This is a genomic window from Sagittula sp. P11, assembly GCF_002814095.1.
GTDB lineage: Bacteria > Pseudomonadota > Alphaproteobacteria > Rhodobacterales > Rhodobacteraceae > Sagittula.
The window spans coordinates 2,997,790-3,051,132 of record NZ_CP021913.1; the positions used below are offsets into that span (position 1 = coordinate 2,997,790).

A 53,343-nucleotide genomic window follows, 5' to 3' on the forward strand; every position below is an offset into this window, starting at 1 on the left:
ACCACCGGCAGGGCCAGGAAGATGATGCCGACGAGGACGAGTAGGGCTTCCACGCGCTGCGCTCCGATTGTTCGTGGCGCACTCAATCACGCCGGGCGCGGCTTGGGAACCGGTGGGTTTCCTGACTTTTGGGCAGGGGGGGCGAACCCGCGCGTGCCGCGCGGAACCCCCACCCTACGGGGCGGTGCGCCCCTTGTCCTGCTGGAACAACCCGCTCAGCGAGGAGCGCACGATGGAACGGACGGAGGGCCGCTTGCCCGGGCCGAAGGGCAGGGGGCGGCAGACCTCCATCGCGGCGACGCCCACGCGGGCGGTGAGGGCGCCGTTGACCATGCCCTCGCCGAAGCGGCGGGAGAGCTTGCCCAGGATTCCCGCGCCGAAGATCGGTTCCAGCATGTCGTCGCCCACCGCCACCGCGCCGGTGGCCACGAGGTGCGAGAAGACCGCGCGGGTAAGCCGCCAGCTGCCCAGAGTGCCGGAGCGTCCGCCGTAGATCTCCGCGATGCGGCGGATCATCCGCAGGTTGGCGGTCAGCGCGGCGGCGACGTCGGCAAGGGCCAGCGGCACCAGCGCGGTGACGGCGGCGACCTGCCGGGCGGCGGCCTCCACCTCGCGCCGGGCCTGCAGGTCGAGAGGGGCGAGCAGTTCGTTTTCGGCGTGGGTGATGAGGCCCGAGGCATCGAAGATCTCGTCCCGGCGGGCGGCAAAGCGGTCGCGGCCCCAGCGCGTGTCCTCGCGCCCCTTGTAGAGGCCCACCAGCCTGTCGGAGAGGTCGCGAGCAAGGGCCAGATCGTCCTCGGCCAGTGCGGTGTCGGCCTGACGGTGCAGGGAGTCGATCTTCGACAGGCGGGCGAAGGCGGAGAGTTCCTTGACCACGATGGCCACACAGACCAGCAGGAAGGCGGCAAGGAGCGCGGTCACCGCCCAGCCGAGCGCCGGGTTGGCGGCGATCAGCCCGGTGGCGAAGTTCCACGCGGCGATGGAGACGAAGGTCCCCACGAGCGCGGCCAGCAGGCGCCAGAACCAGCGCGCGAGGGTGGAGACGCGTCGGGTGGTCAGGGCCGCGACGGTGGCCATGGCCGCCCCTTCGGGCGGCGGGGTCAGGTCGGGGACGGGCGGAACCTCTGACGGGGAGGGGGCGGCGCTGTCGTCGTCGAGGTCGATGAGGACGGGGCCCTTGCGCGTGTCGGTCATGGTTTGGATCCTGAAGCGGTGGAGCGGAGGGGCGTGGCCCCGTCGCGCGTGGCGCGACTCTCCCTTTGAAGCGGGCGTCCGGAGGGTGGCCCGTGAGTTTCGGCCTGCGAAATCCGGCCCGCGAAATCGGGCGGCCCGGTGCGGATGGTGCGGTCAGCCGGTGGTGTCTTTCCTGTCTGACGTGGCCTTCGCGTCCTTGCCGGTGCCAGTGCCGGATGCCCCGGCCGTCCCGCCTTCGGCAGTCTTGCCCTTGTCCCCGGTGTCGTCCTCGGCCATGTCCGCGCGCGTCCAGAGAAAGCGTATGTCTGGCAGGCCTTCCTCGTTGTGATCGCCGTCCGATTCCTCCACCGGGCGGAAGCCTTCGCGGCGGTAGAAACGCTGCGCGCCGCGGTTGGCCTGCAGGGTCCAGAGTTCGAGGCTGTCGCACTTCGCCTTGGCGTCGTCGAGCAGCAGGGTGCCGATGCCGCTGCCCTGCGCCTCGGCGGCGATGTAGAGGCTGTGGATGTAGCCGCCGTCGCGGGCGATGAAGCCCGCGGGGGTGTAGTCGACCTCGGCCACCGTGACCCAGCCCTTGTCGATCATGCGGCCCGCGTGGGCGATGTCCTCGGCGCCGGTGTGGAGCCGGGGCATCCACGGCTGGCCCGCCACCGCGCGGGTGATCATGTCGCCGACACGGCCCGCGTCGAGCGGATGGCCCGGACGCAGGCTGACGATCGGACCGGGCATCGGACCGGGCGCAGGGCCGGGGTCGCCGGGCAGGCCGGGGACCTCGGAGGGGATCTCCTGCGGCGGCAGGTCCGGCGCCGGGGTGCCCGGGATCTCTGTCGGGTTGCCGGGCTGGTCCGGTTCGGGCGTGCCGGGCACTTCGTCCGGTGCGTCCGGCGGCAGGTCGTGGCCGGGATCGGAGGGATCGGGCACGCCCGGCAGGTCGTCCGGGACCTCCTCGGGGGGCGTGTCCGGCGGCAGGTCCGGTTCGGGCGCGTCGGGCACCTCTTCGGGCCGCGGATCGGGCAGGTCGGGGGCGGGCGTACCCGGCTCTTCCGAGGGAGGCTGCTCCGGCGGCAGGTCGGGGTTCGGCTCGTCCCGTCCCCCTTCGTTGCGGGAGGAGGTGGGTTCGCGGGTCATGGCAGTCATCGTCACAGGCGGTCTCCGATCAGGAACTGGGCGGCGCGGTCGAGGCGGATGTGCGGCGGGCCCTCGCCGGGTTTCAACGTCAGCGGTGCGGGAGCGAAGGACATGATGGAATAATCCTGCCCCAGCCATTCGGAGGCGCCTTCGCGGGCAGGGGACAGCAGGTGCGCGGGATCCTCCGGCAATTCGCCGGGATAGAAGGCCGCGCGCTTGCCAGTGTCCAGCAGGGTGCCGCGCACGCAGGGCAGGTCGCGGCCCTCGTGGGCGATGACCTCTTCGGTGGTGGCGCGCAGGGCGGCGAGCGACAGGGCCTGCGTGTCGGCCCCGGCAAAACGTGCGCGGTCGCGGGCGTCGCGGGTCAGCGCCTCCATCACCGCGGTCAGGCGGGCGTGCTGGGTGTGGTGCAGGTGGTCGGCCTTGGTCGCGGCAAAGAGGATGCGGTCGATCCGCCGTCCGAGGAAGAGCTGCGTCAGGAAGGACGAGGCGCCGGGGCGGAAGGCGGTCAGGATGTCGGCCAGCGTGCGCCGCAGGTCCTCGACGGCGCGGGGGCCTGCATGGATCGCGCCGAGCGCGTCGACCAGCACGATCTGCCGGTCGAGCCGGGCAAAGTGGTCCTGGAAGAAGGGTTTGACCACGCGGGACTTGTAGGCGTCGAAGCGGCGCTCGAACTCCCGGTAGAGCGAGCCGCGCGATGCATTGACCGGCGGCAGGGGCGCGAAGGTCAGGACGGGGGAGCCGGCCAGGTCGCCGGGCAGAAGGAAGCGCCCCGGCCCGCAGTCGGAGAAGCCGTCGCGGCGGGCGGCGTTCTGCGCCTCCGTGTAGGCCTTGGCCAGACGCTGCGCCACGGGTTCGTCGAGCTTCGCCTCCGCCGCCTCGGTGGTGGCCATGGGCAGGAAACCGCCGGGATCGGGGCGGCGGGTCATGCGGTCCAGCATGTGTTCGGACCACTGGGCGTAGGACTTCTCCATCAGGCCGAGGTCCAGCAGCCATTCGCCGGGATAGTCGATGATGTCGAGGTGCAGGGTGCGCGGGCCCTGCAGTCCCGACAGGAGGCCCTGCGGACGCACCTTCAGCGACAGGCGCAGCTCCGACACGGCGCGTGTGCTGTCCGGCCAGCGCGGTTCGCGCGCGGTGAGCGCGGCGAGGTGGGTCTCGTAGTCGAAACGCGGGATGGTGTCGTCGGGCTGCGGCTGCAAAAAGGCGGTGAGGATGCGGCCCTCGGACTGCGCGACAAGCCCCGGCATCCGGGCGCGGTCCATCAGGTTCGCCACGAGCGAGGTGATGAACACCGTTTTCCCGGCCCGCGACAGCCCGGTCACACCGAGGCGCAGGGTGGGTTCGAAGAAGGTCTCCGAGATCGTGCTGGTTGCGCTGTCTATGCCCCGGGCGAGGCCGTCGGCGAGAGTGGTCAGGACCATGGGAGCCTTTGCAGTTGTTCGTTCTGAACTTAGGGTGCTGAGGCGGCCGCTGCCAGTGTCTTGCTTGGTCTTGCCGGTCGTGCGGGTGTAGACGCCGCCCGCGGGCCGCGCTAAGCGGCGCACATGCCAAGATACGCATTGCTCGTGGAATATGATGGCCGCCCGTTTGCGGGGTGGCAGCGCCAGGCGGCGCAGCCTTCGGTGCAGCAGGCCATCGAGGAGGCGCTGGCGCGGCTGGAGCCCGGCCCGTTCACCATCGCCGGGGCAGGGCGCACCGATGCGGGCGTGCATGCGCGCGGGCAGGTGGCGCAGTGCGACATGGCGAAGGACTGGGATCCGTTCCGGCTGTCGGAGGCGCTGAATTTCCATCTGAAGCCCGCGCCGGTGGCGATCCGGGCCTGCGCGCGGGTGGCCGACGACTGGCACGCGCGGTTCTCGGCGGTGGAACGGCGCTACCTGTTCCGCATCCTGATGCGCCGTGCGCCTGCCACGCTGGAAGAGGGGCAGGTCTGGCGGGTCATGCATCCGCTCGACGTGGAAGCGATGCGCGCGGGCGCGGCCTACCTTGTGGGGCGGCACGACTTCACCACCTTCCGGTCGGTGATGTGCCAGGCGAAATCGCCGGTCAAGACGCTGGATTCGCTGGAGATCGAGGCGGTGGACGGTCCCGCCGGGCCGGAGGTCCGGTTCTCTCTGCGCGCCCGGTCCTTCCTGCACAACCAGGTGCGATCCTTCGTCGGCACGCTGGAGCGGGTTGGCGCCGGAGCCTGGACGCCCGAACGGGTGCGCGAGGCGCTTGAGGCCCGCGACCGCGCCGCCTGCGGGCCGGTCTGCCCGCCGCAGGGGTTGTACCTGACAGGTGTCGGCTACCCGGAGGACCCGTTCGGGGGGTAAGCGCCATTTGGTTGTGCGCGTGTCGGTCAACTGGCTGTTAAGCGCGTCTGTCCCAGTCGGCCGTGCAGTTCTCGGAGGTCTTGCCAAGTGCGCGTCCTGTTCGTGCGGCATCCGCTGCCGCTGCCGCTGGTGGCCGGGCTGGGGATTGCCGCCAACACGGCGCTGATCCGGTTCCAGGGTCGGTCATGCCGTAAGCGCCAAGGGCCGCGGTTATTGCACCCGTTCGCCCGCCGTGATGGGATGACCGCAAACAACGGCAACCGGGGAGAACGGCCATGACAGGCGTCACGCAAGAGGACATCGCCGCTGCGCGCGACCTGCGGCACAGGCTGCACCGCGCGCCCGACCTCTCGGGCGAGGAATCCGCCACCGCGGCGATCATCGCCGACCACCTGCAGGCGCTCCAGCCCGCCGCGCTGACCACCGGCCTTGGCGGCACCGGCGTTGCCGCCACCTTCGGCACGGGCGACCGCGGCCTGCTGATCCGCTGCGAACTGGACGCGCTGCCGATCGTCGAGACCGGGCAGCCCGCTTGGCGCTCCGAACGCGAGGGCGTGGCGCATCTTTGCGGTCACGACGGCCACATGGCGGTGCTGTACGCCGTGGCCCGCGTCCTGTCGCGGCAGCCGCCCGACACGCGCGTGATCCTGCTGTTCCAGCCCGCCGAGGAAACCGGGCAGGGCGCCCGCGCGGTGATCGAGGATGCCCGCTTCGACACGCTCGGCGCGGACATGGCGGTGTCGCTGCACAACATGCCCGGCCTGCCGCTGGGCGCCGTCGCGCTGCAGGAGGGGCCGGTCAACTGCGCCTCGCGCGGGCTGCGCGTGCGCCTTTCGGGACGCACGGCCCACGCATCAGAGCCGGAAAAGGGCGTCTCTCCCGGTCTGGCGCTGGCCCGGCTTATCGCCGATTTCGGCGCGCTGAGCCGCGACCTGCCGACCGAACATCCCGACTTCCGGCTGGCGACCGTGACCCACGCCCGGCTGGGCGTTCCGGCGTTCGGCGTGGCGCCGGGCGAGGGCGAGATCATGGTGACCCTGCGCACCCTCTTCGACGACCGCATGGCCGCGCTGGAGGCGGAGGCCCGCGCGCTGGTTGCAAGGGCCGCCACGGGGCTGACCGCGGACATCACGGTGCACGAGGCCTTCGGTCATTGCGTGAACGCGCCCGAGGCCGTCGCCCTGCTGGAGCGCGCCACCCAGGGCTGCCGCCGCGTGTCCGAAGGAATGCCCATGCGCGCCTCCGAGGACTTCGGCCGCTTCGGCGCGGACATGCCGGCGGCGATGCTCTTCCTCGGGGCGGGGGAAACCTGCCCGCCGCTGCACGCCCCCGACTACGACTTCCCCGACGCACTGATCGGCACCGGCGCAGACATCTTCCTGCGCGCCGCCGCCGGTTTCGCCGCGCGCTGAACAGGGCCGCCCTCTCAAATCGCTTGCTTTCCGCGCCGGAACCGGTCAAAGACGCGCCATGATGCAAAAGACGATCATCCGACGAGCCTGAGCTCTTCTCCGCGTGCCTTTCCGGTGCGCCCGTCGTCCTGCGTCACCTTCCCGAGAACCGGTCCGTCTTGACTAAAGCCTGTGGGCTTGCCACCAATCGGACCTCTATTTCCAGAGGACATGAGCCATGATCCCTTCCGTTCTGCCGACCTACAACCGCGCGCCCCTGCACTTCGTGAAGGGCGAGGGCGCCTGGCTGATCGAGGAGGACGGGCGCCGATTCCTCGACCTCGGCAGCGGCATCGCGGTGAACGCCCTGGGCCATGCCAACCCCGATCTGGTCGCCGCGCTGACCGAGCAGGCGTCGAAGCTCTGGCACGTGTCGAACCTCTACGAGATCCCGCAGCAGCAGGCGCTGGCCGACAAGCTGGTCGAGGTCACCTTCGCCGACACGGTGTTCTTCACGAACTCCGGCACGGAGGCCTGCGAACTGGCGGTCAAGATGGCCCGCAAGTACTGGTACGAGAAGGGCGAGAAGGAAAAGGTCGAGATCCTGACCTTCTCCGGCTGCTTCCATGGCCGGTCCTCCGCGGCCATCGCGGCCTCCGGGTCGGAGAAGATGGTCAAGGGCTTCGGCCCGGTGCTCGACGGTTTCATCCACCTCGACTGGGGCGATCATGACGCGCTGCACGCCGCGATCACCGAAAAGACCGCCGCGATCCTGATCGAGCCGGTGCAGGGCGAAGGCGGCATCCGCCCGCTGCCCGACCAGTGCCTGAAAGGCCTGCGCACGCTCTGCGACGAAAAGGGCGTGCTCCTGATCCTCGACGAGGTGCAGTGCGGCGTCGGCCGGACCGGACGTCTTTTCGCGCATGAATGGGCGGGCATCACACCGGACATCATGATGGTCGCAAAAGGCATCGGCGGGGGCTTCCCCCTGGGCGCCGTGCTGGCCACCGAGGAGGCCGCCAGCGGCATGGTCGCGGGCACCCACGGATCGACCTACGGCGGCAACCCGCTGGGCTGCGCCGTGGGCAAGGCGGTGATCGACCGGATCTCCGACCCGGCCTTCCTCGAGACGGTGAACGCCCGCGCGGGCCTCCTGCGCCAGAAGCTCGAAGGGCTCATCGCCGCCCACCCCGACACCTTCGAGGAGGTGCGCGGCATGGGCCTGATGCTGGGTCTCAAGTGCACCGCCAAGGCCGCCGCCGCCGACGTGGTGAAGGCGGGCTACGCCGCAGAGGTCATCACCGTGCCCGCCGCCGACAACGTCGTGCGCCTGCTGCCGCCGCTGAACATCACCGAGGCGGAAATCGCCGAGGCGCTCGACCGCCTCGACAAGGCCGCGACCGCCTTCGAAGCCGCCTGATCTTCATCTTGGCAAAAATACCCTCGGGGTCCGGGGCAGCGCCCCGGTTCCTCCGCAAGAGCAAAGAATTCGACCGATGAACCACTTCCTCGACATCCACAAGACCGACAAGGATGCCCTCAGGGGCATCATCGACAACGCCCGGGCCGTGAAGGACGCGCGCAAGGGCAAGCCGAAAGTGGAACCCGACGACGAGCTGCCGCTGAAGAACCGCATGGTGGCGCTGATCTTCGAGAAACCCTCGACCCGGACGCGCACCTCCTTCGACGTGGGCGTGCGCCAGATGGGCGGGCAGACCATGGTGCTGTCGGGCTCCGACATGCAGCTGGGCCACGGCGAGACCATCGCCGACACAGCCCGCGTCATGTCGCGCTATGTCGACATGATCATGATCCGGACCTTCGACGAATCCGTGCTGGAGGAGATGGCCGAATACGCCTCCGTCCCGGTCATCAACGGGCTGACCGACCGTACGCACCCCTGCCAGATCATGGCCGACGTGATGACCTTCGAAGAGCACCGCGGCCCGATCGCCGGCAAGAAGGTGGTCTGGTGCGGCGACGGCAACAACGTCTGCGCCTCCTTCCTGCATGCCGCCGGGCAGTTCGGCTTCGACCTGACCTTCTCCGGTCCCGTCCAGCTCGATCCGGAGCCGGAATTCGTCGGTTGGGCGCGGCAGCAGGGCAGCAAGATCACCATCGAGCGCGACCCGGCCAAGGCCGTTGAGGGCGCCGACCTCGTGATCGCCGACACGTGGGTGTCGATGCACGACGCGCAAAGCGCGCGCGAGCGGCGGCACAACATGCTGCGCCCCTACCAGGTGAACGCGGCGCTCATGGCGCATGCCAAGGACGACGCGCTGTTCATGCACTGCCTGCCCGCGCACCGCGAGGAAGAGGTCACCTCCGAGATCATGGACGGCCCGCATTCGGTCATCTGGGACGAGGCGGAGAACCGTCTGCACGCCCAGAAGGCGATCATGCGCTGGTGTGTCGGCGGCTGATCCGTCACCTGCACGACACCCCGTAGGGTGCAGATTCTGCACCCTACGTCAGAACACCGCCTGCGCCAGCCAGTAGATGCTGCCGGCCCAGAAGGCGGGGACGACCGTCCAGACCAGCGCCCAGACCAGAGGTCGCGCCGGGTGCTGGTCCTCCCACCTGCGGGGGCCGCGATAGGCGACGAAGGGGGCGGTGGCGCCGATGCGGCGCGGAAGCTCGGCAGGATCGGGCGCGGAATCGGTCAAGGCAGCCTCTTCTTTCGGTTTCCGGTGCCATAACGTTACCGGGCCGTGGTTAATTTTCCCTGAGTGTCCTTCTGGCCACGGGGCCACGGCTGCGCCAAGGCCCGTCAGTACAGCTGCTCGGCTGCCCAGACGACCGCGACCAGCCAGACCACCGGCACCAAGGCCATGACCATGGCCCGCACCATCAGCAGGTTCAGGTCCCTGGTCTCGCCGCGGTGGGCCGGGCGCAGATGCGGCACGGGGACGAGGCGGCGTGGCGCCTGTCCCAGGTGCGAACGCAGCGGTTCGGGGGCGAACATCGGCATGTCATGTCCTTTCGCGATCTGCGACAGGCACTTAGCGAGGCATCCGTTAACGCGGTCCAAGGTCTTTGCGGCGCTGACGGGGCGATTTCACGTCCCGCGCGGTTTCGCGCGCAGCGTGGGATCGGCCTCTGTCGGGTCCTCAGGCCAGGGGTGGCGAGGGTAGCGCGCGCGCATTTCCTTGCGCACGTCGGCATAGGATCCGGACCAGAAGCCGGGCAGGTCCATGGTGGTCTGCACCGGGCGCTGCGCCGGCGACAGCAGCGTGACCTTCAGCGGCGTCCGCCCGACCATCGGGTGGGTCGTCTGGCCGAACATTTCCTGCAGCCTGAGCGAGATTTCCGGATGATCGCCGGAGTAGTCGATGGGAATCTGCCGACCCAGCGGCGTGGTGAAATGCGCCGGGACCGCTGTGTCGAGCGCCTGCATCTGTCCCCAGTCCAGCCGTCCGCGCAGCGCGGGCAGAAGGTCGAACCGCTTCCAGTCCTCGGCGGTCTTCACCCCGTCGAGGTAGGGCAGGAGCCAGTCTTCGAGGTCGTCCACCAGCGCCTCGGGCGACATGTCGGGCAGATCCTGTCCGGCCTCGCGGGCCAGCGCCACTCGGGCGAGGAACCTGTGGACAGGTCCGGATAGTGCAAGGCCGAGGTCGCGGACGCCGTCAAGCATCGCCCTGGAGATCGCATCCGTGGGGGCGTCCTTCCAGACGCGGTCGTCGAGCGCGATGGCGCCCAGCCGTTCCTGGCGGCGGGCGACCACGCGACGTTCCCGTTTTGACCACGCGCATGTATCGACCCAGCCGATGCTGTCGGCGAAGAGCGTGCGCACTTCGGACAGCGAGATCGCGATGGCCTGCCGGATCCTGGCCTCGCGCGGGTTGCCGTCCGTGTCGGTCACGACGATCAGCCGTTCGCCGGCCAGAGGATCGGCCTCGTCCATCACCGCGCCCTTTCCGCCCGACAACTGGAAGCGCGGCGCGTCTCCCTTGCGTCTGAGGCCGATGCGGTCGGGGTAGGCGAGCGCGGCCATTTCCGCCGCGGACCAGTGCCTGTCGGTATCCCGGGATTCCCCTGCCGTTCCAGCCCGTTTGGCACTTATCCTCGTGCTCTTGGCGAGCCGCCGGGCTTCCTGCCGGATGCGGTCGAGCGCGGGGCGGCGCAGACCGATGGCGCGGGTCTCCTGAAAGCGTTTCGGATCGGCCAGCGCCTCCAGCCTCAGGGACAAGTCTGTGGATGCTCCTGTGAGTGGATCGCGATCCGACAAGAGTGCGGCCGTTTCAGCGGCAGATGGACCGCAGGTCTGAAGCATATGGGCAAGCCGCGGGTGCAGCGGAAATGTGGACAACTGACGCCCGTGCGCGGTGATCCGGCCCTCGGCGTCCAGCGCGCCCAGCATTTCGAGCAGCGCGCGCGCCTCCGACAGTGCGCCCGGGGGCGGCGGCGTCAGGAAGGGCAGGTCCTCCGCGCCCCAGAGCGCCAGTTCCAGCACGAGCGACGACAGGTCGGCTGCCTCGATTTCTGCCGGGGGGAAGGGGCTTAACGCGCCTTCCTCACCCTTCGTCCAAAGCTTGTAGGCGGTGCCCGGGGCGACACGCCCGGCGCGCCCGGCACGCTGCGTGGCCTCGGCGCGGGTCACGCGCTCCGTCACCAGCCGGGACATGCCGGAGCCGGGATCGAAGCGCGCCCTACGTGCCTTCCCGCCGTCGACGACGACGCGGATATCCTCGATGGTCAGCGATGTTTCGGCGATGGAGGTGGCGAGCACCAGCTTGCGTCCGTCCGTTTCCGGCCGGATGGCGGCGCGCTGGTCCTTCAGGTCCATGGCGCCGAAAAGGGGGCGGATATGGGTGCCGGCGGGCAGTCGGCCCTTCAGCAACGCCTCTGTCCGGCGGATTTCACCTTCGCCCGGGAGGAAGGCGAGGATGCCGCCTTCGGTCTCTGCATGGGCCTTCACGATCAGGTCGGCCATGGCGGCGTCGAAGCGGGTCTGTTTCGGCAAGGGCGTGTCGCGCCAGACGGGCTCTACCGGGTAGGCGCGGCCTTCGGAGGTCACCACCGGCGCGCCCATGAGTTCGGCCACCGGGGCGGCGTCGAGCGTGGCGGACATCACCAGCAGGATCAGGTCGTCGCGCAGCGCACCCGCGATTTCGAGGCAAAGCGCGAGGCCCAGATCGGCGTTGAGGGAGCGTTCGTGGAACTCGTCGAAAAGCACCGCGCCGATGCCGCCAAGCTCCGGATCGGACTGGATCATCCGCGTCAGGATGCCCTCGGTCACAACCTCGATCCGGGTGTCCTTCGACACGGCGCTTTCGCCGCGCATGCGGTAGCCGACGGTCTGGCCCGGCTGTTCGCCCAGTTGCTCGGCCAGCCGTTGCGCGGCGGCGCGCGCGGCCAGCCGGCGGGGTTCGAGCATGACGATCCGGCCCTCGGTCAGGCCCGCGTCGCGCAGGGCGAGCGGCACGCGCGTCGTCTTGCCCGCGCCGGGCGGGGCCTGCAGCACGGCCCGGCCGTTGTCACGCAGGGCGGCGATCAGCTCGGGCAGGGCGGCGTCGATGGGCAGGGTCTGGGACATGTGCCCCTTATCCACACGCGGTGTGTTGAGGCAAGGGAGGCGGGTCGCCTCAGTTTTTCCGCGATGGTATGAACGGACAGGTTCACTCCGCCCGGCGTTTGCGTTTACTTCGTCGCAGAGGCTGACCCGGCAGGCGGTCGGGCCTTTCGGGGCCGGGCACCCGGTTTTGGGACATCGCGGTTTCGCGGAACGGAAGAAAAACGAAAGGCGAATGCAGGTGGTGAAGGTTGCAGAGGCCGGGCAGGGCGCTCAACTCCAGGCGATGAAAGAGGCTTTGCTGGCCGGGGATCGCCGGGCCCTGGCTAAGGCGATCACGATGGCCGAAAGCTCCCGGACGGAGCACCGGGAAACGACATCGCAGCTTTTGGGGGAACTGGCGGGCTGTGAGCGTCAGGCCCTGCGAATCGGATTGTCCGGAACGCCGGGTGTCGGGAAATCGACCTTCATCGAAGCCTTCGGGATGATGCTGATCGAAAAGGGCCTGAAGGTGGCGGTGCTGGCGGTGGACCCGTCTTCGGCGCGCTCGGGCGGTTCGATCCTCGGCGACAAGACCCGGATGGAGCGGCTGTCGCGCGAACGCAACGCCTTCATCCGTCCTTCGCCCGCGCAAAGCCAGCTGGGCGGTGTTGCGCGCCGCACGCGGGAAGCGATTGATCTCTGCGAGGCGGCGGGCTTCGACGTGGTGCTGATCGAGACGGTCGGCGTCGGTCAGTCGGAGACCATGGTGGCCGAGATGTGCGACCTGTTCCTTCTGCTGCTGGCGCCGGCGGGCGGCGACGAATTGCAGGGGGTGAAGCGCGGGATCATGGAGATGGCCGACATCCTGCTGGTCAACAAGGCGGATGGGGAGCTGAAGCGGCAGGCGGTGCGGACCTGCGCCGATTATTCCGGGGCGCTGCGGTTGCTCAGGAAGCGGCCGCAGGACCCTCAGGGCTTCCCGAAGGCGATGACCGTCTCTGCCATCGAGCGGAACGGGCTGGACGCGGCCTGGTCCGAGATGACGGCGCTGGCGGACTGGCGGCGCGAGAACGGGCATTTCGACGCGCGCCGGGCCGAACAGGCGCGTTTCTGGTTCGAGGCGGAGGTGCGCGACGGCCTGTTGGCCCGCCTGCGCGAACCCGGGCCGAAGCAGGCGATGGCGGAGCTTGCGGCAGAGGTCGCGGCGGGGAACCTGTCGCCCGGCCTCGCCGCCCGGCAGATGCTGGAGGAGCACCTCGGCCAATGAAGCCGCATCCGGTGTTCGACGGGACCCGCCTGAAGGCGACGGTCTTTCGGCCCCGGAGGAAGAAGCTGTTCGTCAGTTTCCGCCAACGTGTCGGCGACCCGGGCAGCTTCGACACGCCGCGCCCGGTGATGGGCTTCGTGACCCGCAGCTTCGCGCATGTGCACATCCAGTCCCGCGACAACGACTGGTTCATCAACGACGAGACGGAAGCGCTCGAGGCGGCCCTCGCGCGCTTTGTCGGCCGCTACGACGAGGTGGTGGCGATGGGGTTTTCCATGGGCGGCTACGGTGCCCTCAGGTTTGCCCGCACGTTGAAGGTCGACCGGCTGCTGGCGATCTCTCCGCAGGTGTCGATCGACCCGGATGTGGTGCCCTTCGACCGCCGCTACCGGGCGGAGGCAGAGGGCTGGAACGGGGCGCTCGGTAATCTGGAGGGGCGCACGACGGAGGTGCGCGGCGCGGTGCTGGTCGATCCGTTCAAGAACAGGGACGTCGCACACGGGCGGATGATCTGCGCGCTCTTCCCGCAGCTGACGCTGGTCATGCTGCCCTGTGGCGGACATCCGGCGACCCGGGCGATCCGGCAGGGGGGGCGCTTCGACTGGCTGAAGACCATGCTGGCCGAGGGGCTTGCCGATCCGCGTGAAATCGGCAGGGTGCACCGCATGGTCCGGCGCCGGTCCGAAAGCTACTGGCGCAACCTCGCGCAGGTCGCTCGCTACCGCGGTCGCGAGGGTCTGGCGCAACGGGCAGACGCCGAGGCAGAGGCCCTGACGGAGAGGGCTTGACGACTCCGCTCCATATGCCTAGAAGCCGCAGAACGAGATTCTGGGCGCCTTCCCTCAAACGGGCGGCGCCCTTTGATATTGGCGCGGTATGGGGCTGACAAGGCTCTGGCCGACTGACAATGAGGACGAAACGATGTCGCGTGTTTGCGAACTGACCGGTAAGGGCCCGATGGTTGGCAACAATGTCAGCCATGCCAACAACAAGACCAAGCGGCGCTACCTGCCGAACCTGAACGACGTGACCCTGCAGTCGGAGACTCTGGGCCGCGGCGTCAAGCTGCGCATCTCCGCGCATGCTCTGCGTTCGGTCGACCACCGCGGTGGCCTGGACAAGTTCCTGGCCAAGGCGAAGGACACCGAGCTGTCCGACCGCGCCCTGAAGGTCAAGAAAGAGATCGCGAAGGCACAGGCAACCGCCTGATTCCTTTGCAGGACGATTGCGACGGCCCCGGGTGGAGACATCCGGGGTCGTTTGCTTTTGTCGCATGACGCGCCTGAACCGCCCGGCTATAAGGCGCGCATGACACGGATGATGTCCCTGACCCGCGGGCTTCTGGCCCCCCTGCTGATCGTGGTGCTGGCGATGACCGGCTTCGCGGCCGGTGTGGCGCGTGGTCAGGCGACGCCTGTGGGTCTCGTGGAGATCTGCCGCGGCCTGACCGTGGTCAAGGTCGCCGTGGACGCCGACGGGCACGCGGTGGGGCATGTGCACCTCTGCGACGACGGCATGATGGCGCTGTTCGCCTCGGTCGGTCTCGCCGGGGCGGAGGACGGTGTGTCGTTCGTCTGGCAGGCCGTTGCAGGCGATGTTCGGGACACCGCCCTGACCAGCGCCGACAGGCCGTCCGCAACCGCGCGGGGGCCGCCGCTTTCCCTTTGATTTCAAGTCTGAACATCAAATGGAAAGGTACTGAAAATGATGAAATCCGTTCTGGCAGGCGCGGTTGCGCTGATCCTTGCCACCCCAGTCTTCGCCGATATCGAGGTCGTGGACGCCTATGCCCGCGCCGCGAGCCCCACGGCCAAGGCCGGGGCCGCCTTCATGGTGATCCGCAACACCGGGTCCGAGGGCGACCGCCTGATCGCTGCCGCCTCCGACATCGCGGCGCGGGTCGAGTTGCACACCCACAAGGACATGGGCGAGGGCGTCATGAAGATGATGCACGTCGAAGAGGGCTTTGCCGTGCCCGCCGGTGACATGCACGCGCTGGCCCGCGGGGGCGATCACGTGATGTTCATGGGTCTGACCCGCCCGATGGCGCAGGGCGACACGGTGACCGTCACGCTGACCTTCGAGAAGGCCGGCGAGGTGGTCGTGGACATCCCGGTCGATCTGGAGCGCGAGGACATGGGCGGCCACGGGGCCGGTATGTCCATGGGAAACTGAGAAGGTTCGGCGGCGCTTCGGCGCCGCCCGCCCCGTTCACCTGCCGATAAGCTCTTCGACCCAGGCTGGAATGGTCCGGGTCGCCGGACCGAGACGCCGCTGGTGAAAGACGTTTGACGTGGGTTCGAGGTTCAGCTCGATGCACTCCGCCCCGTATTCCGACGCCAGCTGCGAAAATCCCGCAGCGGGATAGACCTGTCCCGACGTGCCGATGGAGGCGAAGATGTTAGCCGTTTCAAGGTGTTCCGCGATCTCGTCCATGTGGTACGGCATCTCGCCGAACCAGACGACGTCGGGGCGGGCGCTGCGGGCCCCGCAGGCGGGGCAGGCGGTGTCCCGGTCGATCGTGTCGGGGGCGGTCCAGCGGTGATCGCAGCGGTGGCACAGCGCCGAATCGAGCGCGCCGTGCATGTGGATCACCCGGGCGCCCGCCTTCTCGTGCAGGCCGTCGACGTTCTGCGTGACGATGACGACCTCTCCGCCGTAGTCCCGCTGCAACCGCGCCAGCGCGTCGTGGGCAGCGTTGTGGTGGGCGGTGCGGGACTGGGCGCGGCGGGCGTTGTAGAAGGCCTGCACAAGATCCGGGTTGCGGGCGAAGGCCTCGGGGGTGGCGACGTCCTCGATCCGGTGCTGCGACCAGAGGCCGCCTTCGTCACGGAAGGTGGCGAGGCCGCTTTCCGCGGACAGGCCCGCGCCGGTGAGGATCACGATTTTCCCGTTCTGTGTCATGGACTTGTCCGTGGGGATTTCGCGCGGCATAGTCGCCGCATGACCCAGCGTATCCTCTTCGTCTGTCTTGGCAACATCTGCCGGTCCCCCTCTGCCGAGGGGGTGCTGAGGGTTAAGGCCGCCCAGAGGGGCATTAACCTCGATCTCGACAGTGCGGGGACGGGCGACTGGCACGCCGGAGAGCCGCCCTATGGACCGATGCAAAACGCAGCCAAGGCAAGGGGTTACGACCTCTCCGGGTTGCGGGCGCGGGTGGTCCGGGTGGAGGACTTCACCGACTTCGACCTGATCGTCGCCATGGATGCGGACAACATGGCCAATCTGCGGCGGATGCGGCCGGAGGGGGGCGCGGAGGTGAAGCTCTTCACCGACTTCGCGCCCGAAGGCTCCGGCTGGACCGAGGTGCCGGACCCCTATTACACCCGCGACTTCGACGGCGCGCTGGACCTGGTTGAGGCCTGCGCGGACGGCCTTCTGGACGCGCTAAGCCGTTGAGTTACGTGGGCTTTGCCGGGCCGTAGAGCGCCTTGGCCACGAACCACGAGATCGGCAGCGAGACCACGAAACCGATGGCCGCGGCGATGACGATGGGGGTGAGGGTGTCGTAGCCCGCGACGAGGGCCGCGATGATGAGGCTGCCGGCCACCGAGGTGGAGATCAGCGAGTAGAGGATGCTGGCGAGGCGGAACATTCAGACCTCCTGAAATCGGGTTAATCCTACCACATCTCGTATATTCCGGTTTTCTCATCTGTGCGTTGACCTGCGTCAAACCGGGGGCGCCCGGTGGCTTAACCCTTCGCCGTTTACCATTCCTTATGGTGAGTCCCGGCCGGTTCGGGGGGCCTTTCCGGCCGGTTCTTAACCCTTGGCCGAAAACCGGGGCAGGGTGCCCCGGATGTGGCATCGGAGAATCGGAGGGCGCATGCACGTCGAGATCAGGGCAATGAGCATCACGGAGTTCCGCGAGAACGTCGCCGCGCAACTGCGCTACGTCGAACAGACGGGCGGGCAGCTCTGGCTGCAACGCCGCGGCCGCGTCGGTTGCGCCGTGGTTCCGTTCTACCAGGTGAAGGTGCTGGACACGCTGCTGGGCGCCTCGGTGGAGGAGAAGGCGGACGGGTTGAACCGCGAATACGAGGCCCACGCGGCGGCAAAGCGCATACAGGCCGCAGAGGACCGCGCCCGTCTGGAACGCGGCCTTGGCGCCGGCGGCGCGGTGCGCACACGGATGCTGCGGGCGCTGCTGGAGGAGGGGTTCGATCCGTGGGAGAGCGATGGGGTCAGGAGGGGGACTTGGCGGTAGGTGGGGGGGGGGGGGGCGCCCGGGGGGCAGTCCATCCGAAAGACGGGCGAAGCCCCGGGGGAGCATTGGTGCGTGAATCACGCACCCTACGACGTTGACTGATCGTTAACAATGATCGGGGAGGGTGCTGCATGTCCCGATACATTCGACCCAATGTCACAGGCGCGACCGTGTTCTTTACCGTGACGCTGGCAGAGCGCGGAGATGACCTGTTGGTGCGCGAGGTAGATCGGTTGCGAGAGGCGGTGCGGCAAACGAAGCAGGATCATCTTTTTGGGATCGAGGCGTGGGTGATGTTGCCGGACCACATTCATTGCATCTGGCAGTTGCCTGCCGGGGATCGCGATTACGGAATGCGGTGGCGATTGATCAAGGCCCGGTTTTCTCACGGTCTGCCTGAGGGCCAACGGCGCGCCAGCCATGTAGCGCGCGGTGAACGCGGGATTTGGCAAAGACGGTTTTGGGAGCACCACGTTCGCGACGATGCGGAGCTTGCGCGATTGATCCGGTATTGTTGGATCAACCCGGTGAAACACGGCTTGGTGACACGTCCCGAGGATTGGCCGTTCTCGTCGGTGCATCGGGACGCGCGTTTCACGCCGGGCGCGATTGCTATGATGTAGGGTGCGTGATTCACGCACCATTCACCAGCCTATCCGGACAACCCGGTGCGTGAATCACGCACCCTACGGGGGATGGACAGCCTCAGCTGTCCATCTTGAGTGCGGAAATAAACGCTTCCTGCGGGATCTCGACCTTGCCGAACTGGCGCATCTTCTTCTTGCCGGCCTTCTGCTTTTCAAGAAGTTTCTTCTTCCGGGTGGCGTCGCCGCCGTAGCACTTGGCGGTCACGTCCTTGCGGAGGGCAGAGAGAGTCTCGCGCGCGATGACCTTGCCGCCGATGGCCGCCTGGATCGGGATCTTGAACATGTGGCGCGGGATCAGGTCCTTGAGCTTTTCGCACATGGCGCGGCCGCGCATCTCGGCCCGGTCGCGGTGGACCATCATCGACAACGCATCGACCGGCTCGTCGTTGACGAGGATCTGCATCTTGACGAGGTTGTCCTCGCGGTAGCCCACGAGCTGGTAGTCAAAGGAGGCGTAGCCCTTGGTCACCGATTTCAGCCGGTCGTAGAAGTCGAAGACGACCTCGTTCAGGGGCAGGTCGTAGACCACCATGGCGCGCTGCCCGGCGTAGGTCAGGTCGAGCTGGATGCCGCGGCGGTCCTGGCAGAGCTTCAGCACGTCGCCCAGATAGTCGTCGGGCACGAGGATGGTCGCCTTGATGCGCGGCTCCTCGATGTGGTCGACCTTTGTCATGTCGGGCATGTCGGCGGGGTTGTGGAGGTCGACCTTCTCCCCGTCCTTCATGTAGAGGTGGTAGATCACGCTGGGCGCGGTGGTGATCAGGTCGATGTCGTACTCGCGTTCGAGCCGGTCGCGGATCACCTCGAGGTGCAGGAGCCCGAGGAAGCCGCAGCGGAAGCCGAAGCCGAGGGCGGCGGAGGTCTCCATCTCGTAGGTGAAGGAGGCGTCGTTGAGGGCCAGCTTCTCGATCGCGTCGCGCATGTCCTCGAAGTCGTTGGCGTCCACGGGGAAGAGGCCGCAGAAGACCACGGGGATCGACGGCTTGAAGCCGGGCAGCGGGGTCTCCGCGCCCTTCTTCTCGGTGGTGATGGTGTCGCCGACGCGGGTGTCGCGGACCTGCTTGATCGAGCCGGTGAAGAAGCCGATCTCGCCGGGGCCCAGTTCCTTGACGTCCTGCATGGCGGGGCGGAAGACGCCCAGCTTGTCGACGCCGTAGCGGCCGCCGGTCTTCATCATGCGGATGTTGTCGCCCTTGCGGATCGTGCCCTCCATCACGCGGATCAGCACGACGACGCCGAGGTAGGGATCGTACCAGGAGTCGATCAGCATGGCCTTCAGCGGCGCGTCGGGGTCCTTTTCCGGCGGGGCGGGCAGGCGGGTGACGATGGCCTCCAGCACCTCGGGGATGCCGACGCCGGTCTTGGCGGAGATCAGGCAGGCGTTCGAGGCGTCGATGCCGATCACGTCCTCGATCTGCTCGGCCACGCGGGCGGGTTCGGCGGCGGGCAGGTCGACCTTGTTCAGGACCGGGACGATCTCGTGATCCGCCTCGATGGCGGTGTAGACGTTGGCGAGCGTCTGCGCCTCGACCCCCTGGGAGGCGTCGACCACCAGCAGCGAGCCTTCGCAGGCGCGCATCGAACGGCTGACCTCGTAGGCAAAGTCCACGTGTCCGGGCGTGTCGATCAGGTTCAGCACGTAGGTGTTGCCGTCCTTCGCCGGATAGTCGATGCGGACGGTGTTCGCCTTGATGGTGATGCCGCGCTCGCGCTCGATGTCCATCGCGTCGAGCATCTGCTCCTTCATGTCCCGCTCGGCCACGGTGCCGGTAAGCTGGATCAGCCGGTCGGCCAGGGTGGATTTCCCGTGGTCGATATGGGCGACGATGGAGAAGTTGCGGATCAGGTTCTGGGGGGTGCTCATGCGGGCGCTCGAGTCCTTCGGGGAAGGGCTTGGGTTTGATGGGTGCATATGGCTTGGAAAGGGGGGAATGGCAAGGGTTGTGCGCAGGACGGCGTAAGGCAGCCCCGATGGCGTCCTGCCGAGACGTACTGCCGGGAGCGACTGTTGGAGCAGAGCATTCGCAAGAAGTCCGTGCTTGCTGCTTGAATTGGCGCCCACTGGCTTCCAGCCTAGCAACTCGACCCTACGATAACTCCGGAAAAGTTCCCGCGACGCTTGCAAGAGTACCTCGATGACCGCTACAGAGAGTAGTGTACACGCACGCGAGCTACTAGATGCTGAACGATCGTTTGCCACCTTTTGTGAGAGAAAACTACTTCTGTGGGGAGTGGCATCACGCCAGTGCAGTCATGGCAGGAGACCATCCTAACGAGTGGTCTGATTTGATGAATGCACTGAGCATCTTTCGTCTAAAGAAATCATACATCGCGGCAGGAGGAGGGCGGAAGACCAAATTGGCTGACGACTTCGATACGCTCTTCATGTCTAAGGGATGGAAAGAAAAGAAATTTGATACACGCGTTGCGGTTGACGATCAGGAGTACGACACTCCAACCCACAAAATTGACATGTACAAGAACGGTGTGGCCATAGAACTCGAATGGAACAACAAGACCGAGTTCTATGATAGAGACCTCAACAACTTTCGGCTGTTGTATCATCTGAGGACGGTCAATGTCGGCGTTGTCGTGACGAGAGCGGATGAACTACAGGAGATTTTTAACGATCTTGGCAGAGGATCGTCGTATGGGCCGTCAACGACGATTTTATCAAAATTGGTAGCGAAGGTTGAAGGTGGCGGAGCCGGGGGCTGTCCGGTCCTTACCTTCGGCATCCGCAAGAGCCTCTATCGGGAGAACGAATAAAGATGACAGCAGGCGACGATCTCTTGAAAGAATTGGCCGGGCGCAAATTCCAAACCATTCTTGCAGACCCACCGTGGCAGTTTCAAAACCGCACTGGAAAGATGGCCCCAGAGCACAAACGGCTAGCACGTTATCCCACCATGACGCTTGACGATATTTGCGACTTGCCAGTTGAAGCGGTGGCAGGTGATCCAGCGCATTTGTATTTGTGGGTTCCAAATGCGCTTCTGCCTGAAGGTTTGAAGGTCATGGAGCACTGGGGCTTCAAATATAAGTCTAACCTTATCTGGTACAAAATCCGAAAGGATGGTGGTCCAGACCGGCGAGGGGTTGGCTTCTATTTCAGGAATGTAACTGAAGTTCTGCTGTTCGGTACGCGCGGAAAAAACGCGCGTACGTTGCAACCGGGGAGATCACAAGAGAACATCATTTCGGCTCAAAAACGGGAGCACAGCCGAAAGCCGGATGAACAATATGATTTGATCGAGCGGTGCAGTTTTGGCGAGCGGCTGGAGTTGTTCGCGCGCGGTCCTCGTGCCGGCTGGACTGTTTGGGGCAATCAATCTGACGAGTACGCTCCGACATGGGCTACATACGCCAACCACTCACAGTCCAAGGTTATTCCCCTTTCGAAGCGGGCAAATAAGGCCTCCTGAAAGAGGTTGCAAAGTCGCCGTCCCATTCCCCGGTAAGCCCGTCTTTACCCATCTGCCTTAGGCAGGGGGAAAGGAGGCGTCATGCAGCAGTCTTTTCCCATCGCCGGCGATCCGCCGCAGGAGATACTCGACCAGCTTGTCGCCCTGCATGGCGCTGGGCAAAGCCTTGTGGTCGCGGAGGAGACGGGCAAGCTGTTGCAGGCCTTCCCGGCGTCTTACGTGCTCTGGCAGATCTATGGCGGCGTTCTGCTGGCGCTGGGCCTGTTCGCGGAGGCGGAGAAGGCGCTGGGGCAGGCGGCGGCGCTCAGGCCCGACCTGTCGGAGGCGCTGTCCAACCACTCTGTCGCGCTGCGCGCGGTCGAGCGGATCGACGAGGCGGAGGTGCGGGCGCGGGGCGCGCTGGCGCTTGCGCCCGAGGCGACGCGGGCCATGGTGGAACTGGCGGCGGTGCTGCTCTACCGCGGCGAGATGGCGGAGGTGCAGGCGCTCTGCGAGCAGGTGCTGCGGCAGGAACCGGACAACGCCGCGGCGATGAACAACCTCGGGGTGGCGTTGCAGGCGCAGGGGCAGGCGAAGGCGGCGCGCACCGCCTTCCGCAAGGCGGTCCGGGCGGCGCCGCGGTTCGCGGAGGCGCACAGGAACCTCGCGGCGGCCAAGACCTGGACGGCGGAGGATGCGCAGCTCAGGCAGATGCGGGCGATTGCCGACGACCCGCTGACCCCGCCGCCCGAACGGATGCGGATCTGCGCGGCGCTTTTCACCGCCTATGACCGGCTGGGCAAGGAGGCGCAGGCCTGGCGCTGCCTGTCGGAGGCCAACGCCCTGCGCAAGGCCCGGCAGGGTTACGGGATCGCGCAGGACCGGGCGCTGTTCGCGCGGCTGCGCGAGGTCTTCGGCGGCCTCGACCCGCTGGAGGCGGAGGCGGGCGCGGTGGTGCCGGTCTTCATCCTCGGGATGCCCCGGTCGGGGACGACGCTTGCGGAACAGATCGTCTCTGCCCATCCGGAGGTGACGGGCGCGGGCGAGCTGGGCGTGGTGAACGCGCTGGCGCAGCCCTTCCTGTCGGGCGCGGCGGCGCCGGACGCGGCGGCGCTGGCGGCCTTCCGCGAGAGTTACCTGCAGAGCGTTGGGCTGCGGGCGGAGGGGCGGCGCTTCGTCACCGACAAGATGCCCCACAACTTCCGCTACATCGGCCTGATCGCCGCCGCCCTGCCGGAGGCGCGGATCGTCCATGTCACCCGCCGGCCGGAGGCCGTGTGCTGGTCCAACCTCGCGCATTACTTCGTGTCGGAGGGGCTGGGCTATGCCAACGATCCGGACGACGTGGCGGCCTACCACGGGCTTTACCGCGAGTTGATGGCCTTCTGGGGGGCGCGCTGGCCGGGACGCATCCGGCGGCTGGACTACGAGGCGCTGGTCAAAGCGCCGGAGGCGGAGACGCGCGCGCTGATCGCGGACCTCGGGCTGGCGTGGGACGCCGCCTGCCTGCGCCCCGACCTGAACCGGCGGGCGGTGCAGACCGCCTCCACCGCGCAGGTGCGACGGCGGGTCTATACCGGCAGTTCCCGGTCGTGGCGGCGCTACGAACCGTACCTCGACGGTGCATTTCACCACCTGCAGGAGATCGCGGATTCTTGAAACCGCGGCGCATCTGACGCATGATAGGCGTCAGAGCAGTCCCGGGAGAGATGGCACAGCCACACCCGGCCGTTAGGACAGGTGGAATGACAAGGATCTTGCTGGGCACGATGCTGTGCCTGACGCTGGCCGCATGTGGCGGTGGCCGGAGCGACAACCGGAACAAGGGCTACAACACGACGGTGGCCCCGGCCTTCGCCGCGGGGCAGGTGGCACGGGCGTGCATGTCCTCTGGACGCAAGGCCGCCAACGTGCAGCTGTGCGGCTGCGTGCAGGCGGTGGCCGACCGCGATCTCAGGGGCGGCGACCAGAGCATGGCCGCCAGCTTCTTTTCCGACCCGCACCGCGCGCAGGAAATACGCCAGTCGGACAACCCGCATCACGAAGAATTCTGGAAGCGCTACAAGGTCTTCGCGGAACGGGCAGAGCAGACCTGCACCGGCCTCTGAAGCTGGGCGCGGCCTGGCTTTCGGCCGGGCGGTGGGGATTGTTGGGGCCTGTGCGCGCGGGCCTTCACCTTGGAGGCTGGCCGCGCTTCGCCTCGGCGCGATGGCCGGGGTGCGGTGGCGAGATCGGGCATGCGAGCACGCGGCGTGATAGCCCGCGCCGCGACACAGGTGGACCGAAACCCCGATATATCCGGACATTTGACACCTTACGCGCGCGCCGCAGGCGCGCGCGGGTCGTCGCGCGTCAGCGCGGCGAAACCTGCTCGGGGCGGGGACGGGCGACCTCCACGATCCGCGTCACGAGGCAGTCGAGGCTGTCCGTCCAGGCCACGTCGTCCGGCAGCAGCGGTGCCGCCAGGGAGAGTTCCGTGCAGGCGATCAGGATGTGGTCGGCGCGCGGCAGAAGCTGCTCTGCAGCCCTTGTCAGCGCCGGGGCGATGTCCGTGGCCGAGGCGCCGCCCTTGACCGCGCGGATCATCTCCAGCACCGGGCCGTCGTCCTCGGGCGCCACGTAGGGCTGGCGGAGGTAGCTGTCGAAGATCCCGGTCAGCCGGGTCGCGGGGGAGGCGAGGATGCCGATCCGGCCCTTGCCCTCCAGCGCCTTCGCGGTCTCCGAGAGCATGTCGAGGAAGGGCAGGGTGCAGGCGGCGCGGATGCCGTCGGCATAGGCATGGGCGGTGTTGCAGGGCATGGCCAGGGCGTCCGCCCCGGCGGCCTGCAGGTCGCGCGCCATGGCCTGCAGTGCGGGCAGGGGCGAGGGGCCGGTGCCTTCGATCAGCGCGGCGATGCGCGAGGGCACGGCGGGGTTCTGGTGGACGATCAGAGGTACATGATCGGCGTCGTCACGGGCCGGAACCGCGTCGAGCACCTTCTGCATCAGAAGGATCGTCGCCTGCGGCCCCATGCCGCCGAGGATGCCGACCGTCGTCATGCCGGGCGGCGGAAGACTTTTCGACGAAAAGTCTTGGTGCTGGATGATTTTTCGAGAAAAATCATCGGGGCCGCCGGGTGGGTCATGCGCGCGCTGCCTTCTCGAAGCAATGGGTGTAGCCGGTCAGGCCGATGGCGCCGCCGGTGTGCAGGAAGACCACGCGTTCGCCTGCCTTGAAGTGGCCCTTGCGGATCAGGTCGATCAGGCCCGCCGCGCCCTTGGCGGAATAGACCGGATCGAGCAGGATGCCCTCGGTCTTCGCGAAGATGTCGATGGCCTCGAGCGTGCTTTCGGCGGGCAGGCCGTAGCCGTCGCCGATGTAGTCGCAGTTCGCCACCACGTCCTCGCGGCCGACCACGCCTGCGCAGCCCAGCTTCTCGGCGGTGGCGCAGGCGAGCTTGTAGACGTTGCTTTCCTGCGTGTCCTGCGGGGCGCGCACGCCGATGCCCAGCACCGGGATGCCCGCGTTCAGCGCCTTCAGCCCGGTGACCAGCCCGGCCTGCGTCCCGGCAGAGCCCGTGGCGTGCACGATGTGGTCGACGGCAAGGTGCGCCTCCGTCACCTGCGCGAGGAGTTCGAGCGCGCAGTTCACGTAGCCCAGCGCGCCGGTGGGGTTCGAGCCACCGCCGGGGATGGTGTAGACCTTTGCGCCGCCGGCGCGGCGGTTTTCGGCCACCTTCTCCATCTCGGCGTTCATGTCGCCGCCCGCCGGGCGGTGTTCGATGCTGGCGCCGTGCAGCACGTCGAGGAGGACGTTGCCGTTGTGGCGGTAGTTCTCGTGGGTGTAGCCGGTGCGGTCCTCCAGCAGGAGGTGGCAGCCGAGGCCCAGCCGGGCCGCAGCAGCCGCCGTCTGGCGGGCGTGGTTCGACTGCGTCGCGCCCTGGGTCATCACCATCTCGGCGCCTTCCTGCACCGCCTCCGCCATCAGGAATTCCAGCTTGCGGGTCTTGTTGCCGCCGGTCGAGAGGCCGGTGCAGTCGTCACGCTTGATCCAGAGTTCCGGCCCGCCCAGCAGTGCCGAGAGTCTTGGCATGGGTTCCAGCGGCGTGGGCAGGTGGGCGAGGCGGAGGCGCGGGAAACGGGTGAGGTTCATGGTGCGGTCTTTCGTCAGGCCCGGAGGGCGGTGGTCGGGGGAACGGCGGTCAGGCGCGCCTCGGCCGAGAGCGCGTGTCCGGTCATGCCTTCGGCGCGGGAGATCACGCTGGTGGCACGGGCGAGGGCGGGCAGCGCCGCGTCGGTGGCGCGCTGCCATGTCACCGTCTTGAGGAACTTGTGGACAGAGAGCCCGCCGGTGTAGCGCGCCGCGCCGGAGGTGGGCAGCACGTGGTTCGGGCCGGAGGCCTTGTCGCCGAAGGCCACCGTCGTTTCGGCCCCGAGGAAGAGCGAGCCGTAGGCGGTAAGCCGCCCCTGCCACCAGTCGAGCGCGGTGGTGTGCAGGTGCAGGTGTTCGGGGGCTGTGCGGTCGGCTTCCTCGGCCATCTCCTCGCGGCTGTCGCAGAGGATGATTTCGCCCATGGCGTCCCAGGCGGCGCGGGCCGTGTCGGCGTTGGTGCCGCCGAGGCGGGCGCAAGTGTCCGGCATCAGGTCGCGCACGCGGCGGGCCAGCGGTTCGTGATCGGTGATCAGCCAGCAGGGCGAGGTCGGCCCGTGTTCCGCCTGACCGGCGAGGTCCAGCGCCACGAGGCCCGCGTCGGCGGTGGCGTCGGCGAGGATCATCAGGTCGGTGGGGCCGGCGAGGGTGTCGATGCCGGTCGGACCGAAGAGTTGGCGCTTGGCCTCCGCCACGTAGGCGTTGCCCGGCCCGGCGAGGATCGCGGCGGCGGGCGTGCCGAAGAGGCCGAAGGCCATGGCGGCGATGCCCTGCACCCCGCCCAGCGTCAGGATCGTGTCGGCCCCGGCGAGGTCCATGGCGTAGAGCGTGGCGGCGTCGATGCCGTGGGCGTCGCGCGGCGGGGCCACGGCGGTCACATGCGGCACGCCCGCGGCCTTCGCGGTGGCGATGGTCATCAGGGCGGAGGCGATATGCGCATACCGCCCGCCCGGCACGTAGCAGCCCGCCGCCGAGACGGGGATCGAGCGTTGCCCGGCGATCAGGCCGGGGCGCAGCTCGGTCTCGAAGTCGTGGAGCGATGCGCGCTGCGCCTGTGCGAAGGCGGCGATGTTGGCATGGGCGTAGGCCAGCGCCTCCTTCAGCTCGGACGGAACGCGCGCGGCGGCGGCCTCGATGGCGGCTCGCGGGGTGACGATCGGGCCGGTCCAGCCGTCGAGGCGCCGGGCATAGTCGCGGGCGGCGTCGTCGCCGCCGGTGCGCAGCCGGGCGAGCATGATCCCGACGGTGTCGCGGGTGTCGCCCGTTGCGGCAGGGGGCAGGCCGGGGGCGGATTTGATCATTCGGGGCATCGAAGGGTCCTTGACGGGCGGGATGACAGAATTGTTGATGAAGGTGCATATTCGTGTTTTTCGAATATGCGGATGTTCAGGAGGCGCCGATGCTGACCAAGGGTGTGACCCTGCGCGGGCTCGAGGTGTTCGAGGCGCTGGCCGAGAGCGGATCGGTCGCGCGCACCGCGGAACTGACCGGGCTGAGCCAGCCCGCGGTCAGCCAGCAGATGCGCAACCTCGAGACGGCGCTGGGCGTGGAGCTTGTCGACCATGGCCGCCGGCCGATGATGCTGACGCCCGCGGGCCGCGCCTTCCTCAGCCGGGCGAAGGCGGTCCTGCGCGAGTTGCGGCTGGCGCAGAGCGAGCTGACGGTGATGGATCTCGCGCATCTGGCGGTGCTGAACCTCGGGGTGATCGACGATTTCGACAACGACCTGACGCCGCGGCTGGTGACGATGCTGGCGGAGAGCATGACGCGCTGCCGGTTCAAGCTGATCACCGCGCCGAGCCACGAGATCTCGGAGGAGATCCGCGCCCGCCGCCTGCACCTTGCCATCGCCGCGTCTAGCGGGGAGGTCATGCCCGGCGTGGTCGAATACCCGCTGGTGCGCGATCCCTATATCTTTGTCTGCGCGCGCGGGGCCGTGCAGGCGGCTGGCAGCATCGAGGCGCTGATGCACGGCGCGCCGCTTCTGCGCTACGACCGGGCGCAGGTGGTCGGACGGCAGATCGAGGCGCATCTGGCCCGGCAGAAGCTGACCTTTCCCGAACGCTTCGAGATCGGCGCCCACCTGTCGCTGATGACGCTGGTGGCGCGCGGCGTGGGCTGGGCCCTGACGACCTCGCTCCAGTACATGCGGGCGGGGCGGATGCACGACCGGATGGAGGTGCATCCGTTGCCGTTCAGCCCCTTTGCGCGGACGATCTCGCTTTATGCCGGGTCGGACTGGACCGACGAGGTGCCGCGCGACGTGGCGCGCACGATGCGGATGCTGGTCAGCGACATGGTCATCGGTCCGGCCTGGGCAAAGCTGCCCTGGCTCGAAGGCGATCTGAAGATACTGGACGGCTAGGGACCTGCGCATGGTGTACAGGTTGTCGCACCTGTGCGCGCTGTCCAGAGGGCCGCGCGCTCATTTGCGAACGTCATCCCGCATATTCGGATTTCCCGAATATAGCGTTCTGCGGACCGGGGCCCGGGGGCGTCGCCGATGCTTCGGTGGGCCGCCGGGAAACCGTGCCGCCGCCGGAACGGGGGGACGATGCCTGCCGGTGCCGCCGGAGAGTCGGTCCCGTGGCGCGGAGATTCTCCGCGCCCGCTTCAGGACACGGCGGAGAGGAACGCCCGGACGGAGGCCTCGAACCCGCGCGGGTCGTCGGCGTGCAGCCAGTGGCCCGCTTGCGGCATCTTGGCAAAGCGCGCCTTTGGGAACAGGCGGCGGATGGTGTCGCGGTGTTCGGGCAGCACGTAATCCGACTGTCCGCCGGACAGGAACAGCGTCGGGCCGGTGTATTCCCCGTCGATCTCCGGGAAGCCGAGGATCTTCGCCATCTCCGCCTCGAGCGCGTCGAGGTTGTACTTCCATTTCTTCGCCTTCACGTCGAGCGACTGGGTGAAGAAGCTTTGCAGCGCCTTGTCCTCGACGTGTTCCGCCAGTTGCGCCACGGCGTCCGAGCGGCGCTCCACCTGTGCGAGGTCGACCTCGCGCATGGCGTCGATGAATTGCTGCTGGCTGTGGCCGTAGGCGACCGGCGCGATGTCGGCCACGAGGAGCGAGGCGACCTTATCCGGGTGCATCAGCGCCAGCGTCATCGCCGCCTTGCCGCCCATGGAGTGGCCCACCACATGCGCGCGGCCGCCGTGGGCGTCGATCAGTTCGGCCAGATCGGCGGCTAGGTCGGGGTAGCCGTGGCTGTCCGATTGCGGGCTGTCGCCGTGGTTGCGCATGTCGGGGGTGAGGACGAAGTGTTCCTCGGCCAGCCGCCGGGCGATCACGCCCCAGTTGCGGCCCGATCCGAACAGCCCGTGCACGATCACCAGCGGCGTGCCCTGCGGCGTCCCGTATGTCAGCGTGTTCAACATGCCGCCTAGATAGGACGCGGCCGGGACGAGGGCCAGAGCAATTGTCGACGGACCGGGAACGCTGTGGTCACGGGTCTGCAATTGAGGCGGAAATGCGGCGGCGGGTAGTGTCCGTGCATGCAGGTGGAACGGGACATGGCGCGCCGCGTGGCGCGGGTCGAGCGGCTTCTGGCGCGCAGGATGGGGCTCAAGCGCGGTTCCCTTGCGTTGCGGGTGAAGCGTGCCCGGGGTGCCCTGCCTGACGACGTGCGCCGCGATCTCATGGCTTTGGTGGCGGCACGGAAGGGCGCGGGACATCCGAAGATCGCCCGCCAGATCGACGCGCGCGCCATGGCCGAGGCCGAGCGGCGTGTCACGCGGTTCCTGAACGGCCCGGTGCTGCGGGACCGCCGGATGAGGCGGCGGGTGCGCTGGACGGCGGCGATGGTGCTGAACCTTGCGCTGGTCGCGCTGGGCGCGGCGTGGTTCGCCGTGTGGATGGGGCTGGTCTGAGGCGGGGGCAGCAGGCGCCCCGCGCCGTCCGGATCAGCCGCGCATGGGCGCTCCGCTTCCATAAGTCGCGCATGGGCGCTCCGCTTCCATCAGTCGCGCATGGGCGCTCCGCGCAGCCGGAGGAACAGGCTTTCCTCGTCGTCGTTGCGGAAGAAGGGCACGGAATCCGGCGGGGTGTCGTCGGTGGCGCGCGCCGCGATCTCGGCCAGCACCACCTCGGTGATGAAGGGCATGTCGTAATCGCGGATCTCGTCCACGGCGATCCACTGCAGGTGCGACAGCTCGTCCGTGGCGTTGGAAAAGTCGTCGGGGTCGGACATCAGCGCCTCTGCGTCCAGCAGGAAGAAGCGCGCGTCGAAGCGGCGCGGGCGGCCCGGCGGGGTGATCGCGCGAAACACGAACTGCAGCCCCTCGGCAGAGGGCCGGTGCCCGGTGCCCGCGAAGCTGAGCCAGTCCGGGGGCACGGCGCCGGGCCAGGGCGCGGGGGTGCCGAGGATCTGGCCGGTTTCCTCCCAGAGCTCGCGCACCGCGGCGGCGGCCAGCGCGCGGGACATGCCGGGGGCGGAGTCCTCTTCCAGCCGCGCGGCGCAGAGCGACGAGAGCGGCCGGGCGAGGTTGATCATCGCGTCGCCCCTGTCCACGGCCCCGCCGGGGAAGACGAACTTGTTGGGCATGAAGGCGGCCTTCGCGCCGCGCTGGCCCATCAGCACCCGGGGCCGGGTCCGGCGGTCGCGCAGCACGATCACGGTGGCCGCGTCGCGCAGGGCGGTCTTGTCGGGGATCTGGTCGGCGGGCGGGGCGGTTGTCGTCATGGCGTCTCCTCCGGGCGGTCAGCCGGGGCGCGCGAAACCGTGCATCCCCCGGGCCCACTGGAAGGCCACGATCGCCCCTTTCAATCGGGGCAGAAGGTAGAGGGAAAGCGCAACGCAGCCAACTGCAAAGATCGTGAAGAGCACGAGCGGATCGGGGCGCCATGCCTCGAACACGATCAGGAGCAGCGGTGCCATGATGTGCCCGACGATGAGGATCGTCAGGTAGGCCGGGCCGTCGTCGGCCCGGTGGTGGTACAGTTCCTGCCGGCAGACCGGGCAGGTGTCGCGCACCTTGAGGTAGCCGGACAGGAGCGGTCCGGAGCCGCATTTCGGACAGCGCCTGCGCCAGCCCCGCCAGAGCGTCGGCCAGATCGGCGTGTCTGCTGTGATGTTGCCTGAGTGCCGCATGGAAACCCGTCCCTCCTCGAGCGCGAAAGATGCGCGCAAGGTACGGCTTATGAAAGGGGGCGAAACGTCCTTGCGGCGGCGTGTCACATTCGCACCGTTTGCGCTCACGCCGGAGTGATGGGGTTCTGCGCGTTTTTCGTGCGGTGGTCCGACGGAAAGCGCGGCCGCGTCCGTGGAACCCTGCAGAGACGCCGGTGAACGGCGCTCGGGACAGGTTCGACAGAAACCATGGAGACTACGACAATGACCAGGACGACTTCGACCCTCTGGATGACCGCGGCGCTTGTGGCGGTGCTGACCACCGCCGGTGCGGCGCAGGCCCGTGACTTCGGGCGCGGCCCGGACGGGGCGCACGGCGGCATGGGTCCGCACGGCTTCTTCCCGGAAGAGATGTTCGCCGCGGCGGACGCCGATGGCGACGGCAAGATCACCGAGGACGAGATGAAGGCCGCTGCCGAGAAGCGCTTTGCCGACGCCGACACCAATGGCGACGGCATGCTGAGTGCCGACGAGATGGTCGCCCGGGCCGAGGCCCAGCGCGAGGCGCGCCGCGTGGAGCGGATGACCGAGCGCAGCCAGGCGATGATCGACCGGCTGGACTATGACGGCGACGGCATGCTGAGCCTCGACGAGGCGCAGCGGCAGGCCCCGGCGGACATGTTCGACCGGATGCTGGAGCGGCTGGACACCGACGGTGACGGCGCGCTGAGCCAGGAAGAGATCGCGGCGGCCAAGACGAAGATGCGCGAGCGGCACGCCGACCGCGGCCATGGCCCGCGCGGCGAACGTGGCGAACGCGGAGAACCCGGCCAGGGCCGTTTCCCCTGGCGTCACGACCGCTGAGTTCATGAGTGCGCCCCCCGGGTCGGCCTTTTGGCCCGGGGGCATTGCGTGGTGACACGGTTGGGGTTAGCGCAGATGGGTACGGAACCGGGATGCCATATGACGCCATGAGCGACTGTGCCGAGGAGGAGCTTCTCGCGGCCTATGCCGCGGGCGACGCCGCTGCGGCGCGCGCGCTGACGGCGCGTCTGGCGCCCCGTGTGCTGGCCCATGCCTACCGGATGCTGGGCGGCGACCGGGCCGAGGCCGAGGACGTCACGCAGGAGGCGCTTCTGCGCCTGTGGCGCGCCGCGGCCGACTGGCGGTCGGGAGAGGCCAAGGTCTCGACCTGGCTTTACCGGGTGACGGCGAACCTCTGCATCGACCGGATGCGGCGGAAGAGCCGCGCGGGTCCGGCGCTCGACGACATACCGGAGCCCGAGGACGACCGGCCCTCGGCCGTGCAGCACATGCAGCAGGCGGCCCGGGCCGAGGCCCTGCAGGCCGCGCTCGACGAGCTTCCCGAGCGGCAGCGCCAGGCGGTGATCCTGCGGCATATCGAGGGGCTGGGAAATCCCGAGATCGCGCAGATCATGGACATCGGGACACGCGCCGTGGAAAGTCTGACGGCACGGGGAAAACGGACTTTGGAGGCGCTTCTGGCCGGGCGCAGGACAGAACTGGGGTACGACGGCGATGACTGATCCAAGGGACGACACGATGCCGGGGGCCGCGGACGACCTCTCGGTCTTCTTCGAAGCGGCACGGGCCGAAGCGCCGGTGCCCGACGGTGATTTCATGGCGCGGCTGACCGCCGATGCGCTGGCCGAAATGCCGGTGCCCGCGGCGCGCGCGCCGTCGCCGGGGTTCTGGATGCAGGTCCGCAGCGCGCTGGGCGGCTGGGCCGGGATGACCGGGCTGGCGGCGGCCTGCGCGGCTGGCATCTGGATCGGGGTGAACCCGCCCGCGACGCTGGACGCGTACTGGGGGGACAGCACGAACCTCGGGGAGGTGGGTGTCGACCCGCTTTCGGGGTTCGAGCTGGCGATGTTGGAGGGATGAGCGGCATGGCCGGATCGCAAGGCAACCGCGTGCTGCGGATCATGCTTTTCCTGTCGCTGGCGGCCAACCTCGTGGTCGCCGGTGTGGTGGTGGCCTTCCTGTGGAACGGCCCGCCGCCACCGCCGGGACGGCCCGATGGCGGGGACCCGGCGCTGCCCTACACCCGGGCGCTGGACGAGGATCAGCGCGACGAGGTGCGGCAGGCGCTGCGCGACGCCTTCGTGAACGACCGCAAGGAGGCGCGGAGCGTGCGGCGCGACGTGTTCGCCGATTACCGTCAGGCGCTGGAGGTGCTGCGCGCGGAGCCTTACGACCCCGCGGCGCTGGAGGCGCTGATGACCGCGCAGGCGGAACGCAGCGCCGGTTTCCGCAAGCGCGGACAGGAAGTGCTGAGCGCCTATGTCGCGGAGATGAGCCCGGAGGAACGCGGCGCCTATGCCGACCGTCTCGAAGAGACGCTGGCGCGGTTCCAGGAACGGCGCGCGCGGCATTTCGAAGGGCACCGCCGTAATGACGGCCCGCCACAGGACTAGGAACGGGATGCGCGCGCCGGGGGTTTCCGGCGCGTTTTTCTTTCCGGCATTGTCCGAAAGGGTGTTGCCGCTGCGGGCGGTCTGCCTTCGCTCAGAGGTGCGGCAGGCCCCATGGCGGGATCGTCGCCCCGTCGGTGCCGGTGTCCTGGCCGCGCAGCGGTTCGGGTGGCGCGAGCCGCGGGTTCGGCTTCGGCGCGGGCGGCAGGGCCGGGACGACCTTCGGCAACGGCAGCGCGAGGACCGTGTCGGCCATGACCACCGTGTTGCGGCCGCCGTTCTTCGCGGCGTAGAGCGCGGCATCGGCGCTGGAGATCAGGTCTGCCGGCGTCTCTGCGCTGCGCGAGACACCGATGGCCACGCCGATGGACAGCGTGACGGTGATCCGGCGCCCATCTGGCAGGCGGATCGGGTTCTTCGCCATCAGGCTGCACAGCCGTCCGGCGGTCAGGCGGGCCGCCGTGCGGTCGGTGTCGGGCATCGCGACGAGGAATTCCTCCCCGCCCCAGCGGGCGATCAGGTCGGCGGCGCGCAGGTTGTCGGTCAGGCGCTGCGCCAGCGTCACCAGCACCGCGTCGCCCGCCGCATGGCCGTAGTCGTCGTTCACCTGCTTGAAGTAGTCGAGATCCGCCAAGAGCAGCGCGTAGGGCCTGCGCGACCGTTCAGCCCGGTCGGCCAGCCGCGAGACGTGGGGCAGGGCGTAGCGCCGGTTGTAGAGCCCGGTCAGCGGGTCGGTGACGGCGGCGCGCAGCCCGTCGCGCATGTTCGCCCGGAGCCTGTCGCCCAGACGTTTGCGGGCGATCTGCTTTTTCAGCCGGATCGCCAGTTCGTCCACTTCCAGCCCGTCGGACATCAGGTCGCTGGCGCCCATGTCGAGGGAGGAGGCCGCCTCCCTCCGCTGATCGGGGAGGGCCACGTAGACCAGCGCGGACCGGCGCGTGCTGCGGTTGGACCGCAGTTGCGGCAGGAGCGACAGCACATCGCCTGCGGAATGCTCCGTCTCCAGCAGGACGACCACGTCGGGGTGGCGCGGGTTCTCGCGCATGGCGTTGTCGGGATCGACCAGTTCGATGTGGTCGTCGGAGCGGCGGCGCAGCGCCTCGATCCGGGCGCGCACGGAATCGCCGGGCCGGTCGGCGATGATCCGCACCTGCCCGGGCGTGGTGAAGTCGGCGGCCTGTTCGGCCAGACCCAGCGCGCGGCGGGTGTCGTCACGCAGCTGAAGCTCCGCCTCCGCGTCGCGGGCGCGCAGGAGAGAGCGTAGCCGCGCCAGCATCACGATGTCGTCGATCGGCCGCGACAGCACGTCGTCGGCCCCCGCGGCAAGCGACGCCAGCCGTTCGTCCGCCTGGCCCGCGGGATGCACGATGATGACCGGGACGGCGGGACCGGGGCGGGAGGCACACCTGTGCCGGATCGCGGCACAAAGCGTGCGCCCCGACATGTCGGGCAGGTCGGAGGCCGCGATGACGACGTCCGGATCGGCCTTGCGCAGCATCGCAAGGGCCGCCTCGCCGGAGGCGGCCTGCACGACCTCGTAATAGGCCGCAGACAGTTTGACGCGCAGTATGATGCGGTTGGTCGGCACCGCATCGACCACCAGGATCCGGCCTGTCATCTGTGTCCAGCTACCTCGTGTCTCGCACCGTGAGTGATGGCGCATGCTTGAACTTCTCGGCCCCTTCAGATTTGGTGAAATTTGGTTAAGAAACCCTTTCAAGGTGGCGTGGGAATTGAGCTTTACGCAGGAAAGTGCCGAGACGGTCAGTTTGCAGGCAATGGCATGGCTGGCAGGCAACGATGAACTATTGCCGGTGTTTCTGGGCGCTTCGGGTGCGTCTGAGGTGGACTTCCGCAATGGCCTGGGCGACCCGGTCTTTCAGGCCGCGGTGCTCGACTTCGTGATGATGGACGACGCCTGGGTCATGGCGTTCTGCGAATCGGCGGGATTGCCCTACACGGTGGTCGCGCAGGCCCGCGCGGCCCTTCCGGGCGGAGGAGAGTGGCATTGGACCTGAGCGTCGACGCCGTCCTGTTCGACAAGGACGGAACGCTTTTCGATTTCTCTGCGACGTGGGACGTCTTTGCGGCGCGGCTGATCGCGCGGCTGTCCGACGGTGACGCGGCGCGCGCGGCGCGGGCCGCCGACGTGCTGCGGTTCGACCTCGAGGCTGGGCGCTTCCTGCCCGACAGTCCCGCCATCGCAGGCACCAACCGCGAGATCGCGACGCTTCTGGCCTGGGTCCTGCCGCAGGACGCGGCAGAGCTGGAACGGATCATCGTCGAGGAAGCGGGCCGCGCGCCGCTGGTGGAGGCGGTGCCGCTGGTGCCGCTTCTGGCAGAGCTTGCGGCGCGGGGCATGCTGCTGGGCGTGATGACCAACGACACGGAGTCGGTGGCGCGCGCGCATCTGGCAGAGGTCGGCATCCTCGGACAGTTCGATTTCGTCGCGGGTGCCGACAGCGGCTGGGGCGCCAAGCCCTCGCCCGATCCGCTGCTGGCCTTCGCCGAGCGTGTGGGCGTCGCGCCTGAACGGGTGGCGATGGTCGGCGACAGCACACACGACCTTCTGGCCGGGCGCGCCGCGGGCATGGTCTGCGTCGGCGTGCTGACCGGCATGGCCGGGCCGGAGGTGCTTGGCCCCCACGCCGAGGCGGTGCTGCCGGACATCGGCCACCTGCCGGGCTGGCTCGACAGGCGCCCCGGCCGCAGGTGATCGCGGCAGGCCGCCCGGCAAAAACGACCACATGAGTCGTCTTTCGGCAGGCAGAGGGCGCAGGTTCGCTGTGTGATGGGGGTGTCGCTGCCCACCGGATCCCAGGGAGAGAGCCATCATGCCGGAAGACTCCGCGCCGAAACGCCGCCGCCACGGAGGCCGGGCCGGGAATTCCCGCCGGGGGGCCGCGGCCGTGGCCCAGGGCCCGTGGCGGATCCCGCGCAATGCCGACCGCCCGACCGAACCGCTCAGCCCGGAATCGGTGATCCGCCTGCACAACGCCACCATGCGCATCCTCGAAGAGATCGGGATCGAGTTCCTGCATCCCGACGCGGTGAAGATCCTCGGGGACGCAGGCTGCACGGTCGACGGAGAGAACGTCCGCATGGGCCGCGACATGGTGATGGAGATGGTCGGCAAGGCGCCCGCCACCTTCACCATGACCCCGCGCAACCCGGCGCGCGCCCTGCCCATCGGCGGCGACGCGATCCTTTTCGGCAACGTCTCGTCGCCGCCCAACTACTGGGATCTGGAACTCGGGCGGAAGGTCTCGGGCACGCGCGAACAGTGCCGCAACCTGCTGAAGCTCACGCAGTACTTCAACTGCATCCATTTCGCCGGCGGCTACCCGGTGGAGCCCTGCGACATCCACCCCTCGGTGCGCCACCTCGACGTGCTGCACGACAAGCTGACGCTCTGCGACAAGGTGGTGCACGCCTATTCGCTGGGGGCGGAGCGGGTGGAGGACGTGATGGAGATGGTGCGCATCGCGGGCGGGCTGAGCCATGAGGCATTCGACGCCAGCCCGCGGATGTACACCAACATCAACTCCACCTCGCCGCTGAAGCACGACTACCCGATGATGGACGGCTGGATGCGCATGGCGCGGCGCGGGCAGGGGCTGATCGTCACGCCCTTCACGCTGGCAGGCGCCATGGCGCCGGTGACGATGGCGGGCGCCGTCGCGCAGTCGCTGGCAGAGGGGCTGGCGGCGGTGGTGCTGGCGCAGGTTATCCGGCCCGGCGTGCCCTGCGTGATCGGCACCTTCACCTCCAACGTCGACATGAAGACCGGCGCCCCCGCCTTCGGCACGCCGGAGTACATGCGCGCCACCCAGATGACCGGCCAGATGGCGCGCTACTACGGGCTGCCGATGCGCTCCTCCGGCGTCTGCGCCGCCAACGTCCCCGACGGGCAGGCGATGTGGGAGACGGAGCATTCGCTCTGGGCGGCGGTCCAGTCCGGAACGCACATGGTCTACCACGCGGCGGGCTGGCTGGAGGGCGGGCTGATCGCCTCGCCCGAGAAGTTCGTCATGGACTGCGAGGTGCTGGGCCAGATCCAGCGCTACATGGAGCCGGAGGTCTGGGACTGCTCCGACGAGTCGCTCGCGCTGGAGACCATCCGCGAAGTCGGCCCGAACGGGCACTTCTTCGGGGTGCAGCACACGCAGGACCGCTACGAGACCGCCTTCTACCAGCCGTTCCTGTCGGACTGGAAGAACTACGAGGCCTGGGAGGCCGCGGGCGCCGTCTGGACGGCGGAACGTGCCCACGCGGTCTTCAAGCGCATCATCGACGAGTTCGAGGCCCCCCCGATGGAGGACGCCGTGGCCGAGGAACTGGCCGCCTTCGTCGCGAAACGCAAGGAAGAGGGCGGCGCGCCGACCGATTTCTGACGCCATCCCCGCTGCCCCGGACGGCCCGGGAGGGCGGCCCCGGCACCACGGCGCCCCCGGTCTGACTGGCGCGCGCGTCCCGCTCCTTCACCTTGGCTGAAATACCTGTTTCCGCCTCTGCCAGGGTGCGCGGATCAGGGGTTTCCGAGGGCCGCCTCCGCCCCGAAACTCGGCACAATTGCAGATGTTATGCGCGTGTTAAGCGTCGTTCCCGCATGGTGCCGCCGAAAGCGGAGCAGCGGTCATGCATGGTCTCATCCTGAGAACATTCCAGGTCTTTGTGCAGGACACCTACGGGCAGTCCGCGTGGGAGGCGATCACCGCCCATGCCCAGTTCGAGGCCGGCGATTTCGAGGCGATGCTGAACTATCCGCCGGAAACCTTCGACGCGATAATCGCCGCCACGGAAACCCGGCTGGGCAAGAGCAGCGACCTCTTCCTTGAGGACGTGGGCACCTACCTCGTCTCCCATCCCAACAGCGAGGGGCTGCGCCGCCTGCTGCGTTTCGGCGGGGTCGACTACATCGAGTTCCTGCATTCCCTCGACGACCTGCCGGACCGGGCGCGGCTGGCGGTGGCCGACCTCGTTCTGCCGGATCTCGAACTGCGCGACGTGGGGCAGAACACCTTCCGCCTCGCGGTCGGAGAGGGGCTGCCCGGCTTCGGCTTCGTCATGGTGGGCGTGCTGCGCGCCATGGCCGACGACTACGGCGCGCTTGTGCTCATGGATGCGGAACGCCCGGGCGCAGGCGGACAGGAGGTGGAGATCACGCTGGTCGAGACCGCCTTCTCCGCGGGCCGCTCCTTCGACCTTGCCGCGGGCGGCACGCAGGGAGGGGCGGCGTGACATCCCTGCCCGAAGAGGTCCTGCACGCGCTCTGCCCGATGCACGCCGTCCTGTCGCCCACGGGGCACATCGTGCAGGCCGGTCCGACGCTCCACAAGCTCAGCCGGCGGCGGCTGGAGAACGCCCGGTTCCTCGAGGTGTTCGAGGTCTACCGACCGCGCGCGGTGACCGACATGGCGGGCCTGCGCGCGGCCCAGGGCCGCAAGCTGCACCTCCGCCTGCGCGACGGTGTGCGCACCGCGCTGAAGGGGCTGGTGGTGGGCACCGGCGACGGCGGCGCGGTGGTCAACCTGTCGTTCGGCATCGCGGTGGTCGACGCGGTGCGCGATTACGCCCTGACCAGCACCGATTTCGCGCCGACCGACCTGGCCATCGAGATGCTGTATCTGGTGGAGGCGAAGTCCGCCGCCATGGACGCCTCGCGCAGCCTCAACACCCGGCTGCAGGGGGCGATGGTCGCGGCGGAGGAACGCGCCTTCACCGACACGCTGACCGGCCTGCGCAACCGGCGCGCGCTGGACACGGTGCTGGACCGGATCGCGCGGCAGGGGCGGGCCTACGCGCTGATGCACCTCGACCTCGATTTCTTCAAGGCGGTGAACGACACCCATGGTCACGCGGCGGGGGATCACGTCCTGCGCCACGCGGCACGGATCATGCTGGAGGAATCGCGCAAGGACGACACGGTGGCGCGGGTCGGCGGCGACGAATTCGTGATCGTCTTCGCCAACCTGACGCGGATGCCGCGCATCGCGGAGATCGCCGGCCGCATGATCGAACGGATCGAACGGCCCATTCCCTGGGGCACGGCGGAGTGCCGAATCTCGGCCAGCATCGGGATCGCGATTTCCGAGGGCGAGGGGCTGCAGCCGCCGGACATCATGGACCGCGCAGACACGGCGCTCTATGCCTCCAAGCGTGCGGGCAGGGCGCAGTTCCGCTTCTACGACACGGACATTGCGGGCCCGCCCGCACCGCTTCGGAAGATGGAGTGATTTTTTCGGGAAGAAGGTCTTGATCCTCCCGAACCGGCGCAGTAAGTAGCGCGCCACGGTTGGGGTGTAGCCAAGTGGTAAGGCAACGGTTTTTGGTACCGCGTACCGTAGGTTCGAATCCTACCACCCCAGCCAAATCTTCCTGAATTTGGTATTAGCCCAAGGTTGGAACCTATCCGGTTCATCTTGATGTCTTGCCGGTGCCAGACTGGAACTTGGCAACGATCCGGCAGTCCCATCTTCCAGAATCCTTCCGAACTTACAGATATTTGCGCTCGCATGACCTCGTCTCTAAGCTGAGGCCTGACGAACACAGAAGCGCACAGGTATGGCCAACTGGTATTCGGCCGACCTGCACTTCGGCACCACCGCATCATCGACGTTGACCTGCCACTGAACTTTCATCCAGCCACGACCGGAGCCCGGTTAGTGTTTACGCCGGTTGGCGCAGGTTGAGCAATCGCCCGGCGCGCGGAGCTTTCATCTCGCGCAGCGGGGCGGGCGATTGCGGTGGTCAGGGTCCGCGCGTAGGCAGCCGGGGTCTGGTAATCCAAGGCCGAATGGGGGCGCTCGGTGTTGTAGTCCGTAGCCCAGGCTGCGATCACGATCCGCGCATGGGCCAGATTGCGGAACATGGTCTCGTTGAGCAGCTCGTCGCGCATCCGGCCGTTGAAGCTTTCGACGAAACCGTTCTGCATCGGCTTGCCCGGCGCGATGTCGTGCCATTCGACCCGGTGCTCGGAACACCACCGCAGGATCGCGTTACTGGTCAGCTCCGTCCCATTATCGCTGACAATCATGCCGGGCTTGCCGCGGCGCTCGATCAGGGCCGTCAGTTCACGCGCGACACGGCGCCCTGAGATCGAGGTGTCCGGGATCGCCGCCAGGCATTCCCGGGTGACGTCGTCGACCACGTTGAGCACGCGGAAGCGCTGGCCGTTGGCGAACTGGTCATGGACGAAATCCAATGACCAACGGGCGTTCGGTCGCGCCTCGACCAGGATCGGTGCCCGCGTTCCGACCGCCTTGCGCCGCGCCTTCCGCTTGCGCACCGTCAGCCCTTCTTCGCGGTAGAGCCGATAGATCCGATTGATCCCCGAGGGCTCGCCCTCGCGGCGCAGCAGCACGAACAGGCGCCGGTAGCCGAACCGCCGACGCTCGTTGGCCAGGTCCCGCAACCGGCCGCGCAGAACCGTGTCCGGCGCGCGCTGAGATCGATAGCGGATCATCGTGCGATCCGCGCCGACGATGTGGCAGGCCCGCCGTTCCGACAGGCCATGCTCAGCCTGAAGATAGGCGACGACTTCGCGCTTCACCGCGGGCCCTACCACTTTTTTGAAACCAGATCCTTCATCGCCGCCAGATCCAGCATCTGTTCGGCCAGAAGCTTCTTCAACTTGGCGTTCTCATCCTCAAGCGCCTTCAGCCGCTTGGCCTCTGATACCGTCATGCCACCGAACTTGGCCTTCCAGTTGTAGAAGGTGCCTTCCGACATGCCGTGCTTGCGGCATAGATCGGCGCACTTCGCGCCGGCCTCATGCTCGGCCAGGATGCCGATGATCTGCTCGTCCGTGAATCTCGTTCGCTTCATTGTCCGTCCTCAGGTTGGGCCGGACTCTAATCGACGGTGGAGGAAAAATCCCGTGGCAGGTCAGGCAGTGGAGTGAACTCTTCGGGCGTTCGGTAGCCCAAGGCTGAGTGCAGTGTCCTGGTATTGTGGACCTGCTCGGTGAAGATCGGAAATGGTTGGACGACATCGGCGATGACGCTAGCCTCCGCTTCCTCGTTGGTCCGTTCGCCCCGATCGAACTGCGTCAGCCGAAGGTGGATAAGGTTTGCGGGTATTTGGTGCGTGCGCTGTGCATCCCGCCGACCAATTCCGCCGGCGCGGATGTCTTGGCAAAGCTGAAGTTTGAAAGGCGTCGAATGCCGGCGATAGAGACTTCGTGATGTCATGAGCCTTCTCCAGAAAAGGACCTTTCAGCGCATCAGATTCTTATGCTCTCATAGTCCAGGCCGAGGGGTTCACTCCAAACCCGGGTCATTTCCGGGTGGAAATCATCAAACAGCGGCGCTTCTGTTGGCATGAGGGGACGCGCCTCGATCCACTTGGCAAAGCGCGGGCCTGTGATTTGGGGTGAGCTATGCGGCCTCCTGCGGGACTGCCATGGTATCCGCGATGTCCCAGGAAACCCAGACCTGCGCATCGCCCGGAAGGTCGGGCAGGTCGCGATCCCGGGCAATCAGCTTCCACGACTGGCCTTCGACGGTGACGAGACAGGTCGCCATGGCCCCGGCAAAGACGCGCTGGTCAAGCCTTGCCGGCAGGGCATTGCCGGTCGCGGGGCGTTCAACGCTCAGGCGCAACGCCTCGGGACGCACCGCGAAATGGTGACCCGGCGTCGGCCCCGGCAGCGTCACCCGGTCGAAGACGGCCTCCGGCAGCCAGTTTGCCTCGCCGAGGAAGTTGGCGGCGAAGGCGCTGTTGGGGCGATCGTAGACCTCGCGCGGGGCACCGGCCTGCACGATCTGCCCGTCGCGCAGGATGCCGATACGGTCCGACAGGGTGAGCGCCTCTTCCTGGTCGTGTGTGACGAAGATCGTGGTGATGCCGATCTCCCGCTGGATGCGCTTCAATTCGATCTGCATGTCGACGCGCAGCGTCTTGTCCAGCGCCGACAGCGGTTCGTCGAGCAGCAGGACCTTGGGATTGGTGACGATTGCACGGGCGAGGGCCACGCGCTGGCGTTGGCCCCCCGAGAGCTGGTGCGGCATGCGCCCGCTCTTGTCGCCAAGCTGAACGAGGTCCAGCACCTCGGCAATGCGGCGCTTTTCTTCGGACGCCTCGACCTGGCGCACCCGCAGGCCAAAGCCCACGTTGTCCGCCACCGTCATGTTCGGAAACAGCGCATAGCTCTGGAACATCATGCCGATGTCGCGTTTCTCGACCGGGACACGCTCGACGTTGCGCTCACCGATGCGGATGCTGCCGCTGTCGGGGAAGGAGAACCCGGCGATGGTGCGCAGCAGCGTCGTCTTGCCCGAACCGCTGGGGCCCAGCAGGGCGAAGAACCCGCCGTTTTCGAAGGTGATCGACACGTCGTCCAGCGCACGGGCCTTGCCGAAGGTCTTGGTGACATTGCGGATTTCGACGGATGACATCAGCTGTTTCCTCCGAAGCTGGATTTGCGGGTGGCCAGGAACATGATCCCCATCGACACGGTGATGATGATCGTCGAGATGGCGTTGATTTCCGGGGTGAACCCCTTGCGGATCGCGGTGTAGATCAGCACGGGCAGGGTGCTGTCGCCGGGTTCGGCAAGGAAGTAGCTGACCACGAACTGGTCGAAGCTGACGGCGAAGGCAAAGAGCGCCCCCGCCACGATGCCCGGCGCGATCCATGGCAGTGTAACGCGGCGCAGCACGGTCCAGGCGTCGGCCCCCATGGAGCGCGCCGCTTCTTCCAGCGTGACGTCGAAGGAGGCCAGCCGCGCGGTGACGGTGACGATGACGTAGGGCAGCGCCAGGGCGACATGCCCGATCAGCACGGCGGGCGTGCCGCGCCCGATGCCCACCGCGAAGAAGAACACCAGCATGGCGGTGCCCGTGATCAGCCACGGAATGGCGATCGGCGGGAAAAGCAGGAGTTGCAGGATGCGCTTGCCGGGGAAGTCGTAGCGGAACAGCGCAACGGAGGCCGCGGTGCCCAGTGCCGTGGCGATTGCCATGGTGGCAAAGGCGATGGCGACGGAGCGCAGGCTGGCCGCGATGATCTGCGGGTTGTTGGCCATGTCCGTGTACCAGCGGGTCGAGAACTCGAACGGCAGCTGGTAGAAGGGCGAGGCGTTGAAGCTCATGGCCGCCATCACCAGGATCGGCGCGTAGAGGAAGACGAGGATCAGGACGAGCCAGACGCGGCCCAGAAGCGGAAGGATCGGACGTCTCATGTCTTTGCCTTTCTCAGGATCGGGCTGGCCAGACCGAGGATCACCAGCACCACGGCCAGAAGCACGAAGCTGAGCGCGGCGCCGAGAGGCCAGTTGTAGACGGCGACGAACTGGTCCTCGATGACGGTGCCGTAGTAGGTTCCGTAGCGACCGCCCAGGATGCGCGGCTCCATGAAGGACCCGACGACCGGGACAAAGACCAGAACCGCACCGGCCAGCAGGCCCGGAAGCGACAGCGGCAGCAGCAGGCGGCGCAGGATGGTCAGCGAACTGGCCCCCATGGACCGCGCGGCATCGACGATGTCGTCGTCAATCGCCTGCAGCGCCAGGTAGGACGTCAGGATCACGTAGGGCAGGTAGCTGTGGACGAGCCCGATCACCACCGCGCTCGGGGTGAACATCAGGTCGAGCCGGATGTCCCAAGGCAGGATGGCTTCGATGGCGCGCTCCAGCACGCCATTGCCGCGCAGCACGATGGCCCAGGAGAAGATCCGCACCAGCGAGTTCGACCAGAAGGGGAGGATCACCAGCAGGAACAGCGTTTCGCGGGCGCGGCCCTTGATCGTGCGGGCCAGCACCAGCGCACAGGGATAGCCGATGAGGATGCAGAAGAAGGTGACGGTGAACCCGAGCTTCAGGGACTTCCACAACAGGGAGGCATAGACGCCGCTCTCACCGAACTTCAGGTAGTTCCCGAGGGTGAAACCCCAGTCCGGGGCGTCCTGCGGCAGGTCGGTGAGAAAGCTGAAGAACAGCATGGCCGAGAGCGGCAGGAAGACGGCAAGGGTCAGCCAGAGATAGGCAGGCGTGAGCAGCGTGAACAGTCGCCGCCGGTCCTCCGGCGCGAGGGTGTCGGCCATGGGGAGCTCCTTGGAAGGGGCCGCACGGACGCGGCCCCCGGACAGTGAATGGAACAGATATGTCTGCCGACAGGCTTACTGGGCGGCCTTCAGACCCTGCCATACCTCGAGGTATTTCTCGCGGGTGGCATCGTCGATCGGCGCCTGGAAGTGGACACGGGCGGCAACCTCCGGATCGCCCAGGACCGCCTTGTTGAAGGCGTCGTCGGGCAGCGCTTCGGCGGCCGCGGCATTGGCCGACGCCGGAGCCCCCTCGGCATCCCACTTCACGTAGAATTCCGGGTCGATCATGTAGTCGATGAACTGCAGCGCGGCGTCCTTATGGGTGGAGGTTTCCGGGATCGACAGGCCATCGAGCCAGCCCACCGCCCCTTCCTGCGGGATCACGAACTGCACCGGCAGCCCCAGCGAGGCCGAACGGCTGGCCGAGCCGGACCAGTAGGTCGCGGCATCCAGTTCGCCCGCGGCCATGAACTGGTTCCAGTCATTCTCGCTGCTCCAGAAGGTGCGCAGGTTGGGCAGCAGTTCCGCGACCTTGGCGGCGGCCGCGTCGATGTCCTTGATGTCGTTGATATCCTGCCCGGTGGCGAGCGCCCCCAGTTGCAGCGCCTCGACGGCATCGTCGCGGATCGAGACGCGGCCGGCATGGGCCTCGTCCCAGAGCGCGAGGATCGAGGTCGGGGTCTCGTCCCAGGCTTGCGTGTTGATCGCGAAGGAGGTCAGGCCCCAGGTCCACGGCACGCCGTAGGTCTGACCGTCGGCGTTCAGCTTGGGGTCGGCGGCGAAAGCTTCGGGGATGTCGGAGAAATTCTCGATGGCCGTGGTGTCGATGGGCGCGATCAGCCCTTCGGAGATCGCCTGCGGCGTGAAGGCCGCGTTGATCATCACCACGTCATAGGCGCCGGGATTGGTGCGCAGCTTGGTCAGCATCTCCTGCTCGGAGTTGAAGTACTCGTGCACGACGGTGTGGCCGGTGGCCTCGGCGAAGGCGTCCACCGCCCATTTCAGGTCGGTGCCGTAGCCCTGCCAATTCAGGACGCGGATCTCGTCGGCAAGCGCGGCCGAAGCGGTCATCGCCAGGGCTGTGGTCAGAAAGAGGGTCTTCATTTTCAGGTCTCCAGGTTGAGGGTCGGCCGTTGATCGGCCTTTTCGTCGTTGAGGATGGCCTCGACCGCGCTGCGGTCGGGGGGTGTTGCGGGGCCGCGTTCGAGTGTCGACAGGGCGGCGGCGACATTGGCGTAGCGGGCGGCGCGCAGCGGATCGCCGTGATGGCTCAGTTCCGCGAGAAAGCTGCCGATATGGGTGTCCCCCGCGCCGTTGGTATCGACTGTCGTGACGCGATGCGGAGGGATGGCCTTAACCGTGTCGCCGGTTGCCAGCAGGCACCCTTCGGAGCCCATGCGCACCAGCGCGCCCTGCCGCCCCTGCGCAAGATCGCGGGCTGCCTGCTGCGCATCGCCGCGCCCGGTCAGCACGGTCGCCTCGGAGGCATTGGCACTGATCCAGTCGGCACGGGCCATGGCACGGCTTAGCAGCGACGTGTCGAGAAGGTGCACCACGGGAGAGGGATCGAAGGCCAGCGTGACCGCCGCGGGCAGGGCGGCAATCCAGTCGACCAGTGCCTCCGCCGCCTGCGGGTAATGCAGGGAATAGCCCGACATCAGCACGTGCGAGACGCCGTCGAGGTCGATTGCGCCGAGGTCATCGGCGCGGATCGTGCCTTCCGCTCCGGGAAAGCTAATGAAGGTCCGCTCGCCGTCCGGCTCCAGCAGCACGGTGCAGCAGCCCTGGTCCTGCGCGACGCGCGCGCGGGCCGTTCCGATCTCGAGGCGCGCCAGTTCCGCTGCCACGCGGTCGGCCATCGGCCCGGTCCCGAGCGATCCCGCGAGAACGACGCGCTGACCCGCCGCCCGTGCCGCCGCCATGGCGTTGAACCCGCCGCCGGGCAGCATGGCAAAGCCGGTGCAATGCGCCTCCTGCCCACGCTGCGGCAGGGCAGAGACCGCATACACCAGGTCGACCACCGGCCCAGTCATCTGCATCAGCGTCCCCATCAGGCGGCGACCCTGCGCAGGGCCAGCAGCGGCTCGGCCAGCCCGTCGAGATCCGCTGCATTGGCGGCGCGCAGTTGCGCGATGACGTCCGCGGGCAGGGTCAGCCCGAGCGCGCCCCCCATGGCCCCGGTGATCGCACCGATGGTGTCGGTGTCGTCGCCGATATTGGCCGCCATACAGAGCGTTTCGTGCAGGGGCAGGCCCATGCTCAGCAAGCCGAAGGCGCAGGCCACGCTTTCCCGGCTGGCAACCGAGGTGCCGATCCCCGCAACCAGTGCATCCTCGCCGGTCCGTGCAAGCTCGACAGCCCGCAGGATGCGCCCTGCCATGTCCGGTTCACCCTTGGGGTGACCCGCCTGTTGCCCGGCGCGCGCGGCGTCGACCGCACGCGGCAGGGCGTCCGCAAAGGTCATGCCCGCGATGCCGCAGCTGATCATCATGGCCACGGCGGAGGCGGCCGCGATGGCCTCTCCGGTGTTGTGCGTCACGCGGCAGGTCTGCACGACGCGGGCGACCAGAGGCGGGACCTCGGGTGGCGTGGACAGGCCCACGGGGGCAATCCGCATTGCCGCGCCGTTGGTGGTTCCGTTGAGGCCGGTCTCATCCGGATGCGTGCCGTTTAGCAGCGCGGCAATCGCGGCCTTCGAAGAAGGGCCGAGCAGGTCCGCCAGCCCCTTGGCGCGGACGTCCGCCTCCCAGTCCAGCAGGTCCTGCGCCCATCCTGCCGCATCGAATCCATCGGGATCGCGCAACAGTCGCTGCGCCAGGAGCAGGGTCTGCTCCGTGTCGTCGGTGATCTGTCCGGCAGCCAGCCCATGCGAGACGGGGTGCCCTTCGAAAGGCGGCACGAATCCGGTGATACGCCCGTAGTGCTGCACGATGGTCTCGCGCGGCAGGGTTTGCGCGGGCATTCCCAGCGCGTCGCCTGCGGCCAGTCCCAGCAGGCAGCCCTGAGCCCGGGTCAATGCGGTGTCCGACATCTGAAGTCCTGTTCAAAAAGTCATGTGGAGGCCGAAAAGCTCCGGGTCGAGGAAGCTTTCGACGAATTCGACGGGATGATCGGTCGCATCCCGCGTGAGACGGCGCAGGCGCAGCATCGCGGTGCCGGGGTCGCGCCCCATGAGAGCGGCATCCTCGGCTCCGAGCAGCGGCAGGACATTGGCCCATTCCTCCCCCGAAGCCGGGAAGAGCCCGCGCGCGGCGAGGGTCTGGCTCAGCGAGCCGCCATCCAGTCCGCATTCGATCAAGGCCGCGAAGTCATCTCGCCACGGCACCCGCGCCCGTTCCAGCGACAGGCCACGACCCGTCTCTTCGCGGAACCGCAGCCGATCGACGGCCAGCATCGGACCTTCGAGGCGGATGGGGCAGTCGAGGTCCATCTCGACCCGGGCGATCTTGAGGATGCGGGTTCCCATCCGCAATCCGACGGAAGAGAGAGCCAGCGACCAGCCCGGACCGCTGTCGATCACGTTTCCCGCATAGGTGACAAAGGATCCGATGCCGACCTTGGTCTGGATCAGGCCCTTGTCCGCGAGGATGCCGAGGCTCTTGCGCACCGTTGTCCGCGAGACAGCGAAGCGGTTGACGAGGCTGCTCTCGCTCGAGAGGGCCGACCCGTCCTGAAGCTGACCGGACCGGATCTCCGCCTCGATGAGGCGGGCGATGCGTTCGGATTTCGACTCGGGTGTCTTGTAGTCTGGCTGGGACATGTTCCCTCCTGTTACTCAAAGTGTAGACAGGTAGATACAGGTGTGGCGAGTCTTTTATTGGTGTGAAACTGATATTTCTTCTGGAAAAGAAAAACGCCCGAGAAACGGGCGCTGATCTGGAGAGCGTTCAGTATACAGGTTGCAACAGGTCAGAGCGTCTCCAAACAGCTGGCGACATCGTCGGCATCGGTGACGTCGGCGTACTTCTCGTAGAGGTGGGCGTCATGGGGTGCCTGCGCCCGGTCGGCACAGCAGTCCGCCGGGACCAGCACGTTGAAGCCCGCCTTCACGCGGCCCGAGGTGGCGCGCCCCAGTCGATCAGCATGTCGGTGTTGACCCCGGCCAGCAGCGACCCAAGGGTGGAGCCGAAGAGGGACGGGGCGGCCTTCTTCTCCATGATCAGCCCTTAGGGCGCAGTTGCGCCAGATCCTGCGCGAGCGTTGTGACAGCGGCCCGGCCCGACAGGTCGCGGCGGATGAAACGGGCCAGGAGTTCCCAAAGACCGGGCTCCGCGCGGGCGATGCCGATGACCGGCTGTCCCCGCGCAGTCAGAAGACGCACCGGTTCCAGTCCGTTTCGCCGGCTGGCTCCGGTCACGACGACGGGACGTAGGTCAGGCATGGTCAACCTCCGCGGCTTCAAACGCCTTCCATCCGTCTTCGATGGCGGGAAGGATCGCGACGAACTCGAAATAGGGCTGAGCGAACAGCGGCGTGTCGCGCAGCCGTTCCATCGCCGTGTTCATTGCGCCAGCGGAGTCCGCGGTCAGCATCCAGATATCGGAACACATGGCGGAGAAGGCTTCGCAGTCGAACTGGCGAAACTTTATGTCCCCGCCCGGGACGGCACCGATGGCAATCTCCCGGCGTCGCGGTCTGGGCAGCGCCAGCCAGGAAGGCAGCGCGCGCACCAGCAGGAAAAGGGTCAGGGGTTTGTAGCAGGACTTGGTTTCGGTCATTGATCCGGCCTTTCGGGTTGCAAAAAATAGGCAAGCACCGGCAGTATCCAAGCAATTGCTCAGTTTCTCTACTCGCATCGGAACCGCATGTCTGCCGTCGCGCCACAGCCCAGAAAATTACCGAAGCAACGCCGCGCGGTCGAAACCTGCGCCGCGATTGTCGAAGCTGCGGCTCGCATTCTGGAAACGCAGGATCCTGACGCGCTGAACACCAACCGGATCGCCGAACGCGCCGGCGTCAGCATCGGGACGCTGTATCAGTACTTTCCCGACAAACAGGCGATCCTCGTCGCGCTCATCCGCCGTGAACGGCAGGCCCTCCTGGCTGAGCTGCGTGCGATCCAGGACAACGGAGAAGAGGCCTTGAGGCAGATGGTGGCCGCCTCTGTCCGTCACCAGTTCGCGCGGCCGAAACTGGCCTCCGCGCTGGAACATATCGAGGTCTCCTTCCCTCTGGGGGAAGAAGCCAACGACATGGCAAGAGAAATCGCTTCGATCTCTTCGGGGTTGTTGTCCCGGCGCTTCGGTCAACTCAACTCGACCGATCTTCTGACCGCCGTTATCATTGGCCGGTCGCTGGTGAACGCTGCCGGCGAAGGTGTCCTGCCGGAAGAGGGACTGCCGGAGCGCGTCACGATGGCCTTGGAGGCGTACCTGTACGCCGTTTCTGGTGGCGGCTGACGCGGGCGCAGAAACAACGTCTGCGCCCCCGCATGAACTCAAGCCCCGACAGCCGTGATGCGGCTGCGTACGGCCTGCCATTTTGCCTGACCTTCGATGGATACCCCGTGGGAGAACAGGTCGTAGGTAAAAGTCTCCACCGGACGGCCCCTAGCAATCCTGTCGGGAAGGTCGGGATTGTTCATCGCCGCCTTGCCGATCGCCAGGAAATCCGCCTCACCCCTGTTCAGCACATCTCGGGCCAGATCCGGGTCTTGCAACCCGCCATTGGCGATGACCGGCAATCCGGTGGTCACGCGGGCAAAGTGGCAAAGGTTTTCTCCACCGGGCGTGCTGCTGTGGTAGGCATAGCCCTTGGTCTCACTGGCGAGATGAATGAACCCCGCGCCGGCCTCTGCGACCGCCGTGAAAATCCGCTCCGCATCCTCCAGACCGCCATGCCAGAAATAGTCCGGCTGGGTCGCCTTGGCCTGCGACACGCGGACCCCGGTCAGGAAATGCCCGCCAGTCGCCGCGCGAATATCGGTGATGATCTCGGCTGTCAGGCGGATCCGGTTCTCGACCGAGCCGCCATACGGCGCGTCCCGCAGGTTGGTCTCTGGCGTCAGGAACTGGTCGAGCAGGTAGCCGTTCGCGCAATGCACCTCGACCCCGTCGAACCCGGCCGACTGCGCGCGCACGGCCGCCTGTACAAATCCGGCCTTGATGTCGTGGATGTCCTGTCCACTCAGCTCTCTGGGCGTGCCGTAAGGGCCGCGGTTCGGTCCGTAGCCGTCGAGCATCTTGCCCGTGGGGCGCACGGCCGAAGGTGCATGCGGCACGTCGACCGCCTGGGACACGGCACCGGCATGGATCAGCTGGAGTATGATCCGGCCCCCGGCGCGATGTACGGCGTCGGTGACCCCCTGCCAGCCCGCTTCCTGCGCATCGGTGCAGAGACCGGGTTGATTGCCGTAGGCCTGCGCATGGCAAAGGTCGGTATAGGCACCCTCGGCGATGATGAGACCGAAGCCGCCCGTCGCGAAGCCGGCGTAGTAGCGCGCCATCGCTTCGGTCGGGATGCCATCATCGGTGGCGCTGGCGCGGGACATGGGCGCGACGACATAGCGGTTCGCGAGTTGCAGATGCTGGAGCGCGCCGGGGCGAAGCGCCGGATGAAGGGGTGGGTGGGTTGTCATGTGCGTGGCCTTCTGTTGCAGACCTCGACAAACTGGCGGGCACATGCAAAAGCCGCAAGAATGCACAATTTTGGCCTATACTATCTAAAATGTAAGTAAGGAACATGCGATGCCGGCCCCCTTCAACAAGGAACAGTTGTTCTGCCCGACGGAAACCGCCTTGGGCATCATCGGCGGAAAGTGGAAGGGGATGATCCTTTGGTGCCTGTCCCGACGCACCATGCGGTTCGGAGAACTGCATCGTGCCATGCCCGACATCACGCAGCGCATGCTGACCAAGCAGTTGCGTGACCTTGAGGCCTTCAGGATCATCGACCGCAAGGTCTATCCCGAGGTGCCGCCCAAGGTCGAATACTCGCTGAGTGCGCACGGCCTGGCGCTCAAGCCGATCCTTGATGATCTCGAACTCTGGTCGAGGGACTATCTGGAAACGAATATCAAGCCCGAGGCCGGGCGGTAGAGGTCTCGGCCCTCAGTCGACGATGAAAAGCTTCGCGCCTGTTTCCGATGATGATCGGTGCGGGGAGTCTCCGAAATCGGAAACCTGATAGCTCATCCCGGCGGTCATGGTGGTGCGGCGGCCGTCCTTCAGTTCTGAGACGAGGGAGCCCTCCAGAACCAGAAAAACGTGGCCGCGATCACACCAGTGGTCAGCCAGGTATCCGGGCGAGTATTCGACCATGCGGACCCGCAGGTCGCCTGCTTCAAACGTCCGCCAGGTCGCGATGCCGGTTTCGCCCGGATAGTCGACAGGATCCACTTTTGACCAGTCCGTCACGGAGAAGGGCATTTCAGGCAACTTCATCGGGAACTCCCCAGGCAATTGCTTGACCAGATAGCCGGACGGTATCGTCAGAACTTCCGGGTCACAAGATTGAAGGCGTTGCGAACAAAGGCGTTTTCGCGCCCGCCTGGCCATCCCGAACTTGCAGATACTGTGCCGACGCGCATGAAATCTGGCTGGCCCGCCGGCATTCTCTTCGGGCTGATCATGCGACTTGCCGAGATGCGCGTTTAGCGCGGGTTGGATCTGTTGTTAGGCGATGGTGTCAATTGCATACTTAATGGGTCCCTCGTCCATGTGTGGCGCAGTTCTGTGACGATCACGAGCGGCCCCATGCAGGGTTGGTCTGGACCATGAACCTCCCCCTCCAGTCCAGCGCTCGGGACCGCCCTACGCCGCGGAACTCCATGCCGATGAAGCCCGGTCATCCCGAATGCCGACGGCTAATCCGCAACGCACCGCGCAAGGCCCGCGCCTGAAGCGGTTCGGTGAGGCGGGGCGCGGGTTCGAAGCCCATTCGCTCCATCGCCTCGCCTTCGGCAGGATGCGGGGGCTGCGTCACCGAGGCGCCGACAAGCGCGAGGAGCGCGCGGGCGTTTCCTGCAGCATTGCCGAGCGCCGATAGCGCCGGAAGAAGCTGCTTCTCGACCGCGTCGAAATCTGTGCCGAGCGGGAAGTCGGGTAGAACCGTCTCGCGAAAGGCGCCGAGCCAGCGGGCAATCGCCTCGGGGGTGTTGTGTCGCTGCGCTGCCGGGATCTCGTAGTCCGCGTCGATCTTGCCTGCGGTCTTGGCCTCTTCCAGCAGGCCGTCCTGAAACCGGCTGTCGGCGATGGCGAGCAGACGCTTGATCACCTCTTCATCGGTCTGGCCGCGCAGGTGCGCCGCGCCGTATTCCGTCACCACGATGTCGCGCATGTGGCGGGGCACGGTGGTCACGGCAAGCTGCCAGACGAGGTTGGAGGTGACCTTGCCCTTGCTGTGACGGGTGGCGGGCAGGGTCAGGATGGCGTGGCCGTCCTCAAGCGCAAAGGCCTGCTCGAAGAAGTTGAACTGCCCGCCCACGCCGCTGACCACCTCCCCGGGCTTTGCCGCGTCGGACATCGCGTCCCCCAGCAGGCTGACCTGCATGCAACCGTTGACAAAGCGCGCATGGCACCGCGCGGCGCGCTTGGCCGCCTCGTCGCCGTAGAGCGCATTGGTGAAGCTGACCGGCATCATCGCGATCTTCGCACGCTGCCCGGTCGGCATCGCGCGCAGGCGCTCGTACATGTCGCGCGCATCGACGAAGAACCCGGCGTGGATGGTGGCGCCGTCCACCTCGCGGCGGATGACGCCCTGCTCGAAAAGGGCCAGCATCCCTCCGACCAGCATCTCGGTGACGCCGTAAAGCCCGGTGTCGAAGGGCTTGGTTTCCGAGCCGGTCAGCGGCATCGGGGCCGCGTCCCACAGCGGGCCAAGCGCGCCGCGATCCCGGGCGAGCAGCGCGTTGGCGACCGCATCGCCGATGGCGCCGATCCCGATCTGAAGGGTGCCGCCGTCGGGCACCAGCCGCGAGACATGCAGGCCGATGGCGTGCTGGCTGTCGGAGACCGGGCGGCGCGGCACCGAGAAGAGCTCGAAGGGTTCGGTGGGTTCGAGCAGCATCTGTACCGCCTCCGGCGTCAGCTCGGCGGGCCCTTGCATGAAGGGCAGCGCCTCGTTCACCTCGCCCACGGCGATGAAGTCCATCTCGCCCTTGCGGCGCAATTCGAAGAGATCGGCGGAGATGTCGGTGTTGCACGACAGGCTGAAGCGGTCGCCCTCCCGTGCGAGCAGTTGCGCCAGCACGTTGGGCCGCTGCGCGATCAGCACGTCGCGGGCGTGGGTGTAATTGGCCGAGATGTAGTGGCGCTGTGCGTAGTCGTTTCCAAGCCATGTGCCGGCCTGAAAGAAGAACTCCGAGACCTCGATGTTGTCCGGCAAGCCGTCCCCCCCGATCAGCTCGGCATAGAGCAGCGCGGGGTAGCGCCCGAAGAGCCTGTCCATCGCCGGCTCGAGAAAGCGGCGCTCCATCTCCGAGCCGGGGTTTGGGCGGCGCAGGGTGAGCGCGGTGAAGATCGACAGTTTCAGCCCCGGATCGTCCACGGCGGCGCGGGTCAGGGCGTTGACCAGCGTGACCGGCTTGCCGAGGCCAAGCGGCAGGGCCAGCCGCACTTCACCGCCGACCCTGTCGAAGATGGCGCGGGCCATCGCATCGGCGTCGGTGAAGCGCGGCCCG

At 67.5% G+C, this 53,343-nt stretch carries 60 protein-coding genes and 1 tRNA gene (2 of these 61 cut by a window edge); 31 read left to right on the top strand and 30 right to left on the bottom strand.

Going from position 1 to position 53,343, the window contains the following annotated elements; genetic code table 11:
• The 4 genes from CDO87_RS14485 to CDO87_RS14500 form a co-directional block, all read right to left on the bottom strand.
• Nucleotides 1–53, bottom strand: the 5' portion of a protein-coding gene (locus tag CDO87_RS14485) for a DUF2339 domain-containing protein (RefSeq protein WP_100929430.1). The gene continues 2,626 nt to the left of window position 1, outside the view; the window shows 53 of its 2,679 coding nt (coding positions 1–53); the start codon lies at nt 51–53; its stop codon lies off the left edge, out of view.
• Between the two features lie 121 nt (nt 54–174).
• Entirely contained in the window at nt 175–1,194 is a 1,020-nt protein-coding gene (locus tag CDO87_RS14490; RefSeq protein WP_100929431.1) for a YcjF family protein, read from the bottom strand.
• Nucleotides 1,195–1,347: 153 nt separating this feature from the next.
• Nucleotides 1,348–2,328, bottom strand: coding sequence for a GNAT family N-acetyltransferase (locus CDO87_RS27495; protein WP_308213930.1), 981 nt, complete (start codon nt 2,326–2,328; stop codon nt 1,348–1,350).
• A gap of 2 nt (nt 2,329–2,330) precedes the next feature.
• Entirely contained in the window at nt 2,331–3,743 is a 1,413-nt protein-coding gene (locus CDO87_RS14500) for a YcjX family protein (protein ID WP_100929432.1), read from the bottom strand.
• A gap of 123 nt (nt 3,744–3,866) precedes the next feature.
• Here CDO87_RS14500 and truA point away from each other — a divergent pair, with 123 nt between their 5' ends.
• From truA to argF, 4 genes are all read left to right on the top strand, one after another.
• Complete coding sequence (truA, locus tag CDO87_RS14505; protein WP_100929433.1) at nt 3,867–4,637, top strand: tRNA pseudouridine(38-40) synthase TruA; 771 nt, start codon at nt 3,867–3,869, stop codon at nt 4,635–4,637.
• Nucleotides 4,638–4,912: 275 nt separating this feature from the next.
• The gene (locus tag CDO87_RS14510; RefSeq protein WP_100929434.1) at nt 4,913–6,049 is read left to right on the top strand and encodes an amidohydrolase; all 1,137 of its coding nucleotides are present in this window, start codon (nt 4,913–4,915) and stop codon (nt 6,047–6,049) included.
• Nucleotides 6,050–6,266: 217 nt separating this feature from the next.
• A complete protein-coding gene (locus CDO87_RS14515; RefSeq protein WP_100929435.1) occupies nt 6,267–7,448 on the top strand; it encodes an aspartate aminotransferase family protein in 1,182 nt (393 codons plus the stop codon).
• A 76-nt stretch (nt 7,449–7,524) separates the two neighbouring features.
• Nucleotides 7,525–8,451, top strand: coding sequence for an ornithine carbamoyltransferase (gene argF / locus CDO87_RS14520; RefSeq protein ID WP_100929436.1), 927 nt, complete (start codon nt 7,525–7,527; stop codon nt 8,449–8,451).
• A 48-nt stretch (nt 8,452–8,499) separates the two neighbouring features.
• On the opposite strand, the gene CDO87_RS14525 is transcribed toward argF, so the two are convergent.
• The 3 genes from CDO87_RS14525 to hrpB form a co-directional block, all read right to left on the bottom strand.
• Nucleotides 8,500–8,694, bottom strand: coding sequence for a hypothetical protein (locus tag CDO87_RS14525; protein ID WP_100929437.1), 195 nt, complete (start codon nt 8,692–8,694; stop codon nt 8,500–8,502).
• A gap of 104 nt (nt 8,695–8,798) precedes the next feature.
• Nucleotides 8,799–8,999: a hypothetical protein gene (locus CDO87_RS14530; protein ID WP_100929438.1), complete on the bottom strand. Its 201-nt coding sequence runs from the start codon at nt 8,997–8,999 to the stop codon at nt 8,799–8,801.
• Between the two features lie 87 nt (nt 9,000–9,086).
• Nucleotides 9,087–11,564 carry an ATP-dependent helicase HrpB gene (hrpB, locus tag CDO87_RS14535; RefSeq protein WP_100929439.1) on the bottom strand — a complete coding sequence of 826 codons (2,478 nt, stop codon included), beginning with the start codon at nt 11,562–11,564 and terminating at the stop codon, nt 9,087–9,089.
• 262 nt (nt 11,565–11,826) lie between these two features.
• Between hrpB and meaB the strand changes: the two genes are divergently transcribed.
• From meaB to CDO87_RS14560, 5 genes are all read left to right on the top strand, one after another.
• A complete protein-coding gene (gene meaB, locus CDO87_RS14540) occupies nt 11,827–12,789 on the top strand; it encodes a methylmalonyl Co-A mutase-associated GTPase MeaB (protein WP_404944752.1) in 963 nt (320 codons plus the stop codon).
• Entirely contained in the window at nt 12,786–13,577 is a 792-nt protein-coding gene (locus CDO87_RS14545; protein WP_100929441.1) for an alpha/beta hydrolase, read from the top strand. Before meaB ends, CDO87_RS14545 begins: the two co-directional genes overlap by 4 nt.
• Before the next feature lie 133 nt (nt 13,578–13,710).
• The gene (gene rpmB, locus CDO87_RS14550; protein ID WP_100929442.1) at nt 13,711–13,998 is read left to right on the top strand and encodes a 50S ribosomal protein L28; all 288 of its coding nucleotides are present in this window, start codon (nt 13,711–13,713) and stop codon (nt 13,996–13,998) included.
• A gap of 99 nt (nt 13,999–14,097) precedes the next feature.
• Nucleotides 14,098–14,457, top strand: coding sequence for a hypothetical protein (locus tag CDO87_RS14555; RefSeq protein ID WP_157815004.1), 360 nt, complete (start codon nt 14,098–14,100; stop codon nt 14,455–14,457).
• Between the two features lie 36 nt (nt 14,458–14,493).
• Complete coding sequence (locus CDO87_RS14560; protein ID WP_100929444.1) at nt 14,494–14,964, top strand: copper chaperone PCu(A)C; 471 nt, start codon at nt 14,494–14,496, stop codon at nt 14,962–14,964.
• 36 nt (nt 14,965–15,000) lie between these two features.
• On the opposite strand, the gene CDO87_RS14565 is transcribed toward CDO87_RS14560, so the two are convergent.
• Nucleotides 15,001–15,693 carry an NAD-dependent deacylase gene (locus CDO87_RS14565; RefSeq protein WP_254698133.1) on the bottom strand — a complete coding sequence of 231 codons (693 nt, stop codon included), beginning with the start codon at nt 15,691–15,693 and terminating at the stop codon, nt 15,001–15,003.
• A gap of 39 nt (nt 15,694–15,732) precedes the next feature.
• Between CDO87_RS14565 and CDO87_RS14570 the strand changes: the two genes are divergently transcribed.
• Nucleotides 15,733–16,188, top strand: coding sequence for a low molecular weight protein-tyrosine-phosphatase (locus tag CDO87_RS14570; RefSeq protein ID WP_100929446.1), 456 nt, complete (start codon nt 15,733–15,735; stop codon nt 16,186–16,188).
• Between the two features lies 1 nt (nt 16,189).
• Here the strand turns inward: CDO87_RS14570 and CDO87_RS14575 are convergent, their stop codons facing one another.
• Nucleotides 16,190–16,384 carry a CTP synthetase gene (locus CDO87_RS14575; protein WP_100929447.1) on the bottom strand — a complete coding sequence of 65 codons (195 nt, stop codon included), beginning with the start codon at nt 16,382–16,384 and terminating at the stop codon, nt 16,190–16,192.
• 232 nt (nt 16,385–16,616) lie between these two features.
• On the opposite strand from CDO87_RS14575, the gene CDO87_RS14580 reads away from it, so the two are divergent.
• The gene (locus CDO87_RS14580) at nt 16,617–16,997 is read left to right on the top strand and encodes a hypothetical protein (protein WP_100929448.1); all 381 of its coding nucleotides are present in this window, start codon (nt 16,617–16,619) and stop codon (nt 16,995–16,997) included.
• Nucleotides 16,998–17,128: 131 nt separating this feature from the next.
• Nucleotides 17,129–17,620, top strand: coding sequence for an REP-associated tyrosine transposase (locus tag CDO87_RS14585; protein ID WP_100929449.1), 492 nt, complete (start codon nt 17,129–17,131; stop codon nt 17,618–17,620).
• A gap of 82 nt (nt 17,621–17,702) precedes the next feature.
• Here CDO87_RS14585 and lepA read toward each other — a convergent pair whose 3' ends face one another.
• Entirely contained in the window at nt 17,703–19,508 is a 1,806-nt protein-coding gene (gene lepA / locus CDO87_RS14590; RefSeq protein ID WP_100929450.1) for a translation elongation factor 4, read from the bottom strand.
• Nucleotides 19,509–19,822: 314 nt separating this feature from the next.
• Here lepA and CDO87_RS14595 point away from each other — a divergent pair, with 314 nt between their 5' ends.
• The 4 genes from CDO87_RS14595 (at nt 19,823) to CDO87_RS14610 (ending at nt 23,156) form a co-directional block, all read left to right on the top strand.
• Nucleotides 19,823–20,413, top strand: a complete 591-nt coding sequence (locus tag CDO87_RS14595; RefSeq protein ID WP_100929451.1) for a BglII/BstYI family type II restriction endonuclease — start codon at nt 19,823–19,825, stop codon at nt 20,411–20,413.
• Between the two features lie 2 nt (nt 20,414–20,415).
• Nucleotides 20,416–21,069, top strand: a complete 654-nt coding sequence (locus CDO87_RS14600; RefSeq protein ID WP_100929452.1) for an MT-A70 family methyltransferase — start codon at nt 20,416–20,418, stop codon at nt 21,067–21,069.
• Between the two features lie 81 nt (nt 21,070–21,150).
• Entirely contained in the window at nt 21,151–22,707 is a 1,557-nt protein-coding gene (locus CDO87_RS14605) for a sulfotransferase (protein ID WP_100929453.1), read from the top strand.
• A gap of 86 nt (nt 22,708–22,793) precedes the next feature.
• A complete protein-coding gene (locus CDO87_RS14610) occupies nt 22,794–23,156 on the top strand; it encodes an arginine transporter (RefSeq protein ID WP_100929454.1) in 363 nt (120 codons plus the stop codon).
• 244 nt (nt 23,157–23,400) lie between these two features.
• On the opposite strand, the gene CDO87_RS14615 is transcribed toward CDO87_RS14610, so the two are convergent.
• From CDO87_RS14615 to hisD, 3 genes are all read right to left on the bottom strand, one after another.
• A complete protein-coding gene (locus tag CDO87_RS14615) occupies nt 23,401–24,087 on the bottom strand; it encodes an aspartate/glutamate racemase family protein (protein ID WP_100929455.1) in 687 nt (228 codons plus the stop codon).
• A gap of 82 nt (nt 24,088–24,169) precedes the next feature.
• Nucleotides 24,170–25,180 (bottom strand): D-cysteine desulfhydrase, encoded by a 1,011-nt coding sequence (locus CDO87_RS14620; RefSeq protein WP_100929456.1) that lies wholly within the window; start codon nt 25,178–25,180, stop codon nt 24,170–24,172.
• Between the two features lie 14 nt (nt 25,181–25,194).
• Nucleotides 25,195–26,478 carry a histidinol dehydrogenase gene (hisD, locus tag CDO87_RS14625; RefSeq protein WP_100929457.1) on the bottom strand — a complete coding sequence of 428 codons (1,284 nt, stop codon included), beginning with the start codon at nt 26,476–26,478 and terminating at the stop codon, nt 25,195–25,197.
• A gap of 98 nt (nt 26,479–26,576) precedes the next feature.
• Between hisD and CDO87_RS14630 the strand changes: the two genes are divergently transcribed.
• The gene (locus CDO87_RS14630) at nt 26,577–27,542 is read left to right on the top strand and encodes a LysR family transcriptional regulator (RefSeq protein WP_100930979.1); all 966 of its coding nucleotides are present in this window, start codon (nt 26,577–26,579) and stop codon (nt 27,540–27,542) included.
• 248 nt (nt 27,543–27,790) lie between these two features.
• Here the strand turns inward: CDO87_RS14630 and CDO87_RS14635 are convergent, their stop codons facing one another.
• Complete coding sequence (locus CDO87_RS14635; RefSeq protein WP_100929458.1) at nt 27,791–28,552, bottom strand: alpha/beta fold hydrolase; 762 nt, start codon at nt 28,550–28,552, stop codon at nt 27,791–27,793.
• Between the two features lie 117 nt (nt 28,553–28,669).
• Here CDO87_RS14635 and CDO87_RS14640 point away from each other — a divergent pair, with 117 nt between their 5' ends.
• On the top strand, nt 28,670–29,044 hold the full coding sequence (locus CDO87_RS14640) for a hypothetical protein (RefSeq protein WP_100929459.1): 375 nt from the start codon (nt 28,670–28,672) through the stop codon (nt 29,042–29,044).
• A gap of 89 nt (nt 29,045–29,133) precedes the next feature.
• Here the strand turns inward: CDO87_RS14640 and CDO87_RS14645 are convergent, their stop codons facing one another.
• A complete protein-coding gene (locus tag CDO87_RS14645) occupies nt 29,134–29,856 on the bottom strand; it encodes an NUDIX hydrolase (RefSeq protein ID WP_100929460.1) in 723 nt (240 codons plus the stop codon).
• Nucleotides 29,857–29,874: 18 nt separating this feature from the next.
• Complete coding sequence (locus CDO87_RS14650) at nt 29,875–30,264, bottom strand: DUF983 domain-containing protein (protein ID WP_100929461.1); 390 nt, start codon at nt 30,262–30,264, stop codon at nt 29,875–29,877.
• A gap of 243 nt (nt 30,265–30,507) precedes the next feature.
• On the opposite strand from CDO87_RS14650, the gene CDO87_RS14655 reads away from it, so the two are divergent.
• The 4 genes from CDO87_RS14655 to CDO87_RS14670 all read left to right on the top strand — a co-directional run bounded on the left by CDO87_RS14655 (nt 30,508) and on the right by CDO87_RS14670 (nt 32,681).
• Nucleotides 30,508–31,107, top strand: coding sequence for an EF-hand domain-containing protein (locus CDO87_RS14655; protein WP_198521729.1), 600 nt, complete (start codon nt 30,508–30,510; stop codon nt 31,105–31,107).
• A gap of 92 nt (nt 31,108–31,199) precedes the next feature.
• Nucleotides 31,200–31,790, top strand: coding sequence for an RNA polymerase sigma factor (locus tag CDO87_RS14660; protein ID WP_100929463.1), 591 nt, complete (start codon nt 31,200–31,202; stop codon nt 31,788–31,790).
• A complete protein-coding gene (locus CDO87_RS14665; protein WP_254698135.1) occupies nt 31,783–32,148 on the top strand; it encodes a hypothetical protein in 366 nt (121 codons plus the stop codon). The genes CDO87_RS14660 and CDO87_RS14665 overlap by 8 nt, the downstream gene beginning before the upstream one ends.
• Before the next feature lie 5 nt (nt 32,149–32,153).
• Nucleotides 32,154–32,681 (top strand): periplasmic heavy metal sensor, encoded by a 528-nt coding sequence (locus CDO87_RS14670; RefSeq protein ID WP_254698144.1) that lies wholly within the window; start codon nt 32,154–32,156, stop codon nt 32,679–32,681.
• Nucleotides 32,682–32,772: 91 nt separating this feature from the next.
• Here the strand turns inward: CDO87_RS14670 and CDO87_RS14675 are convergent, their stop codons facing one another.
• On the bottom strand, nt 32,773–34,296 hold the full coding sequence (locus CDO87_RS14675; protein WP_100929466.1) for a diguanylate cyclase: 1,524 nt from the start codon (nt 34,294–34,296) through the stop codon (nt 32,773–32,775).
• A 115-nt stretch (nt 34,297–34,411) separates the two neighbouring features.
• Here CDO87_RS14675 and CDO87_RS14680 point away from each other — a divergent pair, with 115 nt between their 5' ends.
• From CDO87_RS14680 to CDO87_RS14705, 6 genes are all read left to right on the top strand, one after another.
• Nucleotides 34,412–34,696, top strand: a complete 285-nt coding sequence (locus CDO87_RS14680) for a DUF3572 domain-containing protein (RefSeq protein ID WP_100930981.1) — start codon at nt 34,412–34,414, stop codon at nt 34,694–34,696.
• Nucleotides 34,693–35,394: an HAD family hydrolase gene (locus tag CDO87_RS14685; RefSeq protein ID WP_100930980.1), complete on the top strand. Its 702-nt coding sequence runs from the start codon at nt 34,693–34,695 to the stop codon at nt 35,392–35,394. Before CDO87_RS14680 ends, CDO87_RS14685 begins: the two co-directional genes overlap by 4 nt.
• A gap of 118 nt (nt 35,395–35,512) precedes the next feature.
• Complete coding sequence (locus tag CDO87_RS14690) at nt 35,513–37,072, top strand: trimethylamine methyltransferase family protein (protein ID WP_100929467.1); 1,560 nt, start codon at nt 35,513–35,515, stop codon at nt 37,070–37,072.
• A gap of 244 nt (nt 37,073–37,316) precedes the next feature.
• Nucleotides 37,317–37,919: a heme NO-binding domain-containing protein gene (locus tag CDO87_RS14695; protein WP_100929468.1), complete on the top strand. Its 603-nt coding sequence runs from the start codon at nt 37,317–37,319 to the stop codon at nt 37,917–37,919.
• The gene (locus CDO87_RS14700; RefSeq protein WP_100929469.1) at nt 37,916–38,914 is read left to right on the top strand and encodes a GGDEF domain-containing protein; all 999 of its coding nucleotides are present in this window, start codon (nt 37,916–37,918) and stop codon (nt 38,912–38,914) included. The genes CDO87_RS14695 and CDO87_RS14700 overlap by 4 nt, the downstream gene beginning before the upstream one ends.
• A gap of 60 nt (nt 38,915–38,974) precedes the next feature.
• A tRNA-Gln gene (locus CDO87_RS14705) sits at nt 38,975–39,049 on the top strand.
• Nucleotides 39,050–39,315: 266 nt separating this feature from the next.
• On the opposite strand, the gene CDO87_RS14710 is transcribed toward CDO87_RS14705, so the two are convergent.
• A protein-coding gene (locus CDO87_RS14710) for an IS3 family transposase (RefSeq protein ID WP_100928245.1) occupies nt 39,316–40,505 on the bottom strand; the annotation gives its coding sequence in 2 pieces (ribosomal slippage) (nt 39,316–40,253 and nt 40,253–40,505; 1,191 coding nt in all).
• A 155-nt stretch (nt 40,506–40,660) separates the two neighbouring features.
• Between CDO87_RS14710 and CDO87_RS27035 the strand changes: the two genes are divergently transcribed.
• Nucleotides 40,661–40,864: a hypothetical protein gene (locus CDO87_RS27035; protein ID WP_198521730.1), complete on the top strand. Its 204-nt coding sequence runs from the start codon at nt 40,661–40,663 to the stop codon at nt 40,862–40,864.
• A 192-nt stretch (nt 40,865–41,056) separates the two neighbouring features.
• Here the strand turns inward: CDO87_RS27035 and CDO87_RS14720 are convergent, their stop codons facing one another.
• From CDO87_RS14720 to CDO87_RS14760, 9 genes are all read right to left on the bottom strand, one after another.
• Nucleotides 41,057–42,076, bottom strand: coding sequence for an ABC transporter ATP-binding protein (locus tag CDO87_RS14720; RefSeq protein ID WP_100929470.1), 1,020 nt, complete (start codon nt 42,074–42,076; stop codon nt 41,057–41,059).
• A complete protein-coding gene (locus tag CDO87_RS14725) occupies nt 42,076–42,861 on the bottom strand; it encodes an ABC transporter permease (RefSeq protein ID WP_100929471.1) in 786 nt (261 codons plus the stop codon). Before CDO87_RS14725 ends, CDO87_RS14720 begins: the two co-directional genes overlap by 1 nt.
• Complete coding sequence (locus CDO87_RS14730; RefSeq protein ID WP_100929472.1) at nt 42,858–43,721, bottom strand: ABC transporter permease; 864 nt, start codon at nt 43,719–43,721, stop codon at nt 42,858–42,860. Before CDO87_RS14730 ends, CDO87_RS14725 begins: the two co-directional genes overlap by 4 nt.
• A gap of 75 nt (nt 43,722–43,796) precedes the next feature.
• Nucleotides 43,797–44,828: a PotD/PotF family extracellular solute-binding protein gene (locus CDO87_RS14735; protein WP_100929473.1), complete on the bottom strand. Its 1,032-nt coding sequence runs from the start codon at nt 44,826–44,828 to the stop codon at nt 43,797–43,799.
• Nucleotides 44,829–44,830: 2 nt separating this feature from the next.
• Nucleotides 44,831–45,763, bottom strand: coding sequence for a PfkB family carbohydrate kinase (locus CDO87_RS14740; protein ID WP_254698146.1), 933 nt, complete (start codon nt 45,761–45,763; stop codon nt 44,831–44,833).
• A gap of 11 nt (nt 45,764–45,774) precedes the next feature.
• Nucleotides 45,775–46,755, bottom strand: a complete 981-nt coding sequence (locus CDO87_RS14745) for an ADP-ribosylglycohydrolase family protein (protein ID WP_100929475.1) — start codon at nt 46,753–46,755, stop codon at nt 45,775–45,777.
• Between the two features lie 12 nt (nt 46,756–46,767).
• Nucleotides 46,768–47,484 carry a GntR family transcriptional regulator gene (locus CDO87_RS14750; protein WP_100929476.1) on the bottom strand — a complete coding sequence of 239 codons (717 nt, stop codon included), beginning with the start codon at nt 47,482–47,484 and terminating at the stop codon, nt 46,768–46,770.
• Between the two features lie 399 nt (nt 47,485–47,883).
• Complete coding sequence (locus CDO87_RS26795; RefSeq protein ID WP_157815005.1) at nt 47,884–48,105, bottom strand: hypothetical protein; 222 nt, start codon at nt 48,103–48,105, stop codon at nt 47,884–47,886.
• Nucleotides 48,098–48,442: a darcynin family protein gene (locus CDO87_RS14760; RefSeq protein ID WP_157815006.1), complete on the bottom strand. Its 345-nt coding sequence runs from the start codon at nt 48,440–48,442 to the stop codon at nt 48,098–48,100. The genes CDO87_RS26795 and CDO87_RS14760 overlap by 8 nt, the downstream gene beginning before the upstream one ends.
• Before the next feature lie 87 nt (nt 48,443–48,529).
• Here CDO87_RS14760 and CDO87_RS14765 point away from each other — a divergent pair, with 87 nt between their 5' ends.
• Nucleotides 48,530–49,123, top strand: a complete 594-nt coding sequence (locus CDO87_RS14765) for a TetR/AcrR family transcriptional regulator (protein WP_100929478.1) — start codon at nt 48,530–48,532, stop codon at nt 49,121–49,123.
• A 38-nt stretch (nt 49,124–49,161) separates the two neighbouring features.
• Here CDO87_RS14765 and CDO87_RS14770 read toward each other — a convergent pair whose 3' ends face one another.
• Nucleotides 49,162–50,301, bottom strand: coding sequence for an NADH:flavin oxidoreductase (locus tag CDO87_RS14770; protein ID WP_100929479.1), 1,140 nt, complete (start codon nt 50,299–50,301; stop codon nt 49,162–49,164).
• 109 nt (nt 50,302–50,410) lie between these two features.
• Between CDO87_RS14770 and CDO87_RS14775 the strand changes: the two genes are divergently transcribed.
• The gene (locus tag CDO87_RS14775; RefSeq protein WP_100929480.1) at nt 50,411–50,761 is read left to right on the top strand and encodes a helix-turn-helix domain-containing protein; all 351 of its coding nucleotides are present in this window, start codon (nt 50,411–50,413) and stop codon (nt 50,759–50,761) included.
• A gap of 12 nt (nt 50,762–50,773) precedes the next feature.
• Here the strand turns inward: CDO87_RS14775 and CDO87_RS14780 are convergent, their stop codons facing one another.
• Both CDO87_RS14780 and CDO87_RS14785 read right to left on the bottom strand, forming a co-directional pair.
• Nucleotides 50,774–51,106 (bottom strand): DHCW motif cupin fold protein, encoded by a 333-nt coding sequence (locus tag CDO87_RS14780; protein WP_100929481.1) that lies wholly within the window; start codon nt 51,104–51,106, stop codon nt 50,774–50,776.
• Nucleotides 51,107–51,509: 403 nt separating this feature from the next.
• Nucleotides 51,510–53,343, bottom strand: the 3' portion of a protein-coding gene (locus CDO87_RS14785) for an acetyl-CoA hydrolase/transferase C-terminal domain-containing protein (RefSeq protein ID WP_254698147.1). It continues 50 nt past the right edge of the window; 1,834 of the gene's 1,884 nt are visible here — the last part of the coding sequence; the start codon falls outside the window, past its right edge; it ends in the stop codon at nt 51,510–51,512.

Bases quoted from the DNA above. Each gene is read 5' to 3' on its own strand.
- CDO87_RS14490 (WP_100929431.1), bottom strand. From the start codon at position 1,194: ATGACCGACACGCGCAAGGGCCCCGTCCTCATCGACCTCGACGACGAC.
- CDO87_RS27495 (WP_308213930.1), bottom strand. From the start codon at position 2,328: ATGACTGCCATGACCCGCGAACCCACCTCCTCCCGCAACGAAGGGGGA.
- CDO87_RS14500 (WP_100929432.1), bottom strand. From the start codon at position 3,743: ATGGTCCTGACCACTCTCGCCGACGGCCTCGCCCGGGGCATAGACAGC.
- truA (WP_100929433.1), top strand. From the start codon at position 3,867: ATGCCAAGATACGCATTGCTCGTGGAATATGATGGCCGCCCGTTTGCG.
- CDO87_RS14510 (WP_100929434.1), top strand. From the start codon at position 4,913: ATGACAGGCGTCACGCAAGAGGACATCGCCGCTGCGCGCGACCTGCGG.
- CDO87_RS14515 (WP_100929435.1), top strand. From the start codon at position 6,267: ATGATCCCTTCCGTTCTGCCGACCTACAACCGCGCGCCCCTGCACTTC.
- argF (WP_100929436.1), top strand. From the start codon at position 7,525: ATGAACCACTTCCTCGACATCCACAAGACCGACAAGGATGCCCTCAGG.
- CDO87_RS14530 (WP_100929438.1), bottom strand. From the start codon at position 8,999: ATGCCGATGTTCGCCCCCGAACCGCTGCGTTCGCACCTGGGACAGGCG.
- hrpB (WP_100929439.1), bottom strand. From the start codon at position 11,564: ATGTCCCAGACCCTGCCCATCGACGCCGCCCTGCCCGAGCTGATCGCC.
- meaB (WP_404944752.1), top strand. From the start codon at position 11,827: ATGAAAGAGGCTTTGCTGGCCGGGGATCGCCGGGCCCTGGCTAAGGCG.
- CDO87_RS14545 (WP_100929441.1), top strand. From the start codon at position 12,786: ATGAAGCCGCATCCGGTGTTCGACGGGACCCGCCTGAAGGCGACGGTC.
- rpmB (WP_100929442.1), top strand. From the start codon at position 13,711: ATGTCGCGTGTTTGCGAACTGACCGGTAAGGGCCCGATGGTTGGCAAC.
- CDO87_RS14555 (WP_157815004.1), top strand. From the start codon at position 14,098: ATGACACGGATGATGTCCCTGACCCGCGGGCTTCTGGCCCCCCTGCTG.
- CDO87_RS14560 (WP_100929444.1), top strand. From the start codon at position 14,494: ATGATGAAATCCGTTCTGGCAGGCGCGGTTGCGCTGATCCTTGCCACC.
- CDO87_RS14565 (WP_254698133.1), bottom strand. From the start codon at position 15,693: ATGACACAGAACGGGAAAATCGTGATCCTCACCGGCGCGGGCCTGTCC.
- CDO87_RS14570 (WP_100929446.1), top strand. From the start codon at position 15,733: ATGACCCAGCGTATCCTCTTCGTCTGTCTTGGCAACATCTGCCGGTCC.
- CDO87_RS14575 (WP_100929447.1), bottom strand. From the start codon at position 16,384: ATGTTCCGCCTCGCCAGCATCCTCTACTCGCTGATCTCCACCTCGGTG.
- CDO87_RS14580 (WP_100929448.1), top strand. From the start codon at position 16,617: ATGCACGTCGAGATCAGGGCAATGAGCATCACGGAGTTCCGCGAGAAC.
- CDO87_RS14585 (WP_100929449.1), top strand. From the start codon at position 17,129: ATGTCCCGATACATTCGACCCAATGTCACAGGCGCGACCGTGTTCTTT.
- lepA (WP_100929450.1), bottom strand. From the start codon at position 19,508: ATGAGCACCCCCCAGAACCTGATCCGCAACTTCTCCATCGTCGCCCAT.
- CDO87_RS14595 (WP_100929451.1), top strand. From the start codon at position 19,823: ATGCTGAACGATCGTTTGCCACCTTTTGTGAGAGAAAACTACTTCTGT.
- CDO87_RS14600 (WP_100929452.1), top strand. From the start codon at position 20,416: ATGACAGCAGGCGACGATCTCTTGAAAGAATTGGCCGGGCGCAAATTC.
- CDO87_RS14605 (WP_100929453.1), top strand. From the start codon at position 21,151: ATGCAGCAGTCTTTTCCCATCGCCGGCGATCCGCCGCAGGAGATACTC.
- CDO87_RS14610 (WP_100929454.1), top strand. From the start codon at position 22,794: ATGACAAGGATCTTGCTGGGCACGATGCTGTGCCTGACGCTGGCCGCA.
- CDO87_RS14615 (WP_100929455.1), bottom strand. From the start codon at position 24,087: ATGACGACGGTCGGCATCCTCGGCGGCATGGGGCCGCAGGCGACGATC.
- CDO87_RS14620 (WP_100929456.1), bottom strand. From the start codon at position 25,180: ATGAACCTCACCCGTTTCCCGCGCCTCCGCCTCGCCCACCTGCCCACG.
- hisD (WP_100929457.1), bottom strand. From the start codon at position 26,478: ATGATCAAATCCGCCCCCGGCCTGCCCCCTGCCGCAACGGGCGACACC.
- CDO87_RS14630 (WP_100930979.1), top strand. From the start codon at position 26,577: ATGCTGACCAAGGGTGTGACCCTGCGCGGGCTCGAGGTGTTCGAGGCG.
- CDO87_RS14635 (WP_100929458.1), bottom strand. From the start codon at position 28,552: ATGTTGAACACGCTGACATACGGGACGCCGCAGGGCACGCCGCTGGTG.
- CDO87_RS14640 (WP_100929459.1), top strand. From the start codon at position 28,670: ATGCAGGTGGAACGGGACATGGCGCGCCGCGTGGCGCGGGTCGAGCGG.
- CDO87_RS14645 (WP_100929460.1), bottom strand. From the start codon at position 29,856: ATGACGACAACCGCCCCGCCCGCCGACCAGATCCCCGACAAGACCGCC.
- CDO87_RS14650 (WP_100929461.1), bottom strand. From the start codon at position 30,264: ATGCGGCACTCAGGCAACATCACAGCAGACACGCCGATCTGGCCGACG.
- CDO87_RS14655 (WP_198521729.1), top strand. From the start codon at position 30,508: ATGACCAGGACGACTTCGACCCTCTGGATGACCGCGGCGCTTGTGGCG.
- CDO87_RS14660 (WP_100929463.1), top strand. From the start codon at position 31,200: ATGCCATATGACGCCATGAGCGACTGTGCCGAGGAGGAGCTTCTCGCG.
- CDO87_RS14665 (WP_254698135.1), top strand. From the start codon at position 31,783: ATGACTGATCCAAGGGACGACACGATGCCGGGGGCCGCGGACGACCTC.
- CDO87_RS14670 (WP_254698144.1), top strand. From the start codon at position 32,154: ATGGCCGGATCGCAAGGCAACCGCGTGCTGCGGATCATGCTTTTCCTG.
- CDO87_RS14675 (WP_100929466.1), bottom strand. From the start codon at position 34,296: ATGACAGGCCGGATCCTGGTGGTCGATGCGGTGCCGACCAACCGCATC.
- CDO87_RS14690 (WP_100929467.1), top strand. From the start codon at position 35,513: ATGCCGGAAGACTCCGCGCCGAAACGCCGCCGCCACGGAGGCCGGGCC.
- CDO87_RS14695 (WP_100929468.1), top strand. From the start codon at position 37,317: ATGCATGGTCTCATCCTGAGAACATTCCAGGTCTTTGTGCAGGACACC.
- CDO87_RS14720 (WP_100929470.1), bottom strand. From the start codon at position 42,076: ATGTCATCCGTCGAAATCCGCAATGTCACCAAGACCTTCGGCAAGGCC.
- CDO87_RS14725 (WP_100929471.1), bottom strand. From the start codon at position 42,861: ATGAGACGTCCGATCCTTCCGCTTCTGGGCCGCGTCTGGCTCGTCCTG.
- CDO87_RS14730 (WP_100929472.1), bottom strand. From the start codon at position 43,721: ATGGCCGACACCCTCGCGCCGGAGGACCGGCGGCGACTGTTCACGCTG.
- CDO87_RS14735 (WP_100929473.1), bottom strand. From the start codon at position 44,828: ATGAAGACCCTCTTTCTGACCACAGCCCTGGCGATGACCGCTTCGGCC.
- CDO87_RS14740 (WP_254698146.1), bottom strand. From the start codon at position 45,763: ATGCAGATGACTGGGCCGGTGGTCGACCTGGTGTATGCGGTCTCTGCC.
- CDO87_RS14745 (WP_100929475.1), bottom strand. From the start codon at position 46,755: ATGTCGGACACCGCATTGACCCGGGCTCAGGGCTGCCTGCTGGGACTG.
- CDO87_RS14750 (WP_100929476.1), bottom strand. From the start codon at position 47,484: ATGTCCCAGCCAGACTACAAGACACCCGAGTCGAAATCCGAACGCATC.
- CDO87_RS26795 (WP_157815005.1), bottom strand. From the start codon at position 48,105: ATGCCTGACCTACGTCCCGTCGTCGTGACCGGAGCCAGCCGGCGAAAC.
- CDO87_RS14760 (WP_157815006.1), bottom strand. From the start codon at position 48,442: ATGACCGAAACCAAGTCCTGCTACAAACCCCTGACCCTTTTCCTGCTG.
- CDO87_RS14765 (WP_100929478.1), top strand. From the start codon at position 48,530: ATGTCTGCCGTCGCGCCACAGCCCAGAAAATTACCGAAGCAACGCCGC.
- CDO87_RS14770 (WP_100929479.1), bottom strand. From the start codon at position 50,301: ATGACAACCCACCCACCCCTTCATCCGGCGCTTCGCCCCGGCGCGCTC.
- CDO87_RS14775 (WP_100929480.1), top strand. From the start codon at position 50,411: ATGCCGGCCCCCTTCAACAAGGAACAGTTGTTCTGCCCGACGGAAACC.
- CDO87_RS14780 (WP_100929481.1), bottom strand. From the start codon at position 51,106: ATGAAGTTGCCTGAAATGCCCTTCTCCGTGACGGACTGGTCAAAAGTG.